A 57,181-nucleotide genomic window follows, 5' to 3' on the forward strand; every position below is an offset into this window, starting at 1 on the left:
ACTGCAAATAAAGGCAAAATCGGCTTTTTTTAGCACTTGTGGGGTATTGTAAACTACATTAAAACCACTAATATCTCCATAAATTTCAAGCTTATTTAGCTTAAATTCTGGTACGCAAAGAAGTTTTGTTCCTTTGAAATTTCTAGCTAAATCCTTAAAAATAGGCATTAAACGTTTAATTTCTGAATTTCTAGACCCTGGCAAAAAGGCTATAATCTTTTCATCATCCTTTTTTGCAAGTAAATTTTCTTTATCCTTGTCGCTTTTAATGTCTTTTATCTCATCTAAAAGAGGGTGACCCACATAGGTACTTTTTGAAAAAAATTGATTATCAAAGGGTAGTATTGAGGCTAGCTTATCAAAATGAGACTCTATAATAGGAATTCTTCCCTTTTTCCAAGCCCAAACCTGAGGCAATATATAATAAATTCGCTTTGTCTTTGAATTTGCTTTTTTTAAAGCCTTTGCAAGTGGTATATTAAAGGCTGGTGAGTCAATAAACAAAACACAATTTAAGCTAAGATTTTTTTCATATTCTAAGATAAAACTTACAAGTTTTTTAATAGCCATTTTTGCCTTAAAAATTAAGGGTAAAATTTCAACAAAACCCATAGCACTAAATTCATGCGAACTATAAAAAGGCTTGTTTTCTAGCTTAAATTCATCACATAATTTTTCATCAAAAATTCCATATAATTCAAATTCCCCATAGCTGTTTTTATACGCGTTTAAAAGTTCTTTTAAATGTAAATTTGCAGATGCTTCTAAAGCACAAACAAGGAATTTTTTTTTAGACATTTTGTTCTTGTAAGGCAAGGGCTTGAAAATGAGCGATTAAGGGCTCTATTATCTCATCAAAGTTGCCATTTTCCATAATAGTATCTAAACGATAAAGGGTTAAATTTATGCGATGGTCACTGATTCTATTTTGTGGAAAATTATAGGTGCGAATTCGCTCACTTCTATCCCCACTTCCAACTTGCGATTTCCTAGCGTCTCGTTCTTGTGCAAGTTTTTCGCTATTTTGCAATTCATAAAGCCTAGCTTTTAAAACCTTCATAGCATTTTCTTTATTTTTGTGTTGAGATTTGCCATCTTGATTAACCACTACTAAACCACTTGGAATATGAGTAATTCTCACAGCAGAATCAGTAGTATTAACACTTTGCCCCCCATGACCAGAAGAACGCATAACATCAATTTGTAAGTCATTTGGGTTAATCTCAATCTCTATATCATCAACCTCTGGCATAATAGCAACCGTGATTGCAGAGGTATGAACCCTGCCCTGTGATTCAGTTTGAGGGACCCTTTGTACCCTATGAGTCCCCCCTTCAAATTTAAACCTAGAATAAGCTCCAACGCCCTTTACTAGTAAAATAATTTCTTTAAAACCACCAGCACTTCCCTCGCTTTGAGAAATAATTTCAAGCTTATAGCCACGAAGTTCAGCATATCTTGCATAGGCCTTAAATAAATCCCCCACAAACAAAGAGGCCTCGTCCCCACCAGTACCAGCCCTAAGTTCTAAAAAAATATTCCTATCATCATTTTCATCCTTTGGAAGTAGCAAAATTTTAAGCTCATATTCAAGCGTATTTTTAAGTTCGTCCAAGCTTTTTAATTCGTCCTTTGCTATATCGCTAAATTCAGCATCTTCTAGCAATACCTTATTTTCTTCTATATCTTGTAAGGTTTTAAGATAGAGTTTTGCCTTTATAGCTATGGGTTCTAAATTTTTTTGTTCTTTAGAAAGAGTAGTCATTTTACTAATATCGCTAAGGATATTTGAGTCGCTAAGAAGAACGCCAAGTTCTTCATAACGTTGTAAAAAAGGTTTGAGTTTATTTGCTAGCATTAAGGATTATGAAAGTTTATTAACTAAAAGGGCTAAACGACTTACCCTACGAGATGCAGTTTCTTTTTTTAAAAATCCACGACTTACCATAGCGTGAATGCTTTTATTAGCTACTTTTAGAGCTTGTGTGGCCGCTTCTTTGTCGTTATTATTAGTAGCTTCTCTAACAGCCTTTGTAATATTTTTTAACCTAGTACGATAAAATCTATTTCTCTCAGTTTTTTTAATCGTTTGTCTTGCTCTTTTTTCAGCAGATTTATGATTTGCCATTAAAAAATTCCTTAAAAATAAAATTAGATGCAGATTATACAAAGATATAAATTAAAATTTAATTAAGACTATAAATTATAAATCTTTTTTAAATTTTCTATCCTTGAACTTGAATTTAAAAGTAAGCAATCAGCCAAAACTAAACGAACCATAGCCGTACAAACTACGCTACCCCTCACCCCAACGCAAGGGTCATGCCTTCCTTTTAACTCGCAAATAACATTTTCCCTATTAATATCCATACTTTGTTGTTTTAAAAAAATGGACGGAGTTGGCTTAAAATGACTTTTAAGCGTGATTGTATTGCCATTTGAAAGCCCACCTAAAATTCCTCCTGCGTGATTGCTTAAAAAATGATTATTTCTTAATTCATCGTTATTTTGCGAACCAAAATTAGAACTTACCTCTATGCCATCGCCTATTTCAACAGCCTTTACAGCATTTATCCCCATAAGTGCATGAGCTAATTTACTATCAAGCTTATCATAAAGTGTTTCTCCAAGTCCTATAGGTACATTTAAAGCCCTTGTAAAAACACTAGCCCCGACGCTATCCTTAGCATTTTTTGCCCTTAAAATTTCAGTCTTAAATTCTTCTTCTAAGTCTTTATCAAGGGCAAAAATTTCACTTTCTTTTGCAAGATTAAAATCAAATTCGCTTTCTTTTAACTTGCTTTTAATACTACCTACCCCAAAAACTCCACTTTCAACACTTATATTAAATTCCCTTAAAAGCATAGCACAAACTGCCCCACCTGCAACCCTTACAGCTGTTTCTCTAGCACTTGTCCTACCTCCTCCTTTATAATCTCTTATCCCAAATTTATGAAAATAGGTAAAATCAGCATGTCCTGGGCGAAACAAATTTTTAATATTTTCATAATCCTTGCTATGTTGATTTTCATTAAAAATTATTATGGCAATAGGCGTTCCTGTGGTATAATCTTCAAAAACCCCACTTAACACCTCAGCCCTATCGTTTTCCTTTCTAGGCGTTGAAAATTTATTAAGCCCTCCTCTTCTTTTATTAAGTTCATTTTGCAAAAACTCATAATCAAATTTAATCCCTGCTGGCATTCCATCAATCACGCAACCAATGGCCTTACCATGCGATTCTCCAAAGCTTGTAAATTTTAATCTTGTACCAAAAGTATTCATTATTTTTCCTTTAATTTTTCCAAGGTAAGCTTTGCTGCCATTTGCTGGGCCTCTTTTTTACTTCCTGCAATAGCCCTTGCCATCTCTTTTCCATCTAATTTTAAGGCTATTTCAAACTGCTTTAAATGATCGGGTCCAAAGCTACGCAAAAGCTCATAAACAGGCGTTTGTCCCATTACTCCTTGTGTTAGTTCTTGTAATTTTGTCTTATAGTCCCTTAATAAATTTTTAGCATCAATCTTTGGATAATTTAATTCTATTAACTTCTTAGCTATAATCTTTGTTTTTTCAAAGCCAGCGTCTAAAAACATAGCTCCAAAAACAGCCTCAAAGGCATCAGAAAGTATTGAAGGCTTTTTTTTACCTCCATTTTTTTCCTCTGCCTCGCTCATTAATATAAAATCCCCTAAATTTATGCTATTAGCTAGTTTTGCAAAGGATTTTTCGCTAACTAGGGCTGCTCTTAATTTTGTCAAATCCCCTTCTGCATTTTTTTTAAACTTATCAAATAAAAACTCACCAACAACTAAAGCAAGCACCGCATCGCCTAAAAACTCAAGCCTTTCGTTATTATAATCTTTCTTGCAACTTTTATGCGTTAAGGCGTGGCGAAGTAGATTTTTATCTTTGAAAATATAATTTAAATTTTGTTCTAAAATATCGTTTTTACTAGGCATTTAAAACTTCCTTTTTTAATTTTAAGGCTGCATTTCTTGCTAATTTATCACATTTTTCATTTTCTTCGTGATTATTGTGTGCTTTTACCCAAAAGGCCTTGATTTTATGATTTTTTGCTAAATTTAAGTATTCTTTCCACAAATCCACATTTTTTTTATCTTTAAAATCAGTTTTGACCCAGTTTTTAAGCCATTCGTTAATGCTTTGTACCATTAAATTTGAATCAGTAAATAAAGAAATTTTGCAAGGTTCTTTTAACACCTGAAGTGCTTTAATTATAGCTAAAAGTTCCATTCTATTATTTGTAGTATCCTTTTGTGCTCCACTTTCAATCCTTTCATGGCCATTATATCTAAGTATAAAGGCCCAGCCACCAAAGCCTGGATTATCTAAGCAAGACCCATCAGTATAAAGTTCAATCTCTTTCATCGTTTTTAACCTCGCAAATTATCTTACATTTATTAAATTCATAACACATAGGACAATGATAAAAAAACAAAGGCAAAATACTTTTACATTCTAAGCAAAGATAAGAAAATTCAAGTCTTGCCTTAAAATTGTGAGTGTTTAAAATATGCAACATTTTTAAATTTGAGTCCTTAAAAACTACTTCTTTATCGCTTAAATTCAAGGCATAAAAAAATTCCTCAAAATTAAAATCCTTTGTTTGTAAATAGCTATTATTTTTATAAAGTAAGTCTATAATACTTTCAAAATCTTGTTCTAAATAAAGTTTATATTTTTCAAAAAGCCACCTTTTAAGCATGGTATTGTTTTGATAATTTAAATGTAAAAAGGCTTCCTTGCTTGGATTTAAACTAGTTGCTTCAATAATTAGGGCCTTAAAAAATTCTTGTTCATCCTTTATGTCAATGCCTAACTCAAATAAGCATTCTAAAAGTTCTAAATTTTCCTTATACATTCTAAGTCTTAAATAAACAATCTTTAATAATTTCAAGGCTTCAATATTTCGTGGGCGAATTTTTAAAGCATTTAATAAAACTTCCTTGCTTCTTTCTAAAAAACCAGCCTTAAAATAAACCTTTGCAAGTGATAGAAAAATCATTTCTTGCTCGTTTTTATCCTTTGTTTTTTCAAGGCTTATTAAATAAATTTGCGTAGCCTTTTCAAATTCGCCACTTTTTGTAAAAATATCAGCTAAAAAGATTAAATTACTTATACTTAGGGCGTTACTTCTTAATAAATCTTGGTGTGCTGTGTCTAATTCAAATTTTTTAATAAATCTTCCAAGCCTTTCTTCTTCATCCTTTGAAGCAAAAATTTTCCATATAAAATGCGACAAGGCAACAACTAAAATTAAAATGGTAAGTAAAATCAAGCCAACCAAAGGGTCTCTATACTCTACAAAGAAAAAATCCATATCCTAACTTTTTTAAATTTTTTGCAATTATAGCTAAATAGTGTCTAAATCTTTGTATAATTTTAACGAGGTTTATAAAATGATAGCAAAATCAAGCATAGAAGATTTAAAACAAAAACTTGACATTGTTGATATTATCTCACATTATATTGAAGTAAGAAAACAGGGGGCTAGTTTTGTGTGTATATGCCCCTTTCATAGTGATAAAAATCCAAGTTTGCATATAAATGTACAAAAGGGCTTTTATCATTGCTTTGCTTGTAAGGCAGGTGGGGATGCCTTTAAATTTGTAATGGAATTTGAAAAAGTTGATTTTAACGAGGCCGTGGAAAAGATAGCAAATTTAAGCAATTTTACACTAACTTACACAAATGAAAGAGGCTTTAATAACAATAACTTAAAACAAATTTTACCTATCTTTAACGCCTTTTACAAACATAAATTAACCCTTAATAGAGAGGCCTTACATTATCTTTATGATAGGGGTTTAAAAGATGAGGATATAAGCAAATTTGAACTAGGTTTTTCACCTAGTAATGAAGAAAATTTAAGGCTTTTAAATAATGAAAAAATAGAACTTGATGATGCCTTAAAGGTTGGCATTATAAAAAAAAATGAAAAAGAACTTTATGCAAGTTTTATAAAAAGAATTATCTTCCCTATATATGATTATAAGGGACTTTTGGTTGGTTTTGGAGGTAGAAGTTTAAATAGTGCAAATTTAGCAAAATATGTAAATTCCCCTCAAAGCATCTTATTTGATAAGTCAAGAATTTTTTATGCCTTTAATCTTGCAAAGGATGAGATTAACAAAAAAAAAGAAATGATAATTTGTGAGGGTTACATGGATGCTATTTGTATGCATAAGGCTGGGTTTAAAAACACAGTTGCTGTGCTAGGGACTGCACTTACCCAGCATCATTTACCACTCATAAAAAGACACGAGGCAAGAGTGATTTTATGCTTTGATAATGATACAGCAGGTATTAATGCAGCTATGAAATCGGCATTTTTGCTAAGTACTAATGAGATTGATGGCAAGGTAGTTTTATTGCAAGGGGGCAAGGACCCAGCGGAATTAGTAGCAAACAAACAAGAAAAAATGCTTTATGATTTTTTAGATAATGGCATTGATATAGTGGAATTTTATATAAGAATGTTGCTTAACAGACCTTTAAATTCAAGCTTTGAAAAACAAAAGGCCTTGGAAAGCGTGCAAAATTATACCTTTTTATTAGGTCAGTTAATAGCAAATTCTTACGAGAATTTAGTGGCTCAACTTCTTGGGGTAAATAAAGATATAGTTAAGCTTAGCAAAAGACAAAGAAAGAGTAAAAGCGTTGAAATTCAAAGCTATGATAATAAAAATTTAGCAGAATTTGAAGTATTTTCTTTTTTACAAAAATCTCAAAAAGCAAGAGAAGATTTTAATCAAATAAGCGATATAAACTTTTTTAAGCATAAAAATTTATTGCTTAAAATCTTGCAAAATATGGATGAAAATGATAGCGAAATAAGGGAATTTGGACTTCAAAATTTTAGAAATTTGAATAATTATGCCACCTATTTAATAGGCATTTTCAAGGTAAATTTAAGCTTTTTTAATAGCATTTTAGTAAAAGAACCCTTACTTATTTTAAAAAAACAAATTCTTAATCTTTTGGATAAAAATTTAATTAAATTCAAAAAAGAATTAAATGAAAATGAACTTTGTGAGTTTTTATTTGATTTTTTAAACCTTATAAAAAACGAAGAAAATTTAGCAAATTTAGAACAATTTTGCCTATCCTTAAAAAAAGTGCTTAAACAAATTCATATTAACATTGATGATTTAAGGAATTTAAACAACGAAACTAGCGGGCCGTTTTAATCTTACATTTTAGATATAAAAAGGCAGAAACAATAGAAATTAAGGCTATTAAAAGCATGTACGCCCCAAGGGCTAAGCTTAAAATATTATCCATATTTTTTATAGCTATATCATGTAAGAAATAAGCAAGTTGAGGGGTAAAACCTCCTGATATTGCATAAGCTATATTATAAGCAAAGGAAAGACCTGAAAATTTAATACTTGCATCAAAAACCTCGCTCATTATACTAGGGCATAAATTCATAATGCCAGCACAAAAACAAGCCAGTAAATAAAGAATGCAAACTACATAAAAGATAGGATTTAAGCTATAAAGTGCGTTAAAAAATACAAGACAAACACCAAGAAAGCATATAGAAAAAATAAGGCTAGTTTTAAAAATACCTATTTTATCGCTTAAAATTCCAACTACTACGCAAGAACTTGCAATAACTACAATGGCTAACATTTGCAAATATGTTTGTTCGACTTTGCTAATGTGTAAAAGTTGGGCTATATAACTTGGTAAAAGTAAGATTAAAACAACTATGCAGCCTGTTAATACCCAGGTTATTAGCATAGAGGTTAAAACCCCTAGTTTTGCCCTTTTAATCACTTCTTTAAGTGGGAATTTTTCTAATTCCCCTCTTTTTTTCATCTCTTCAAAAATAGGCGTTTCGCTTAAAAATTTTCTCAAATAAACAGAGATTATGCCAAAAATTCCACCTAGAAAAAAGGGCACTCTCCAAGCCCATTCAAAAAGCTCATTTTGAGAAAATAAAAAATTCATAATCAAAAAAACTAAGCTCCCAAGCAAAATTCCACCCACCACGGCAGCGGTTAAAATGCCTAAATATGTGTGTTTTAAATGTTTTTGTGCGTGTTCAAAGGTAAAGACCCAAGCACCTGGTAATTCTCCTCCTATTGCTATGCCTTGAAAGATACGAATAAGCACTAAGCAAATAATACAAGCAAAGCCTATACTTTGAAAATTTGGTACAAAGGCTAAACAAAAGGTAGGAATAACCATTAATAAAATGCTTAGCATAAACATATTTTTACGACCAAATTTATCGCCAAAATGTGCCATTACTATGCCACCAATTGGCCTTGCTAAATAACCTGCAGCAAAGATTCCATATGTATTAAACATTTTCCAAAAATCGCTTAAATTTGCTGGAAAAAAATTGCTAGAAATGTACTCTGCAAAAAATACAAAGATAATAAAATCATAAAATTCTAAGGTCCCACCAAGCGAGGAAAGGGCTAGAATTTTAATATCTCCTTTGCCTAAATTACGCATTTAACTTTTTTTAGTCCATTTCATAAAAATCATCGCTCTCATCATCATCGTCGTAGCTATAATCATCATCATCGTAATTATGCCTATAAGACTTTTCATAATCTTCGTTATCTTCATTGTCTTCTATATCATCCAAATTCTCATCATCAAAAATTTCATCATCATCATAAGCCATAATTTTCTCCTTTAAATTTGGAATTTGAAAACTTATTTTAGCTAAAATTTCAAAGTTTTAGTTATAATTTTAAAATTTTTTCAAGGTTTTTTTATGAATTTAACGCACTTAGATGAAAATAATCGTCCAAAAATGGTAGATGTAAGCACTAAGGATATAACAAAAAGAATAGCCCTTGCAAGTGGGCGAATTTCTATGAGTAAGGATGCCTTTTTAGCCATTAAAAATCATACAAACAAAAAGGGGGCTGTCCTTGAAACTGCCATTGTTGCAGCCATTATGGGGGCAAAAAAAACTAGCGAATTAATCCCTATGTGCCACCCCTTAATGATTAGCAATGTTCAAACAAATATTGAAGAATGCAAAGAAGATTATAGTTTTAAACTCTTTGTTAGGGTAAAATGCGAAAATAAAACAGGCGTTGAAATGGAAGCTTTAACAGGCGTTAGTATAGGGCTTTTAACCATTTATGATATGGTAAAGGCAATTGATAAAACTATGATAATAAGCGATATTATGCTTTTAAGCAAAGAAGGGGGCAAAAGTGGTAAATTTGAACGAAATTAAGCAAGAACCTATTATTAATTATCCTACCTTTTGGGAATATAAGGTTATTTTGAAAAGTCATATTTTAGCAAAAGAAATTTTTGAAGAACTTTTAGTACAAAGAGAATACAAATACCAGCACAGCCATTCAAGTAAAAATGGTAAGTATCAAAGCTACTTGCTTAGCGTCTTTGTTAATAGTAAAAAAGATAGGCTTGATATATTTGAAAGATTAAAAGCAAAAGCACAATTTGTCTTATAAGGAAAAAATATGCAAAATACATTAATGATTTTTGAAAATTCGCTTGTAAATGCTGATAGAGACAAGATTAGTTATTTAATCGAGGATTTAAGCTTTAGTTTAGCTTATAAGCAACTTGTAAATTCAAGCAATAAAGAAAGCCTTTTAAATGCTCTTTTAATGGACTTTTTAGCCATTTTAAAAAGGCTTGATTTATTAAATGATGAAAATACCTCAAGGCTGATAAAGGCCTTAATTAAGGCAAGTATGCAAGAATCACAAAATAAGCTTTATGCTATGATAAATGAACTAGAACTTTTAAGCAAACAAATTCAAAATCAAAAAAATTCCATTAAAAATCAAACTAGTAATTATTTTTTAGAATTTGAAAAGGCCTTGCAAGATAGTCCTTATAAGGATGAATTTAAAAGTGGTTTAAATGATGCTATTTTATTTGATTTAGAAACATTAGGAATTTTAAAAGAAACTGCCGAAAGTGCTTTTTTAACGACCATTGAAAAGGCTGAGGATATTGAGTTTACAAGTGGTGAAATAGCTAAGTATTTAGTTTATAATGCTGTAAATGAAGCTCAATTTGAGAAAAAAAGGATAATGCAACTTTCTGAAGTGGTGCTAGAAACGGCATTTGAGTTAGCAAATACCTCTATAATTTATGCAAAGGATTTAAGTTTGGGTGCTATTAAGGGAACTCAAGAAGGAATTGAGTTAGCCATTGATAAACTAAAAAATACCCTGCCTTATGCAAATTTACAGATAAATGAAAAGGAATTAATAGGCATAGAAGATGAATTTATAGCCCTTTTAAAGCTTATAATACAAAAACAAAAGGACCCTTGCAAAAAAATCGTTTTAACCTTACTTGAAAATGAATTAGATAGCATTTTTGCTAAATTTAAACGTCTTGCAAATGAAAGTAGAGAACAAATAAAACTTGCCTTAAATGAACTTAAAAAAAGCCCGGCAATTGATAATTTTAACAAGCTTACTCAAAGAAAGATTGACGGCTTTAAGCAAGAAATTTCAGAACTTGAAAGGCTTAATAGCGAAAAATATAAAAATTTCAATCTAGCACAAAGTAAACAGCTTGGACTTAGACTTTGGGAGAGAGCTAAGAATTTATTAAAGGGCAATGGTGAGTAATATTATCTTACTTGGTGGTTCAAACTGCGTTATGGTAAATGGACTGCAAAAAGGTATAAAAGAAGTAGCTAAAGAAAAAGAATTAAACTTTTATAATTTTTCCCTTGGATATTGCACCTCTTTGCAAAATTTATATGAATTAATAAGACATAAGGAAATTTTTGCAAATGCTAGTTTAATAATCACAGAAAGTAATGTAAATGAAATTTATAATAATCAAGCCCCACGAGAAAAATTGCCACTTAACTTAATAGCTAGATACATTTTTTATTATTATCGTTATTTACACTCCTTGCAAAAAAAGGTAGTCGTGCTTATCTTGCCCTTTTACAAGGCAAATCATCAAATAATAAATAACCTACACATTCTAAACGCAAATAATTTTGGCTTTAATATCATAAATTTACAAAAGGCATTTAGTAAGATGAATTTGATTGAATTTGCTAATATGTTTGAGGTTCACCAACCTGCAAATATCATGGCTAAGATAGGAAAATTAATAATGACAAATTTAAAAAACTATCATTATCCAAAAAAAATTGAAAATAACAATAACATAGATAATTTTTTAATAATAAAACCAAGTGATATGATAAATCTATCAAAAAAACCCAAAGAAAATATAGCTAAAAACTCAGCCTTTGAAGAATTAACTTATAGACTTGATAAAGACATAAGCTTAAAATTTCCACCAAATTCAAAGGGTTATAGATTAGCCGGGCTTCATTCTTGGAATGAGAGTAAAAAATTTAGTGAAAACGTCCTTAAAATTAATTCAAGCATTTATATAAAAAATAAAAAATACGAACTTGTTAAAGAAATGGCTGCTTTGAATTTGTTTTGTGAAATTTTAAACACAAATTTTATTGTAGATGATGAAAGTATAGTTAGTTTTAATGATAAAAATAAGCCAAATACAGAATATTTTCACGCTTGTTTAAGTAATTATAAGGATAGTAAAAAGCTTGCTTATTTTGATTTAATAGCCTTTTTTCTTATAAAGGATGATGAAGAAAATATAGATTTTACAAATTTAAATAAGCAAAGCATGTTAGAAGAACGAGATTTTACAAATTTAATAATAAATAACACACTTTATGAAGAGGTGATAAATGCTTGTGTTTCTTTGATTAAACAAAATAAAATCAATGAAAGTATAAGTTGTAATAATTTCTTTTCTTATAAATTAGGACAAGCCCTAATAAAGGCTTATAAAAATCGTTACAAGGGTGGTTTTTTTAAATTTATTTTTGAACTAAGAAAGCTTAAAAAAGATTATAAGCTAAATTAAAGCACAGCCTTTTTGCTGTACTTTAATATGCCCTTTTTTTGCATTCAATTTCTATTTCTCTTGCAGTTGCGTTTTGAATTTGTTGAGGGTTTTGTTGTTGATTTGCATCATAACCATAGCCATAAAAGGTTTTAGCCTTTATAAAGGTACCTACTTGTAAATCGCTAAAAGTACCTTGTTTATCCGTACCAAAAATGCCACAATCTTCCATGTCTATTTCAGTATTTGGCAAAATTTTAACATTTATCCTTTGACCATAAGTAGTTTCTACTAAAATAGTCTTTGCAGCATCATTTATATCAACGATAGTACCATAAGTACCACTATCTGCATATAAAACACCTGTCAAAGATAAAGCTAGTAAGCAAGTTGCAATTTTTTTCTTCATAATAACTCCTTTTTAAAAACTTACGAAATTATAACTAAAATTTAGTGAAGTTAATGTGAAATTTAAAACTACTTTTTTTAAAATTTAACTTTCACTTTTATGCAAAAAAGCTTTTATAAATACTATTAGCACATTCTAAGCCATCCTTTATAGCCCATACGACAAGAGCTTGTCCCATTCTAGCATCACCACAAGCAAAGATTTTTTTATGAGAGGTTTGATAATCATTTGTTAAAATATTATTTTTTTCATCAAATTTAATATTAAAATTTGATTTAAGCTCATTTTCACTGCCACTAAAACCCATAGCAAGCAAGATTAAATCAGCCTTATAAAATTTACTTGAATTTGCAATTTCAACATTTACCATTTTTGAATTTATCGCTTCTCTTTTTAAATCACTTGCATAAACGCCCTTTACAAAGCCATTTTCACCCACAAATTCCTTAGTTAATTTTTGATACATTCTAACATCCTTGCCATAAACAGCAATGGCTTCTTCTAAACCATAATCAGTACTAAATATATCAGCCTTTAAAGGCCAAGGATTATTTTGGACCCTTTTTAATGGTCTTTTTGGACTTCTTTCAAAGCGAGTTATTGATTTTGCTCCCTGCCTTAGTGCAACTGCCACGCAATCAACACTTGTATCCCCACTTCCTATAATCAAAACATCCTTATTTTTAGCTAAATCATTTGGTGCATTTTTATCTAGTAAGGACTTTGTATTCATAGTTAAAAAATCCACAGCAAACATGATATTTTTTAAATTCCTACCCTTAATATTTAAATCAATAGCCTTACTCGCACCAGTACAAAGCACAACCCCATCATAATCTTTTAAAAGCTTATTTGCTTTTTCCTTGCTATTGATATCATAAGAACAATGAAACTCAATGCCACTTTTTTTGAGTAATTCAACTCTCCTATTTATAACGCTTTTTTCTAATTTCATATCAGGAATTCCATACATTAAAAGCCCACCTATCCTATCACTTCTTTCAAAGATACTGACCTTAAAGCCAAGTTCGTTTAAGCGATATCCACAGGCAAGTCCAGCCGGTCCACTTCCTACAATGGCCATTTTTTTACCATTTAAATTTGGCTTTGAAATTTTTATAAATTTTTCCTTAAAAGCATTTTCAATAATAGCAAATTCATTATTTTTAATGCTAACGCTAGCCCCATTTATAGCACAAACGCAAGAATCTTCACAAGGTGCAGGACAAACCCTGCCTGTAAATTCAGGGAAAGGATTGGTTAAATCAAGTCTTTCATAAGCTTGTTCCCATAAGCCCTTATAGATTAAATCATTCCATTCAGGGATTAAATTTCGCAAAGGACAGCCTATTTCTTTGTTTTCTTCGATTAAACCAGCTTGACAAAAAGCAACCCCACAATTCATGCACCTTCCGCCTTGAATTTCTTGTTCTTCCTTGCTTAAAGCCTGACTAAATTCCTTGAAATTTTTAATTCTTTGCTTAGAATCAAGCTTTTTAAAATTCACCCTTTTAAAATCTAAAAATCCTCTTATATTGCCCATTTTCTATCCTTTCTTGCTTAATTTTAAAAAAGCACTAAGTTCAGGGTCTGCTTCTTTTTTACAAAATTCAAGCATTTTAAGCATTTTTTCATAGTCCCTTGGCATAACCTTGAAAAAATCTTTTTTATCAAATTTTTGCAAGATATTTTTTGCCTTTTTAGAATTTGTATAAAAAATATGCTTTTCAATCATGGCTTTTAAAACCTTTTCATCCTTAGCACTCAATGCCTTAATATCCACAAGTTCAGTATTTACATGAGCTTCATTATGCCTTCCAAAGATAAAGACCTCTCCTCCACTCATACCAGCACCAAAATTCACACCCACATCACCAAGTACCACAACAAGCCCTCCTGTCATGTACTCACAACCATGAACACCAGTTCCTAAAACAACGGCCTTTGCCCCTGAATTTCTAACGCAAAATCTCTCTCCTGCAATGCCATCTAAATACACCTCGCCTTCAGTAGCCCCATATAAACAAGCATTACCAGCTATTATATTTTCTTCGGGGCTAAAGGTAGCATCTTGTGAGATCCTTGCTATAATCTTACCGCCACTTAAGCCCTTACCTAAATAATCATTGCTATCGCCTATTATTTCTAGTACAATTCCTCTTGCTAAAAAAGCCCCAAAGCTGTTTCCAGCATTGCCTATAGCATTTATGTGAATGCTATCTTCTTTAAGGCTATCCTTACCATAATGCTTTAAAATTTCACTTGAAAGCATGGTAGCAAAGGTCCTACTTAGATTGCTAACTTGTAAGGATAATTTTATAGGTTCTTTTTTTGCCAAAGCACTCTTGCAAAGTGGCAATAAAATTCTATAATCAATAGTCTTTTCAAGCTTATTATCCTTAAAACCTTGAAAATGCACGGCATTTTTATTATAAGTAGGCAAGGATTTTAAAATTCTATCTAAATTTATCTTACTAGCCTTTCCTTGTATTTCTTTTTGTCTTAATTTATCAACCCTACCTATCATATCATCAAGCTTTTCAAAGCCAAGCCTTGCCATATATTCACGTAAATCTTGTGCTATAAAACGCATGAAATTTACTACATGTTCAGCCTTTCCTTTAAACCTATCCCTAAGCTTTGTATCTTGCGTCGCTATACCGAAAGGACAGGTATTTAAATGGCAAACTCTCATCATAGTACAACCCAAAACTATTAAAGGGGCAGTCGCAAAACCAAATTCCTCAGCCCCTAACAATGCAGCAATGGCTAAATCCCTACCATTCATTAATTTTCCATCTGTTTCAAGGCGTACCCTTTCTCTTAGATTATTTAAAATTAAAGTTTGGTGAGTTTCAGCAAGTCCTAGTTCCCAAGGAATTCCAGCATTTGCTATTGAAGTTCTAGGACTAGCCCCAGTTCCCCCATCATAGCCTGAAACTAAGATTAAATTCGCCCCGGCCTTTGCAACCCCAGCAGCTACGGTTCCTATGCCACTTTCACTAACAAGTTTTACTGAAATTTTTGCATCTTTATTAGCATTTTTTAAATCATAGATTAATTGAGCTAAGTCCTCTATGCTATAAATATCATGGTGAGGTGGAGGAGAAATTAAAGTAACTCCCGGCGTAGAATGCCTAGCCTTAGCTATCCAAGGATAAACCTTAAAGCCCATTAATTGCCCGCCTTCGCCAGGTTTTGCACCTTGTGCTACTTTGATTTGAATTTCTTTAGCATGTACTAAATAATTTAAATCAACGCCAAAACGACCACTTGCTACTTGCTTAATGGCTGAGTTTTTATCATTTACATAACGACTTTCATCCTCTCCACCTTCGCCAGAATTGCTCTTTGCCCCTATTAAATTCATAGCCATTGCTAAGCACTCATGGGCTTCTTTTGAGATAGAACCATAACTCATAGCCCCTGTTTTAAAACGTTTCATTATACTTTCAACGCTTTCTACCTTTTCAATATCAATGGCCTCGCTAAAATCAAATTCCATTAAAGAACGAAGATTAAGCTGCTTTTTATCAATTAAAGCACTATACTTTTTAAATTCCTTATAATCATTATTTTTACAAGAATTTTGCAAATGAAAAATCACAAGAGGGTCAAGTAGGTGTTCTTCTTTTTGACTCCTTAACCCATGAACGCCCATAGAATCAAGTGCTTTTAAAGGCATAGTAAAGGCGTTTTTATGTATATTAATCAATTCTTTTTCATAATCTTGCAAACTAATGCCTTCAATCCTTGAAGTTGTAAGGGTAAAGTATTTATCTATCATTTGTGAGTTTAAACCTAAACATTCAAAAAGAGCTGAACCATTATAGCTTTGCAAGGTAGAAACGCCCATTTTTGAGGCAATCTTAACAATACCCTTTGAACTAGCCTTTATAAAATTTAAAATGGCATCTTCATAGCTTAAATTTAAATTTTTATTTTCTATTAATTGATAAATGCTTTCATAAACTAAATAGGGATTAATAACTGTTGCCCCATATCCTAACAAACAAGCAAAATGATGAATTTCTCTAGCCTCACCAGTTTGTATAATAATACTAGCATGTGTTCTTAAGGACTTTCTAACTAGGTAATTATGAAGACCTGAAACAGCTAATAAAGAAGGGATATAAGCATTTTTTGCATTTACACCCTTATCGCTTAAAATGATAATTGAAACGCCCTTTTTAATCTCTTCTTCAACCCTTTCAAAAAGCTCGCTTAAAGCATTTTCAAGCGATTTTTTATTATAATCATAAAGCAAAGAAAATTCCTTAACTTGAAATTTCTTCAAAGACCTTATCTCAAAAAGTTCTTCATTGCTAATTATAGGCAGTGAAATTTTCACTCTTTTAGCGTTATTTTCATCAGCCTTTAATAAATTTCCTTCTCTACCTAAATAAATTCTAGTAGAAGTTACTATTTCTTCTCTTATTGCATCAAGTGGAGGATTTGTAACTTGTGCGAAAAGTTGTTTAAAATAATTATAAAGGGGTTGATATTGCTTTGAAAGCACGGCTAATGGGGTATCAACGCCCATTGCCCCTAAGGCTTCTTTTCCGTGTTGTGCCATAGGTAAAATACTTTGACTTAACTCATCATAATTATAAGCAAAGGCCTTTTGAAGTCTTAGTACTTCTTCCTTGCTTAAAAATTCATGCTTATAATTTTTGCTATGTTGTTTATCAAGGTGTATTAAATTTTTAAGCCATTTTTCATAAGGCTTTGCATTTGCATAATGAGATTTTAACTCTTCATCAGCTATTAGCCTACCCCTTGCAGTATCCACAAGCAATAATTTTCCAGGTTCTAAACGTTTTTTAGCCTTAATATTTTTTTCATCGAGTTTTAAGGCCCCTGTTTCACTTGAAAGTATTAAAAAATCATCCTTCGTTAGATAATACCTACTTGGGCGAAAGCCGTTTCTATCAAGACTAGCACCCATTACGATGCCATCTGTAAAGATAATTGCAGCAGGGCCGTCCCATGGTTCCATTAACATAGAATTATATTCATAAAAGGCCCTTTTTTTAGGCCCCATTGTGCTATTTTTATGCCAAGGTTCAGGTACCATCATCATAAAGGCCTCTTCTAAGGTGCGACCATTTAAAGCTAAAAATTCTAAGGTATTATCAAACATTGCAGAATCGCTACTTGGCTTAGCTATTATAGGAAAGATATCTTGTAAATCTTCAAAATAATCACTTTGCATAAGCCCTTCTCTAGCCATGATATTATGGACATTACCATGGATTGTATTAATCTCTCCATTATGCACCATATATCTATTTGGGTGTGCCCTTTCCCAGCTTGGGAAGGTATTTGTAGAAAAACGAGAATGAACAAGGGCTATTGCACTTTTCATATTTACATCTTTAAAATCTAGGTAAAAATCACTTAATTGAGTAGAAAGTAACATTCCCTTATAAACAATAGTACGCGATGAAAAACTAGAAAAATAAAATTTTGGCACATTAAAGGTACGTTTTTCAATCAAACGACGCAATTTATAAAGTAAACGCTCAAATTCAATGCCACTTTGTATATTATCAGGCTTTTTAACAAAGGCTTGTAAAAAATAAGGCATGGCCTTTAGTGCAGTTGCCCCTAAATCGCTTGGATTAACAGGCACCTCTCTAAAGCCTAAAAACTCAACATTTATGTCTTTTAAAGCTTGTAAAAAAATTTCTTTAGCTTCTTCTTTTGCGGCAAAATTTGGAGATAAAAACATTTGTGCAACCCCATAATTGCCCCTTTGAGGCAAAACAAAACCTAATTCTTGGGTTAAGAAAAAATCATGTGGAATTTGTATTAAAATACCAGCCCCATCGCCTGAATTTTCTTCTGCACCAGCCCCACCTCTGTGTTCAAGCTGCATTAAAATTTCTAAGGCATCACAAACCACCTTATAACTAGCCATACCTCTAATATTTGCAACCGCAGCTATACCACAGGCATCATGTTCGTATCTTGGGCTATAAAGTCCTATATCTTTGTTATTATCAAGGATATTATCTACTTGCATTTTATCTCCTTGTGTTAATTTGTTTTGAAATTATACACATATTTTTTTAATTTAGCAAGATTTTTTATATTAAAAATAAATAAATTAAAAAAATATTTTTGTATTATTAAAAATTTACACAAAAATTTAAATAATAATTAGCCCTTTATTTTAAAAATTAAAAATTTAAATTGAAATTTAAATAAAGGATTATGCGTTAAATAGTTAGAATTTAAGTATTTTAAAGGGATTTAGAAAAAAAATATAAAAAATTTATAAAACGCCCTTTGAACTTGAAAGCTTTTCATTTTCTATTTTAATAGCCATTTTAAAAGCTCTTGCAAACGCCTTAAATAAGCCTTCTGCCTTATGGTGTTCGTTTTTGCCTTTAACCTTTAAATGCAAACTAGCACCCATTGAATAAGCAAGGGAATAGAAAAAATGATAAATCATTTCTGTACTAAGTTTGCCTAATTTTTGCTTTTTAAATTTAGCCTTATAAACTAAATGTGGGCGATTGCAAAAATCAATAGCACAACTTGCCAAACTCTCATCCATAGGCAAAACAAAGCCATATCGCCCGATGCCTATCTTATCACCTAAGGCCTTTTTTATGGCAGTTCCAAGTGCAAGGGCAACATCTTCAACGCTATGGTGTTCATCTATGTGCAAATCACCATTACAAGAAATTTCAAGCCCTATGCCAGAATGAACAGCGATTTGTTCTAATAAATGGTCAAAAAAACCTATATCCGTGTTAATACTTATTTTGCCACCATTTAGGCAAAGTTTAACATTAATATCAGTTTCCTTTGTCTTTCTAGTAATATTTGCCATTCTAAAAGAAGATAAAATTTCATTTGTAATATCATCCCAGCTTTTTTCTCCATATTTAAGCCCTTTAATGCCTAAATTTGAAGCCAGTATCATATCAGTGTCCCTATCGCCTATTACAAAACTTTGGTCTTTATCAAAAAGATTAAATTTAATATACTCATTAAGCAAGGCTGTTTTAGGCTTTCTACACTCACAATTTTCATTTTCAAAATGAGAACAAATAAAAATATCCTTAAATTCTATATCGCAAGTTTTTAAAATTTCAAGCATTTTTTCTTGCGGAAGTTTAAAATCTTGCAAAGCAAACGAAGAGGTCCCAAGCCCGTCTTGATTGCTAACAAGAACGAATTTAAAACCGAAATTTTTAAGTCTCATTAATGCCTTTATAGCCCCTTTTTCAAAGCTTAATTTTTCAAGGCTATCTACTTGAAAATTATCCTTTGGTTCTTTTATAAGTGTTCCATCTCTGTCTATAAATAATATTTTTTCCATAATTTTTTCCTTTAAAAAATAATTAATTTTGTTTTTTCTTTAAACTTTCTAAAAGTTCTTCTATCTTAAAAAGTTCTCTTTTTACAGGCGTTAAAAGATGAATTAATATATCACCAAGGTCAAGCACACACCATTCTTCGCCACTTTCGATGGCTAAAAACTGCTCATTTTTTGCCTTTAATTTTTCTTTAAGCTCATCAACCAAGCCCAAAGCATGTTTTTCGCCCAAGGTAGTAGCAATAATTACAAATTTTACAAAATACTCTTGCATATCAAAAATTTGAATATCCTCAGCCTTTTTTTCATCTAAAATTTTAACTATATAATCAATTCTTTCTTGCATTTTAATCCTTAAAACAATCAAAAATTTTCGCTATTGTATCAAGCTATTTGTTAAATTTTGTTTATTGCTAACTTGTAAATATTTAATTGATAAGAATAATTTTAAAAATACTCGCAAAGGCGTAAAAATTTGTAGTGAAATTTTAATAATCAACTTTTTCTAAAATCATAAAATTATTATGAAAATCTTTAAAACACTCATAGCTGTATTTTTTACTACTATTTAACACTTTTCCTTGTAAATTTATACGCAAACTTGTTTTTTGATTATCAGTTATTTGATAGGTATCTAAGGCTAAATTATCAAATTTACAAACTTCATCTGTATTAAAAATATAATAATGTATAGTAGCTTTTTGTAAATCATCTTCCCCAAAAACAGCAGTCCACACATAAAAAACATTTCTATCTAAATCATAGCGAATTTTTGGATGAAAACTAAACATTCTTATTGTTTCTTCATTGGTAGGTTTTCCTTCGCTAGTTTTTACCTGTAAATACTTTGTGATAATATCTAGTTTTTGTATTTTACAAAACTCGCATAAATTTGTAACGCATTTTGAATTCTTTCCTTCGTATTGTACTTGTCTTATAAATTGATTGCTAAATTTATTACATTTTTTGCAAAAATATTTTGAAATTACAAAATCTATGCCCTCATCAATATAACTTCTATGTACTTGCCAACCTAGTGCGTGAAGTTTCATTGCAAGTTGCATTTCACCATAAAGTCCAATAACTTGTTTTTTCTTATCTATATTTTCGCTCATAAAATAAATTCTTTTAAATTTTCTTTGCCTAAAAAATTATAAACATATTCTTTTGTACTTAAATCGCGTTCAATTCCTATTCCTACGCGTCCTAGCTTACTTGCCACTATTATACTTGTACCAAGACCGGCAAAGGGGTCTAAGACTCTTTCACCTTTATAGCTAAACATTCTTACGGCAAATTCTGGAATTTGCGTTGGAAAAGGGGCACTATGTCCTAAGATATTTTGTCCCTTAGAATTTATCTTAATCACAGGATTTATTTTTTTAATATCCCTACGCCAAGCATAAATAAAATCTTTGCTAATCTCATTTTTAATATTATTTTCATCATTTTGAGTGATAAAGGTTTTTGCACTAAATCTTTTGCCCCTATTTGCCTTACTTCTTTCAAAGCAATCTAAATTTTTACACTCCCAACTTTTCAAACCTCTTTCTGTATAAGCATTGCCATTAACTTGCAAACAACCACAAACTGGACAAGGATAGCGATTTTCATCTAATCTGTGTTTATGGAAAATCAAAATATGCTCATAACAATTCATAGGATATTGATAGTATGGATAAGGCTTGTTGCCATTTTTATGCCTTTGACTTTGCACCTCTCCTTTGTCCCAAATAATATCATCTACAAAGGTAAAACCTATTTTTTCAAATAAGATTATAAAATACGCCCCAAGTGGTAAACGTCTTTTTCCCCAAGTAGAACTTGTAAATAAATTGTCATTGTCGAATATATCACCAACATTAAATACAAAAACTCGGTGATTATCCAAAACCCTATAACACTCTTTTAAAATTTTTTCCATATCCTTAAAATATTCATCTAAATTTTTCCATTTAGCATAGTTTCTTGCGTTATAATAAGGAGGAGAAGTTACCATGCAAGATATACTTTCACTTTTCATAAGCCTTAAAGCCCTTAAACAATCTCCCCAAATAATCTTTTTATCTTCTTTTTCTTGTAAAAAATTTTCTAATTTTTCATCGTATTTATATTGTGCTTGATAAAGTTCTTTTATAAATTTATAATAGTGCTTTTCAAAAAATTTAACAACTTCTTTTTTATCTTTTATATTTTTTATATAAGAAATACTTTGCAAAAAATCTTTATATTCTTTTGCTTTAAAATGTTTTTTTAAATACTTTTCACTTTTTTCAAGTATGGTTTCTAAATAAGACTTACAATCTTTCAATTAAATTTTACTCCCTAAAAGTTCTAAAGCTATTAAGTCCTCAAAACTCTCCCTTCTTCTTATTAATCTTACTTTTTTATCTTCAATGGCTAGTTCGCAAACTCTAGGACGTGAGTTATAATTACTACTCATACTAAAGCCATACGCCCCACTATTTTTAATCACTAAAATATCCCCACTCTTACTCTTTGGTAGCATTCTATCCTTAGCAAAAAAATCCCCACTTTCACAAATTCCACCCACCACATCACAAAGACTTTTTTCATTATCATTATAGGGTAAAACTATTTCGTGATAGGCCTCGTACAAGCTAGGTCTTATTAAATCATTCATAGCAGCATCAACTATAATAAATCTTTTAGAAGGAGTGATTTTTTCATATAAAACGCTACTTACTAATTCCCCACTTTTTGCCACTAAAAAACGTCCAGGTTCTACACAAATGGTTACATCAAGCCCATTTAAGCAAGATAAAATTCCTTGTGCGTACTCGTATAAATCTGGTTCTTGTTCGTTTTCATAAACAACGCCCAAACCCCCACCTACATCAAAGAATTTAAGCTCAATATTAGCTGATTTTAGTTCCCTAACCAAGGAGGCTATAATCTTTGCTGCTTCTATTATAGGGCTTGTGTCAAGGAGTTGAGAACCTATATGAAAATGAATACCAACAGGTTCTAAAAAATCGCTATTTTGTGCGTAAAGATACATTTTTTTAGCCACTTCAAGCTTAACGCCAAATTTATTTTCATTTAAGCCAGTAGCAATATAAGGGTGAGTTTTTGCATCTACATTTGGATTAACACGAATGCTAATTCTAGCCTTTAAATTTAAGGCTTTTGCTACCTTTTCTAGCACTAGCATTTCAGCATCACTTTCCAAATTTATATATAAAATATCTAAATTTAGGGCCTCTTTAAGCTCACTTTCACTTTTTCCAACCCCACTAAATATTATTTTATAAGGCTTTGCACCTGCCCTTAAGGCCCTTTTTACTTCGCCTATACTAACGCAATCAAAGCCACTATCAAGTCTTACTAAATGTGCTAAAAGGCTTAAATTTGAATTAGCCTTTAGGGCATAAAAAATTTGTGATTTTCTTGCCTTAAAGGCTTCTTTTAAATGTAAAAATCTTTCTTTTATAGCGTCAAAATCATATATATAAAAGGGGGTTTGATAAGTATCTCTTAAAGCTTTATAATCCATTGTTAATCCTTAAAAATTGTAATTTTACTATAAAAAAACTTAGCGATGCTTATAAAAAATAAAAAAGGCAAAAAATCCAAGGCAAAGTATAGGTAAAACAATGGCAAGTTCAGAAGCTATCACGCCATTTTCACTAAGACGCATAGCTATAAATAAAGTACCCCACACAGCAAAGGTTACGATAAAGGCTACAAAGGCTACAAAGGCGAGATTAAAAAATCTACTAATAATAGGAAAAAAATAATACATTATTAACATTAAAAAAGGGGCAAAAAAGGGCGTAAAAATTTGCTTGTAAAGCGAGATTTTAATAGCATTAATGTTAATACCTTGTTCTTTAAATAAAATAAGGCTTTCAAGGCTATCTTTAATGGAAGAATCGCGGTTATTTGCCACATTTTCAATAATCTTTGGTTTAAAACCAGCAAGCCCTGATATACTTTCAAAATTTTCCTTAACAAAGCCATTTTCACCAAGTAAAAACGTGTCTGGTAAGCTAGTAGCATTTGTTTCTTTTAAGGTCCAGGTTTCATCTTTAAAAACAGCCTTTTTAGCCACTATAAAAGAGCTTAAATTTAAATCTTTAATATTAAAAATTTTAACCTCGTTTAATGTATTTTGTTCATTTAAGCTAGAAATATAAATAAAGCTATCATCAAATTTTAAAAAAAGGTCAGTACTTTGCTTACTTAAAGTGCCATTTTTTAATATATTTCTTTTATAATCATTTGCATAAGCAAAGGGGGTAAAATTTGAGATAATATATATAAAACAAAAAATTATCGCCCAAATAAAGGGAAAAATAATCACCAAATTTTTACTAAGCCCCAAAGCGTAAAGGCTTACAAATTCATTGTTTCTTATCATATTAAGCAAGGATAAAACAAGGGCAAAAATCAAAGATATAGGTAAAACATAAGTAATTGCACTAAAGGCCAAAAAAAGCGTGTAAAGTAGGCCTAAGTTTGCCGAATTTGGTAAGTCTTTAAAATTTAAAAGTAAATCAATACCACAATAAAAACCAAGCAAAGCAAAAAAAAGTATGAAAAAATTTTTAAGATAAATACTTGAAATAAAACGAAAAAATATCCACATTTACAACACTTTAAAGATTTTTGTAAATCTTAGCATAGAAAATACAATATTTTGTAAGTATGAAAGTTTTTAATGCTTAAACTTCCTTTTTAGCCCTTAAGCTAAATTTAGAAGCGATATAAGCTAAATCATCATTTTTTAAAAGCTCATTTAAAGCCTTGCAAGCTGTTTCTAAAACAGGGGCTAAAATTTTCTTTTCTTCTTCTTTAAACTCGTCCAAAACATAGTTTAAAACATTGTCATTTTTACCTATGCCTATGCGAATTCGCTCGTAACTATTTCCCAAAAGCAAGTCTATATTTTTAAGCCCATTGTGCCCACCATTGCCTCCACCCTTTTTAAATTTCAAGGTACCCAAGCTTAAATCTATATCATCGTGTATTACTATAAGTCTTTGACATTTGTAAAAATCATATACGGCTTTAATACTTTTGCCTGATAAATTCATATAAGTGTGAGGCTTTAAAAAAAGAGTGGAATTTAACTTTCTAACTTCGCCTTGAAATTTGGAATTTGAGATTATAAGAGCTTGTGAATTTTCTAAAAACAAATCCACAAGCATAAAACCGGCATTATGGCGAGTATTTTCATGCTCCTTGCCTATATTGCCAAGTCCTGCGACTAAAATCATCTAGCTTTTTCTACGCCAACTACAGCTACCCTTTGTGCGTCTATTATGCTTACACCCTTTGGAGCTACGACATCTCTTACAAGTAAGGCATCTCCAACATCTAATTTGCTTACATCAAGTTCAAAGAAATTTGGTAAATCCTCAGCTGTGCATTTTACCTTTAATCTACGTTTTGATTGTATTAAAACACCCTTATTTTTAAGCCCTATCGCAGTTCCTACTACCTTAACAGGTATCATATATTTAGAAACAACGCCCTTTTGAGCTACCTTTAAATCAACATGCTTTAAATCGCTTGTAACAGGGTTTTTTTGATAGTCAACTACAACCACATTTAAAACCTTATCTCCTATCTTTACATCAAAGGCTAAAGTAGTTTTTTTACGCACTTCTTTGATAAAGTCATTTACTTTAAAGGCTGCATTGATATTTTCTAAGCCTTTTCCATAGATGTTTGCGATTAGATAACCATCTCTTTTTAAAGCCTTAGAAGCTTTTCTACCGATACTCTCTCTAACGATACCTTCTAACATCTTTTGTCCTTTCATAAAAAATAAACGCTGATTTTATCAAAAATTCTCTTATAAAAAATTAAAAAATAATAGTCTTATTTTGAAAAATAAAAATTCTATCATCAAAGACTAAATCTAAGGCCTTTGAAAGTACATTTTTTTCTACATTTCGCCCAGCTTGTTGCATATCTTGCCAGCTAAATTCATGATTAATCGATAAAACATCTTGGGTTATAATAGGACCTTCATCTAGGTTATTATTTACAAAGTGAGCCGTAGCCCCTATTATCTTTACTCCTCTTTCGAAGGCTTGTTTATAAGGGTTTGCACCTATAAAAGCAGGTAAAAAAGAATGGTGTATATTTATAATTTTTCCTTCAAAATGACTAACAAAATTTGGCGATAAAATTCTCATATACTTTGCTAAAATCAAATAATCAAAGTCATATTCTTTTAAGCATTGTAAAATAAGTTCTTCGTGGCTTTGTCTGTCTAAATTCTCACTTTTTATACTATGAAAATCTATATCAAATTTTTTTACTAAATTAGCTAAAACTTCATGATTTGAAATAACAGCTTTAATGTTTGCCCCTAACTCATCACTATAATGCCTTATTAACAAATCCCCTAAACAATGACTTTCTTTAGTTGCAAAAACAACAATATTTTTTTTAAGTTTTAAATGTACTTCAATCTTTGAATTTGCAGGCAACATTGCACTTAAAGTCCCAATAAAAGCATCCTTATCAAAGTCCCCTTCTAAAATAGCCCTAAAAAAAAACATATTTTCACCGACAAATTCATCATTTTTAATAATATTTATATGATATTTAAAAATCACATCAGAAATTCTATATATCAAGCCTTTTTCATCATTTGTGCAAATTTTTAATATATAAATCATCATTAATCCTTAAATTTTTTTAAATAATTTTTTAGTTCAAGTTCCTTTAAACTAGCAAGTTTTTCGCCTAACATTTTACCATAAAAGCCCTGCTGCATTAAACTTTGTGAAGAAATTTCACTTTTAAAACTCTCGTTATAAATTTTTAACTCCCTAGCCCTTTTAATCCTTTCTTCATCCCAAAGTCCAAGCCATGTTTTTAAAGGCATTAGGGTAGAAATTTTCATAAAATCAAAATCGCTCATATCATCTTTAAAAAAAGGCTCATAACTTGCCTTTAAATAAGAATTTTTAAGCCTTGTTCTTTTAAAAAAATCTTTCTTATTTATATTAAAATAATTTAGGTAAAAATATAAAAAAAAGCTATCATCTTTAATAAATTTTCTATATTTTTCAAGTAAGATTATAAAATTTTCATCATTTGTATCAAGGTTAAAAAGCCTTTTTTCTAAATTTAATTTTTGCAAGTAAAAAAAGGCCTTTGAAAGGTATTGTCCTTTAAAAAATTTATAAAGTTCGCTATTTATTCTATCCAAACTTAAGTCCGATATATCCATACTTTGCATTAATTTTAAACTTAAATCATTTATATCAAAATTAAAACGCGATACAAAATAAATAGCCCTTAAAATTCTTAAACTATCTTCTTTAAAACTATCATCATCAATATGCCTTAAAATGCCATTTTGAAGGTCATTAAGCCCGTTATAAAAATCTAGTAATTCATCATTAAAAATATTTATCATTAAAGCATTTATACTAAAATCTCGCCTTTTTGCTGCTATTTTTTCATCTTGACAAAGGCTAACTTCAAAGCCCTTATGCCCGTAAGAAATTTTATTTTCAATTCTTGCTAGGGATAGATCAAAATTTTCAAACTTATACACAAAAAAGCTTTTTCCAAAGCCCTTTGCTCCAAGCTTTTGCATAAGCTTTTCAAAATCTTCAATGCTTAAATCATAAAGTTCTATATCAAAGTCATTTACCTCTAAGCCTAAAAACAAGTCCCTTACACTGCCCCCAACCAAAAAAGCCCTTTTTGTATAGGATCTTAAAAAATCACGTATAAAGGCAAGTTCGGGTTTAGTCTTTAAGCTTATCTTCGATATTTGCAAGTAAAAACTCTAAAAAATTCGTAGTAAGTTGCAATCTCTGTTCTAATTGATCCTTTTCAACGCTATTTAAACCCTCAAAAAGCACTAAAATCCTTTCTCTAAGATTTCTTAAAAACATATCTTCTTTTGAAACTTGGACCTGTTCTGTGATACTAGGATTTAAAATTTCACTTTCAAGTACTTGAATCTCATCTTCTATCTTAGGCAAAATAGGCTTTTCAAGTTGAATTTCTTTTTTTACACTTTCAGCCTTTTTAGCTTCTTCAAGTCTTTGAATTTGTTCTTTTCTTAGTCTTTCTTCTTTAAGCCTTAATTCCTCTTTTTTTTTATTTTCTTCTTTTAACTCAAGCTCACTTTTTCTTTTTGCCTCGTGCAACTCAACTTCGCTAATAGTTTGCTTTGCTAAATCTCGTAAATCCTTTTTCATATCCTAATCAACCACCTTTTAAATTCACTAATTTCTTTTTCGCTTTTCATTTTTATAAAAAAATCAAGCATTTGTATATTTAAATCTTCATGTTTTGAGCGAAAGCCACTTAAACGACGAATAGCATCAATTGCATTTTGATTATTCGGGTCTTTTTTTAGTATATTTTTATAAATTTCTAAGGCCTCTTGTTTTAAGCCCTGTGCCTCGTAAATTGAAGCCTCTGTGATAGTATTTTTCATTATTTTCCATTAAATAAATTTAAATCTTATTTTATCAAATTTAATTTAATAAATCAAAAAATTACTGCTTTTTAAAAAGTTCTTTAATATGTTTTTGTTTTTCATCATCAATGCTAATATTTAATTCTTGTTTTGTTTTGTTTGTATTTTTATCATCATTAAAATATAAATAATCTATGCCAAATAAAATTGCAATAATTATAAGAATAGGGATTAAAAAAATCATACAACACTTCTTTAAAAAAAATAAAAAAGCATTGTAGCAAATTTTTTCAAATTTTAAGCAAACTCATCGGGTACAGAACCACCATAAACTATATCTTCTGCCTTTTGGTCCTTATTAATCACCCTAGCTGCGTCGCTATTTTGTGCCTTGTCAATATCTTCTTCTAAGTCTTGATAAGTAAAAATCATACTTATATCAATGATATTTGGTAATTGTTCAAGCTTTTTATAAGTACCAACCTGGCTATCAAAATCCTCACTTTCAATAACAGCTACAATCTTGCCATTTTCAACTAACTCAATCGAACAATTTTCAACCCCTTCAATATCTTTTTTTAAATTAGGAATATTTTCTTCCTTTGCAACAATTAAAACACTTGATAAATTCATTTTACACTCCTAAATAAAATCACATCTCCATAACCTGCAATAATAAATTCATTATCGTTTATAAATACTATAAACTCACTTAATAAATTAATATCATCAAATTTAACAATGGTACTAAGCGTACTAGTATCAACTAACTCTGTAACATTAGTACTATTATCACTAAACGCAGCTATGCTACCACTTGGATTTAAGGCGCAATCATACATTAAAAAGGTTTTTTGTAAAAAATTTTCTTTGCCATTTTTAATAATACCTATGCGTCTATCTGTACCACAGCTTACAATAACATTATTTTTATAATCAACCTGATATATATTATCTTTATGGACCCCACTAAATTTAGCACTCAAAGCCCATTTTTTAATATCAAAAATTTCAATCTCTCCACTTTCAAAACCTGCCACAAGAAATTTTCTATCCTTGCTTAAAACAGCATCATTTAAACTTGAATGAGAAAATTTAAAACTTTTAGTAATCTTAGAATTTGTTAAATCATATAATATTATTTCTGAACCTAAATATACTACGAGTAAGATATTGTCATCTATGAAAAAAACCTTTTTTATCTCATCATCTTTTTGACCTATTTTTTTAAGTGTAGCATTTTTATAAATATGTACATCTTTTTTACCATAAGAAGATTCGCTTAAAATACTTAAATTATCTTTAAAAACATCCATAGAAAAAATAGAAGCAGCTGATTTTCCATAAAAATTTTCTATACTAGGCAAAGCGATAAGGTTTGATAAAACCTTATCATCGATAGTGTAAAGTAAAATTTCTCCACTATCTGTGCCTATGTATAAATTTTTATCATCAAGCTTTAAAGCTGTAACATTAGAATTTATACGCAACTCATAAGAAAAAACCAAGCTACAAATAAAGCTTATAATGAAAAAAATTCTTATCATTTATAATCAACGCCCTCATTCATAACATCAATAAGATTTGACTTCTTTTTAAGATCATCGTCTTTAAATTCCGCCTTAAACACATTTGCCACTATAGGTTTAGCATCACTTTGTGCAACATGACAAGCAGTACAATTAAAGCGAGAATCACTTAGTGTATCACCTGTTGATTTATTATTTCTATAATCATAATAATGAGTAGCAGGTAAAGAAGTAGCTCCAACATCAACAGCTATAGCCTTATCATGACAACTTAAACATAGATTATTATCAGCTGTAATAGGAAGCATATCTTCTATCGCGTGAGAAATAAGTGGTGGAGCATTTTCAAAGGCCCTTTCATAAAGTATTGATTCTCCTGCTTCTTTTCCAGCATAGCTAATATCTGTAAAAACAACTTTTTCATCTGCTAAGTCACCTTTTCTAAAGCCTAGGGTATCGGAATTCATTTCTTCTTGTGCCTTTGAAATCTTTGCAGTTTTTTTACTAGCATTAGCATCATTACAAGATGATAAAAATAATCCTATTACCAATAAAAATATAAACAATTTATTCTTTTTCATCATTTTCTCCTTAGATAAAATAAATTAAAATTCAAAGCATCATCATTGCACACTTCAATACAACGTCCACAACGAATACACTCACCAGAACTCACACTCTTACTTTCCTTGCCTACCATATTTAATACTTGTTTTTCAGGACAAATATTAATACAATGATAACACTTAGTGCATTTTTCTGCGTCATATTTAATCTTTAAAAAAGCATAACGCGAGATAATTGCATAAAAAGCACCTAAAGGACAAAAATGCGAACAAGTTGCCCTAGGTGATATAAAGGTATCAATGCAAAAAATGATAAAGGCTACAAAAACCCAAGATGCTTCTCCAAAAATAATGCCTCGATGAACTACGCCTATGTAAGAAAGATTTTCAAAAACAGGCATACTTAAAATAAAGGACATTAATAAAACCAAAGCTAAAATATAATAACGCAAATTCTTACTTAAAATGGCAAATTTACTACTTTTAAAATTAAATTTATTACGCATGAAATTTGCAAAATCTGTAATTAAATTTATAGGACAAACCCAAGCACAAAAAGCACGACCTACAAATAAACCATAAAAAACAAAGATAATAAAGGCTCCTATTAAAGCTGTTACATTTATACCAAAAGAAGCAAGAAGTATTTGTATAACAGCAAAAGGATCACTTAATGGGATTGTAGAAAAAAGCTTTGATGAGCTTAAATTTCCTTTTAAAATAAAATCAGTAGCCCCAAAAGCAAATAAGGCAAGTAGTGAAATTTGCACTATTCTTCTCAAAATTAAGTACTTCATAACAAATCTCCACTATTAAGGTAATCTTGAACCTTTTTTTCATTCAAATTTTTTGTAGTATCAGCATCCTTTACTCTTTTTTGGTCTTCTTCATCCCAACCCCTTACATAATGAGCACCAGCCCTACCTAACACATAAGAACGTGGCAAAACTCTAATAGCAGGAAGTTCAGTAATACAGGCCCTTTCACAAAGTCCACATCCTACACAAAATTCATGGTCTACAACAGGCAATAAAAATGCGTGTTTTGAGGTCCTATCGTTTCTTCTTGTTTCTACCTTTAAGGCCTTATCTATCAAAGGACAGGCCCTATAACAGGCATCACATTGAATTCCCCAATGTGCAACACAACTTGCACTATCTATTATGGCTATTCCCATTTTTGTTGCAAAAATTCCCTTTGGTTTTTCAAGGTATTTTTTATCAAGGGCACCCGTTGGACAATCCCTAATACAAGGGATATCATCACACAAACGGCACGGAACTTTTCTAGCTTCATAAAAAGGAGTGCCTGTTTTTGGGCTATCTAACATAGTAGCAAGTTTTAATGTATCATAAGGACAAGCCTTTACGCAAAGCCCACACCTAATACATTTGCTAATAAATTTTTCTTCATCATCTGCACCTGGTGGTCTTAGATAATAGCTATCATCGCCATTTAAGGCAAGTGTAGCTAAAAATCCACCACCAGCACAAAGACATAGACCTTTAAAAGCTGAATTAAAAAATTCTCTTCTATCGCTCATATTTTTAAGCCTTAGTTATTTTTACCGCACACTTTTTAAAATCTGTTTCATTGGAAAGTGGACAAGTAGCATCTAAACATACTTTATTAATGAAAACATTTTCATCAAACCAAGGCACATAAACAAGCCCAACAGGTGGCTTATTTCTACCACGCATATCAACCTTAGCCTTTACCTTACCACGACGAGATTCTATCCATACTACATCGCCTTGATTTAATTTTAATCTTTCACAATCTTGTTCATTCATATAACAAAAGGCTTCAGGCACAGCCCTATAAAGTTCAGGCACACGCATAGTCATAGTACCACTATGCCAATGTTCTAGTACGCGACCAGTTGATAACCAGAAAGGATAATTTTCATCAGGTCTTTCAACAGCTTTCATAAATGGACGAAAGAATATCTTACCCTTATTTTTAAGTGGGAATTTTTCATCGCCACTTGTTGGTTTAGTTAAATCCCCTCTTTGCAAAGCAGCATTTGCATTTCCATAAAAGGCAAAGTCTGAATTTGGAGCAGCCTTTTTAGCATAATAATCAAAGCGAGTATTAAATCTCCATTGTGTTTCTTTACCATTTACAACAGGCCATCTTAATCCTCTAACCTTATGATAAGTATCAAAGTCTGCTAAATCATGTCCATGTCCTACGCCAAATTTACGATATTCTTCCCAAAGATATTTTTGAACAAAAAAGCCATATCCTTTAAATACCTTACCATCCGGTCCTACAACATTTCTATCATCGCCATTTACTTCTGTATTATCATAGCCTTTCATGATAGGGTCATTTGCAACAAAACTTTTTGCTTCTTTATTTGCAAAAAGTACGTCATAAAGTGTATCTTCTTCGTTATATCCCATAGCCTTAGCCTCTTCTAAAACGCTAGGTATAGTAACCTTATCGTTAATCTTATGTTCTTTCCATACTTCTTTTAACTTAAATCTCTTTGCAAATTCCATTATTTGCCAAGTATCACTCATGGCCGAACCCACTGGTAAAACTTGTTGTTTCCAGTGTTGAGTTCTTCTTTCTGCATTACCATAAGAACCCCATTTTTCATAAATCATAGCAGTTGGCAAGATTAAATCGGCTACCTTTGCAGAAATGCCAGGATAAGGGTCGCTTACTACTATAAAATTATCCATTTCTCTAGCTGCTGCTATCCAGTGATTAGCATTTGCAGTATTATGCCAAGGATTATTTACATGTACCCAAATCCATTTAATTTTTCCATCTTCTAAATCACGCATGATTTTTAGATAAGGGGCACCATTCACTGGATTTATAGTCTTAGCTGGTACCTTCCAAATTTTTTCACTAATTTCTCTATGTTTAGCATTAACAACAACCATATCAGCAGGCAAACGATGACAAAAAGTACCAACCTCTCTTGCAGTACCACAGGCACTTGGTTGTCCTGTTAAAGAAAACGCCCCGTTTCCTGGTTTTGCTTGTTTGCCAAGTAAGAAGTGAACCATATAAGCTTGTTCATTTACCCAAGTTCCTCTTGTGTGTTGATTAAAACCCATAGTCCAAAAGCTAACAACCTTGCGTTTTTTATCTATATATAAATTTGCAAGTTCTTGTAATTTTTTCTTAAAATCTTCTAAACTTTCATTATCGTCGCCCTTAGCTACCTTTGCTACATAATCAAGCGTATAAGGGGCTAAGCCTTTTTTAAAGTCTTCAAAGCTAATTTCCCAATGTGCTGCTGCTTGTGCGGCATGTTTCATTTCAAGCTTATCACCAGCTTTTAAACCAAGGTGAGATAAAGCAACTGCTTCTTCTTCATCAAGGGTTATTGCAAGTTGTTTAGCAACTGTATCTTTTTCGCTTTCTTTAAATTTTGGGTGATTTGGATTAGGTCTCATACCATAGCCAATATCAGCAAAACCCGTAGTAAAAATGCAATGTTCATCTACGAATTTTTGATCAATGGCTTCTGGGTGATTATAAACAATTTCTCTGGCTATATAATTCCAAATAGCTAAATCCGTACTTGGTCTAAAAATAATTTCTATATCTGCAATATGTGAGGTTCTATTAGAAAAGGTGCTTAAATTTACAAGTTTAACCGTGTCAGCATTACTAAGCTTTTTATCGCTTACCCTTGACCAAAGAACAGGGTGCATTTCAGCCATATTAGCCCCCCAAGTTACAATAGTATCGGTTAATTCTATATCATCATAACAGCCTGATGGTTCATCAACGCCAAAGGTTTGTATAAAAGCAACAACAGCAGAAGCCATGCAGTGTCTTGCATTTGGGTCTATGTTGTGAGACCTAAAACCAGCTTTTATAAGCTTGGCAGCAGCGTATCCTTCTTGTATAGTGTATTGACCACTACCAAAAACACCAATGCCTGTAGGTCCTAGTTCGTTATAGGTCTTTTTAAATTGTTTTTCCATTTCATCAATAGCCCTTTGCCAAGAAACTTGTTGGAATTTACCTTTTTTATCGAATTCTCCTTTTGAATTCATACGCAATAAAGGAGTAGTGATTCTATCCTCACCATACATAATCTTAGCATTAAAATAACCCTTAATGCAATTTAAACCACGATTTACTGGTGCAGCAGGGTCTCCTTTTACTGCAACAATCTTACCATTTTTTCTAGCTATTAAAATACCACAACCCGTTCCGCAAAAACGACAAACTGACTTATCCCACTCCCAATCTTCCTTTGTACTTGCTGCAAAGCTTGGTACACTAAGTCCTGCAACGCTTGCAGCACTAGCAACAGCAGTGTTTTTTATAAAATCTCTTCTATTCATCATCGTTTTTTAACCTTTCTTGAATAAATTTTAATAGTAAAATATTTTAAAATATCAAATTTAAATTCTAGCTTAAATTTACAAGAAAAGAATAAAAAAAACTCCCTATTTATAGGACTTTTTTTATATTATATCTAAAAAGAATAATAATATAAGTAAATTCATTTTTAATGAAATTTTGATAAAAGATAAATAAAAATTTAATTTTTAAAACAGCTTTTTTTCAAAATCTTGTAAATTAAAAACTACAAAACAAAAATATAAATTTATCTTATATCAAAAAACTTAAAATCTAATTTATATAAGTATATTTTATTTAAATTTCACATAATTTATAAGCATACTTAAGAAAAATGCTAAAAAGTTTCAAAATTTTTTAATTTCCAAAACTTTTTTCTAGTTCCAAATAATTTAAAGGCTTGTTTACGTCAAGCACATTACTATCATCAACTTGAGGCAAATCAGCTAGGCTTTTAGTTTTATTTTTTGATGGATTTAAATTGCTAAAATCATAATCCTTTGGGTCTTGATTTTGAATTTTTTCTTTCATCTCAGGGGTAAGCTTAGGTATATTTAAAGAATCAGCACTTATATCGCTACTATCTTCATCAGTGATTATATCAGGTACCTTTGGACTTTGAATTTGTGGGATAGTTATATTATCTATTGTCTTTTTTAGTTCAGTACTTTTTTTACTTTCAACCGCCTCACTACTTTCCAAAAAACGTTTAAATTCTTCAATATCAAATTTTTCAATCCCATTTAAGACCAAAATATACATATCTTCAAGCTTTATTTTATACTTTTTTTCTATAAATTTACTTAGAGTTTTTTTAAAATTATTCTTGCCAAGTTCAGTAAAGATATCTTCATAAAAGAAGCCAGAAATCACCGTATTAACGCTATCAATTAGCTTTTTTCTATCATCTTTGCTAAGATTATCTGCTTCAAATTCTAAGGATATTGAAATTTTTTTAAGTGAATTTGTTCCACTCTTTGAGTATAAATCAGTTCTTAAATCATTGATTATTAAGGTATTAAGCTTAGCATAAGCACAAAGGCAAAACACAAGCATTATAATAATTTTTTTCATTGAAAATCCTCATCTACATCTAAGTTTTTAAACTTATGTATTTTATAAAAATCTTGTACGCTTGGATTAACATTTTTTTTATTACTAAAAATAAAATCAAATTTATTAGAATTTGGAAAAATAATTTTAAAAGAATCTGGATTTGGATCCTTTGCCCTTGAAAGTGCGACATAAAGTTGACCAAAATCAAAAATATTATTAATATTACAAGCTAATTTTTCTATGCTCATGCCTTGAGATTTATGAATGGTTAAAGCATATGCTAATTTTATTGGAAATTGTGAAAAACTAACACTAGAACCTATTTCATCCTTTGTCATTTTAAAAGCATATCTTTCAAGCTGTATTATAGTGCCATCTGATTTTTTAATTTTAATCCAAGCTTCTCCATCTTCATCTTGTTCACAAATTTCAATAACTTCGCCTTGTTCTCCATTATAATAATTTTCTTCAAGATTGTTCACACAAAAAATAATTCTAACCCCTTTTTTTAATTTAAGTTCGATAGGTATTTTTAAATTCTTATCTATCCACTTATAAAGGTCTTTTTTGTCAATTTTTTCAAATATTTTAGGTTCAAATATAAAGCAAGTACCTTCAAGTGAATTAAGTTTTTGTTCGTTAATAAAATCAGCAGGTTTATTTGTGCTATAAAGAATAGTAAAATTATTATCTAAGCTATCTGTACAAGTTGGATGAATTACACGTTCTTTAAAATAATTTATTAATTGTAGGCTTATTTCGTACTTTCTTAACTGAGATAAATAATCATAAAATTCTTTGTCTTTTGTTCTTTTTGAAGTGGTTAGTCCCAAATAAACTAAATTTAATTTTTCCCAAAAATCAGAATTAAAGGCATAATTTTTTTCTATATTATCACTTTCTTCTTCCTTATATTGTTTTTCCACTGGTGGTAATTGATAAAAATCGCCCACTATTAAAAATTTACCTTTAAAACAAGAATCACAACGGTAAGCTATCATATCAAAAAGTTCTTTGCTTACCATTGAAATTTCATCAATGATTATTAAATCTATACTTTCTAAATAATTGTTTAAATCATCTATACGATCTTTATAATTTTTATCTTGTACTAAAAGCTTATCTAAATTCTTACAAATACCAAAATAAAAAAATCTATGTAGGGTTTTCCCACCTATATTAACAGCACTCATAGCAGTTGAACCTAGTGCTTCTACTTTTTTACCATTGTTTTTATACTCTTCTTTTATCTCTTGTGCAAGATAAGACTTGCCAACACCAACACCACCACTTAGAAAAACATTATTTTCTTTTAAAATTTTATCTAGTTTATCAAGCATTATAATCCTTATAGTATAATTATAACTATTTTTTGTAACCAAAGGATTTTAATGAAATATTTTTTATTATTTTTTTTACTATTTTTCGTAGCTTGTTCGAGTAAAACTACGCAAAATCAAGAATTAAGTTTAAACACCACTCAAGAAGTAAGTTTAGAAGAAATTAGCCAACAAGAAGAAGCTGAAGAGATTTTAAGTGAAGAAGAAAAAGAAATAGAAAAAAAGCACTATACAGGTTTAGAATTTGAACAAAATGTTTCGATATTACCAATACTACAAACTAGTTTTAAAAATAATTCACAAAATTACAAAAGCTATTTTTTTAGACCATGGCATAGTAGCTTTAAAAATATTAAGTCAAAAAATCTCTTTTGGTCCTTTAAATCATATAAAAATCCTAAAAATAGATATTTTTTCTTTAATAAACAAAGAATTCCAAAATCCTGGTTTAACACGCAGATTAATAACGCAAATATAAAGGCCTTTGGTAGCGTTAATAAAAAGGCTTTGATTATACAAAATACCATGCTTAAAAATTTTCCTACAACTCAAGCTATTTTAAAAAATCCTTTCTTTGAAAATGAAGGAATTCCGTTTGATTATGCAAATGATAATGTATTAAATGCTGGTTCGCCTGTATTAATTTCTCATTATACAAAGGATAAAAAATTTGCTTATGTAATGGCAGAAAGTGGCTTTGGCTTTGTTTTAACAAAGAATTTAGAACTTTTTACTGATACTAGGGCTAATACCTATGAGAATTTAAATTTTATAACGCCTATAAAAGAAAAAGTACCAGTTTATTCTGAAAATAATAAATTCTTTTTTGAAACAAGAATAGGCGCCATTTATCCGTATTATAAAAGCGATGATAAATTTTATTATGGAAAAATAGGACCTAAAAAATATAAAATTTCTAAAAAAAATGCTCAAAAATTTCCTATAAGCTTTCAAGAATTAAATGTTAAAAATCAAATTTCTCAAATGCTAAGTTTGCCTTATGGCTGGGGAGGTTATGCATTTGAAAGGGATTGTTCTATGTTAACTCGTGAATTTTTTACAGCCTTTGGCATTTATCTACCTAGAAATTCAGCTTCGCAAAGTAAATTTGCAAAAAATTATGATATAAGTTTTTTAGATAATGAAAGAAAAAAAGAATTTATTAGAATGTTTGCAAAGCCTTATTTGACCTTAATGTACTTAAAGGGGCATATTATGCTTTATATTGGCCAGATAGACAACGAACCCTCTGTTTTGCATAGTGTTTGGGGTTTAAGAAGAGGTTCAATGGGGCATGGACGTTTTTTGATTGCAAAAAGTGCCTTAACTACCTTGGAGATAGGAAAAGGCTTGATAAGCCCTGAAAATTCGCTTTTATATAGACTTAAAGAACTTTCTTTTGTAAATTTGGACGAGGACGAACAAATGGAGATTGAAAATTATCTTGATAGTATTAAAAATTTAAATGTTTCAAAATAAAGGAAAAAATTATGATTTTCGTAGATGCATGTTTTAAAAAAGAAACACCTTATACGCCTGTTTGGATGATGAGACAGGCTGGTAGGTACTTGCCTGAGTATATGCAAGTAAGGCATAAGGCAGGGGATTTTTTATCTCTTTGTAAGGATTATAAAAAAGCTAGTCAAGTAAGCTTGCAACCTGTTGAAATTTTAGGCGTTGATGCTGCTATTATTTTTTCTGATATCTTAGTTGTACCACTTGAAATGGGAATGAATTTGCGTTTTGAAAAAAACGAAGGACCCGTTTTTGAAAAGCCAATTAGCACAGAAAGTGATATAGAAAGGCTTGAAGTTGGAAACTGCGTTCAAAAGTTGCATTATGTTTATGATGCTATAAAATTAACAAGGGAAAAACTAGCAGAAGATAAGGCCTTGATTGGTTTTTGTGGGTCAGCTTGGACCATTGCTACTTATATGATTGAAGGAAGAGGTTCAAAAAATTATGCAAAATGTAAAAAAATGCTTTATCACCACCCTCACCTTTTACACGAACTTTTACAAAAGATAAATTTAGCACTTAAACTTTTTTTAAAAGAACAAATTAACGCCGGGGCAAATGCTATTCAAATTTTTGATAGTTGGGCAGGGGCTTTAGAAGAAAAGGCCTTTTATGAATTTTCTTTTCCTTATATGCTTGATATTGCAAAATTTATTAAGGATAAATATCCACATGTACCTGTTATTTTGTTTCCAAAGGGCATTAGTGGCTTTATAGATAGGATACATGGGAATTTTGACGTACTTGGCATTGATTGGAGTACGCCTTTACATGTAGTAAGGGATTTATTAAGCGATAAATACACACTTCAAGGCAATATGGACCCTTGTCGCTTATACGATAAAAGGGCTATTAAAAATGGGGTTGAAGAAATTTTAGAGATAATGAAAGGTAAGAATCATATCTTTAATCTAGGGCATGGAATTTTACCTGATATTCCTGTTGAACATGCAAAGTATTTTATAAAGCTAGTACAAGAAAAATCGCAAAGATGAAACTTGTCTTTGGACCTGTAAATTCAAGACGTTTTGGGCTTTCTTTAGGGGTTGATTTAAGCCCCTTTACTAAACAATGTAATTTTGATTGCGTGTATTGTGAGCTAAGCCCTAAAAAGCCTATGATTGCACAAAATCAAGTAGTAGAAGTAGATGAAATTTTAAAACAAATCAATGATACCTTAAAAAGTGGAGTAGAATTTGATTTTTTAACCCTAACTGCAAATGGAGAACCAAGCCTTTATCCACATTTAAAAGAGTTAATTCTATCCTTAAAAAAAAGCTTAAAGAATAAAAAAATTTTAATATTAAGTAATGGAACAGCTGTTTTAGATGAGAATAAATTTAATACCTTGCTTTTATTTGACGTGGTTAAATTTAGCCTTGATAGCGCAATACAAAAAACTTTTTATAGGATTGATAGGGCGTTAAAAGAGATAAATTTAGAACTTTTAATAAAAAAAATGGCTGATTTTCAAAGAACTTTCAAAGGCGAGTTAGTAATGGAAATTTTAGTAGTTAAGGGCTTAAATGATAATGAAAAAGAATTTTTAGCTCTCAATAAAGCCCTAGCAAAAATAAAGCCTTTAAGGGTTGATATAAGTTCAATTGATAGGCCTCCAGCTTATGCAGTAAAGAGGGTTAGTGAAGAAAGATTAAACGAATTAGCCACCCTTATAAACTCAGTGCCTGTTTTAATAGCAAAAAGAACTTATAATAAACAAAGCCTTGAATTTAGTAAGGAAGAATTGCTTAAATCCTTACACTTAAGACCACAAAGCGAACTTGATATAAATGCCCTTTTTAGCGATAAATCAAAACAAAATTTAGAACTTTTAATAAAAGAAGAAAAAATAAAAATTTTAGATTTAGCCGGGATTAAATTTTATAAGGCATAAAAATTTAAGGCACAATTAAATCACTTCTACACTCAATAATAGTTTTTACATTGCCTCTTGGATTAAAATCCCCTACTACCTTAATCCATTTTGGTTTTAATTTATTTTTCAATGTTTCATAAATTTCATTTATACTAGCCTCGTGGCTTATGTGTTTGTTTAAAAAAGAATTTATATAAAGCTTTAAGGCCTTTAACTCAACTACTAATTTATCTGGCATATATTCTAAATAAATAGTAGCAAAATCAGGGTAACCACTTCTTGGACATAAACAAGAAAACTCAGGCAGGGTAATTTTAATCAAATAATCGCTTTTCATGTCACTTGGCCAGGTTTCTAAATCCTTATCAACATTAAATTCTTTAATCTCTTTTTCACCATATCTCATAACTATCCTTTTTTAACGCCTTCTAATAAATTTTTAAGTATTAATTTTCCTATTTCAACGCCTGGCTGGTCATAGGTATTAATGCCAAGCATTATTCCACAAAGTGAAGTAAAAAGTTCATAATAATACATTAAATACCCACAATGCCACGCATCAAGCCTTTCAAGTTCTATAACATCCACGCTTAAATTTTCAGCTATTAAGGCATGCATAGTAGCATCACATTGGGCATTTAATAAATCATGCAAACTTACATTATTGCTTAAAGAATCTAAAAATTTAAAGCAAATATTAGGAATATGTAAGGATTTTGTAGAATCTTTAATCTTTAAAAAGGTTATAGTTTTATTTTTTGGTCCATCCATTATGAGCTGTAAAAAACTATGCTGGTCTCTTGCCCCTATTAATGCAATAGGCGTTAAACCTATCCTTTTATAGCCTTGCTTTTTACCAAGACTTTCAGCAATAAGCTGTATATACCACTCATTAAAGCCCTTAAAGGCATCACTATAACTAAATAATACATTGATATTTGCGTTTTTATGCGTACAATAATGATAAGCTTTTTGTAACAGCTCATCTTTTTTATGCTTAAAAAAATCTTCAAAACAAGCCTTAGCTCCTTGCAAAAGACTATTTGCATTATAGCCACAAAAACAAAGTGGCACAATCCCAACAGCTGAAAGTATGCTAAAACGACCCCCTACATTATTTGGGATAAAAAAGCATTTAATGCCTAAATTCTCGCTTTCTTTGTGTAGTTTTGAATTTATATCTGTGATAAAGACAAAGTATTTATGAAAATCTACTTCTTTTATATTAAAATGTGCGATAATTAATTTAAAAAGTGAAATAACCTCTATGGTAGAACCTGTCTTTGAAGTGATTAAAAAAAGGCTATTTTCAAGGCTAATTTGTTTTATGATCTCTAAAAAAGAATGAGAAGAGGTATTATCAAGTATAAAAAGTTTTCTATCATTTTGCTTTTCATCAAAAAGCATATCTCTTAAAGCCTTTACACCACAGCTAGAACCACCCATTCCAACTAAAACTATGTTTTTAATATGTTCTTTACCTTTGATAAATTCTAAGCTTTCATTAACTAAAATTTGACTTGTATCTGTTAAATGATAATACCCCACCTCCCCACTTTCTAACTCATCATTTATGCGACTTGCATAAGCACTTATTGTACTTAGTGGAAAATTATCAAAATAAAGGGTATTTTTAAACATTTTTTTTGTAAAAATAATTAGTAGCTTCTACAAAGCCATCAAGGCTTCCACAATCAAAACGTTTTCCTTGAAATTTATAAGCTAAAACCATGCCATTAGTAGCCTGTGCTAAAAGTGCGTCAGTTAGTTGAATTTCTCCACCCTTACCAGCTTTAGTATTTTCTAAAATTCCAAAGATATCAGGGGTTAAGATATAACGACCTATGATTGCAAGATTGCTTGGGGCTTCTTCAATGCTTGGCTTTTCAATCATAGAATTTACCATTATTAAATTTTCTTCTACCTCGTTTCCACTAATGATTCCATAGTTTCCAACTTGGTCCTTTTCAATCTCCATAACAGCTACTATCGTACAACGATATTTTTCAAAAATTTTAACCATTTGCCCCATTACACCCACACCTTCTTCATTAATGCATAAATCATCAGCCAAAACAACCCCAAAGGCCTCGTCTCCTACTAGAATTTTGCCCTTTAAAATAGCATCTCCTAAGCCTTTCATCTCATTTTGTCTAGTAAAGGTAAAAGAACAACGATTAATAAGAGTGCGAATTTCACTTAATAAATATTCTTTTTTAGTGCCTGAAATTTGGTGTTCTAACTCATAAGATATATCAAAATAATCCTCTAATGCCCTTTTGCCTCGCCCCGTAATAAAACCCATATTATCCATACCAGCTTCTAAGGCCTCGTCAACTCCATAGTGGATTAAAGGCTTTGTTAAAATAGGTAACATTTCCTTAGGTAGTGCTTTTGTTGCTGGTAAAAAGCGAGTTCCATAACCAGCAGCTGGAAAAATGCAAGTTTTAAGCATAATTTATCCTTATGAAAAATCTTTAAAAATTATAACAAATTTAAATCAATGTTTTATTTTCTTTGAAAAGATATTTATAAAGTAAATTGCTAAAATGGCAAAAAAACAACCTATTATAGTGCTTGTGCTTGGCACCTCATTAAGCACTATAAAGCTAATTAATAAAGCACTTATAGGCGTGATTAAAACAAAGGAATTTGCCTTTTTTGAACCAAGTTTATGAACGCCATAATAATAAATACTAGTACCAATTATAGTAGATAAAAAAGCCAAAGTAAACATAGCTAGCCAAAATTTAAAATCATAAGAAAAAATTTCATAGCTTTGTACTTTAAATAAAAGTGGACTAAAAATCAAAAAAGAAATGAGATTAACATGAAAATTTACACTTAAAGCGTTAGTACTGTTTGTTTTGTAAGTTAAAATTGTCCCACCTGACCAAATTAAGGCACAACATAAAAAAAGCATATTAAAGGGACCAAAAAGCTCGTTGAATTTGCTAATATCAAATAAAAAAAGCCCTGATATCAAGCCAAGGCAAAGTCCAAAAATTTCACTTTTTTTAAGTTCTATTTTTTCCTTTTTGATAAGCTTTACATGAAAGATAAAAAATAAATAAGAAAAAATAGGAATCATGGTATTTACAATCACTCCACCCCTACCAGATGCCCCGTAATTTAAGGCTGTAAAAAGCAATAAAACATAAAGGCTATTAAAAATTCCAGCCAAAAGAACCCATTTAAAAATATGTCTATCTATGCGAAGTTTAATTTTAAAAATAAATGCTAAAAAAATACTGCCTATAAAAACAAAGAAAAATCTCCATAAGGTAACTATATCAGCACTTGTATAGGATATTAAAATCTTAGAACTAGCCCAAGAACTACCCCATAAAAACATAGCCAAAACAAGCAAGAAAAAAAGTGTGTATTCTTTCATTTTTATACTTAATCTTAAAATTTAAGCTAGAATAATAGCAAAAATTTAATCATTCTTAATAAAAATTTATTAAAGGATAAAAAATATCTTTTAATATAAACTTATTTTAATATTTTTTTCTATATCATTTTAAAATTAAAAAAAAGGTAAAAATTATGGAATTATTACAAATTTTAAAGTCTTGTGAGCTAAAGGCAACGCCTCAACGTCTTTGCGTTTTAAAGATTTTAAAAAGGCACGAACACCCAAATATAGATGAACTTTATAGTGAGATTAAAAAAGAGTATCCGTCTATTTCCTTAGCCACTGTTTATAAAAATCTTAATACCCTGCAAGAACAAGGCTTAGTAGTTGAGATAAATGTAGCCAATCAAAAAACTTGCTATGATATTTATGAAGAAAAGCACATACATATCATTTGCCAAAGTTGTGGGCATATTAGCGATATGAGTTTTGAAGAGGCTCAACTTGATGCTTATCAAGAAAAATTAGAGAAAAAAATAGGAAATTTTATAGAACACTTAGGACTTTGTGCCTATGTGAAAACTTGCAAAAAATGTCAATAAGCTTTAAGGAAAAAAGGTTAAAATAACGCAATTTATTTTAGGTTATTTTAATGGTTTATGAAATTCAAAAGATTTTTTTGCTTAATGATTTTTCTTTGATTACAAATTTAAATAAAGATGGAATTAACTTTAAAACTTGTAATATTAACTTTTTTTATACAAAAATTTCTAAAAATGAAAGTTTGAAATTTTATAAGATTGATGATAAATACTTTAAAAAACATATCTTTGAAGGCGATTTTTTAGAAGAAGAAAGAAACCAAATAACAAAAAAGGAATTTAAAGACGCTAAGAAAAATGCTCTTACAAAGCCTTTAAATAAAATAAGCTATATGTTTAATTTTTGTTCTTTTAAGGCTTTTATTGAAGTTTATGAGAGTTTAAATCTTTGTTTATTGCGTGTATTTTTTTCAAATTTAAAGGATAGTGAAAATTTTAGTTTGCCTAGTGAATTTAAGGCAAAAAAGAAATTAAGCTTAAATGAGTTTTGTTCTAAAAAATTAAGCTTATATGGAAATGAGTTTATAGACTTTGACATAGACAAATGCTTTAAAATAATAGAAAAAAATCAAAATTTCACCCTAAATTTTCCAAGTTCAATTAAGGCCTTTGATGGTTTTAGAATCTTTTTATTTTACCTTTTTAAAAAGCTTAAATTTTTTTGGAGTACTTCTTTGCAAGAAAAAAAAGAAGAAGATTTTGCAAATTTGCAATTATACGCAAAGAAGCTTTTTATCGTTCTTTCAAGCTTTGATGATATCTTTGATAAAAGATTAAGTCAAAACTTAGCACTTAAATTTAAAGACCTAGCTCAAAAAACAAAAAGCATTTTAAATCAAAATGAAAAAAAAGAAGAGGCCCTGCTTTTTTTGCTAAGTTCTGATAATTTAAATGACTTATTTAGTGATTTTGATACCTTTATAAAAGAGGGTTTGTTTTACGAGGGACAAAAAAAGGATTATTTTTTTAAGAATTTAATAGCCTTGCAAATTCGTAAAAAATTGATTATTTTCAAAAAGACCCTTAAGGATGATATAAATTTTGACCTAGAATTTAAATATAGTGAGTTAAAAATTTTACTTGAATTTTTTGCTTATTTTTTTGATTTAAAAAGTTTAAATAAACTGCATAAAAAATATTTTTCAAAAAGTATGAAAAAATTTTTAAATAAAATGCAAACTAGGCAAGATAAGTTTTTTACTCTCATTAGCAAAACAAATAAATATTTAAGAATTTACAAGGGACTTTAATGCAAAAGCAAGATAAAATCATACAAATGTTTAATCAAATCGCACCGACTTATGATAAAGCAAATAGAATTTTAAGTTTTGGCATTGATATAAGTTGGAGAAAAAAGGCTTGTAATAGGGTCTTAAAATTATATGAAAAAGATGATTTACATATCATAGATGTAGCCTGTGGAACGGGGGATATGATAGCCATTTGGCAAGAAAGTGTAAAAAAATTAGGTAAAAAAATAAGTTCTTTACGTGGAGTTGACCCAAGTAGTGCTATGTTAAGTGTTGCAAGTAAAAAATTTGAAGATATAGAATTTATCGAGGCTATGGCACAAAATTTACCTTTAAAAAGCGAAAGTGCTGATATTATGAGTATAAGCTATGGAATTCGCAATGTTGTAGATAGAAAAGAGGCCTTAACTGAATTTGCCAGGGTTTTATCAAAAAATGGAATTTTTTTAGTATTAGAGTTTACAAAACGCGAAAAGGGTGGCTTTATAGCTATGTGTAGGGACTTTTATCTAAAAAATATTTTGCCAAATTTAGGTGCTTTTATAAGTAAAAATAAAAATGCTTATGAATATTTGCCAAATTCCATTGATGAATTTTTAAGTGAAAATGAATTTATCGAAGAACTTAAATCAATAGGCTTTGAAATTTTAGAAACTAAAAATTTTAGTTTTGGCATAAGTTCTATGTTTATAGCGAGAAAAAAATGACAGTTAGTGAGCTTAATCAAAAGGCGAAAAGCTACTTAGAATCAAATTTTAATAACATAAATTTACAAGGCGAGGTTTCTAAGTTTACAATCCATTCTTCAAATCACTGGTATTTTACCTTAAAAGATAAAGAATCTAGCATTAGTTGCGTAATGTTTAGTTCTCTTAATTATAAAATGGATTTTGTACCTAGTATTGGTGAGTTATTAGAACTTAATGGAAAATTGAGTGTTTATCCAGCAAGTGGAACCTATCAATTTGTAGTTTCACATATACAAAAGGCGGGCAATGGCGAGTTAGAGGCTCGTTTTTTAGCCCTTAAAAAAAGATTAGAAAAAGAAGGGCTTTTTGAGAAAAAACAAGCCTTGCCAAAATTTCCAAAAAGCATAGGAATAATTACTTCAAAGACCTCGGCAGCATTGCAAGATATGTTAAAAATCATAAGGCAAAAAAATAATTTTTTATCAAAAATTTATATTTTTAACTCTCTAACTCAAGGAAACGAGGCCCCAAATTCTTTGATAAAAGCACTTCAAAAGGCTGATAATTTTAATCTTGATTTAATCATTATAGCAAGAGGAGGAGGTAGCAGGGAAGACTTATTTTGCTTTAATGATGAAACTTTGGCTAGAGAAATTTTTAAGGCTAAGACACCTATAATTTCAGCTATTGGGCATGAGATTGACTATGTGATTAGCGATTTTGTAGCTGATTATAGGTCACCAACTCCAAGTGTTGCTATAAATGTGGCGATTACTTCAAGGGATGACTTAGAACAAGGCTTAGATTTAATGTATAATAATTTAGACAATGTTTTTAAAATTTTCATTAAAAAAAGAGAAAGTGAACTTGCAAATTTATGGAAATTTTTCAAGGTTAATTCTTTGCCAAAGAGTATACAAGCACAATTAAACTACAATGAAAATTTATTTAAACAAATGAAATGTGCAATAAATAACAAGCTTAAACAAACAGAATTTAAACTTGAAAGCTTAGAAAATGCCTTTTTGCAATATGAAAGCTTTTTTAAAAAAAGCAAGGATTTAATATCCATTACAAAAAATGGCAAGGTGCTAAATTTAAGTAAGTTAAAAACAGGCGATGAGATAGAACTTCACTCACAAAATGAGCATAAAAAGGCTAAAATTTTATAAGGAGAAAAGATGAGAAAAATTAATTTTAGTGCAGGTCCTTCTACCCTGCCAGTTAGCATTTTAAAACAGGCACAAGAAGAATTATTTGATTATCAAAAACAAGGTTTTTCTATAATGGAGATTAGCCATAGGACAAAAATCTTTGAAGAGGTGCATTTTAGTGCTATGAATGGGGCTAAAAAATTATATGGCTTGGGAGATGATTATGAAGTGCTTTTCATACAAGGAGGTGCTAGTTTACAATTTGCCATGGTGCCTATGAATTTAGCAAATAATGGCGTGTGTGAGTATGCAAACACTGGCATTTGGACTAAAAAGGCCTTAAAAGAAGCAAGTATTTTAAATATAAATCACAATATAGTAGCAAGTAGCGAAAATGAAAATTTTAGCTATATCCCTGAGATTAAATTTAGCGATAATGCTGATTATGCTTATATTTGTTCAAATAACACTATATATGGTACCCAGTATAAAAACTTGCCTCAAACAAAGGCTCCCTTAATCATAGATGCATCAAGTGACTTTTTCTCAAAAAAACTTGATTTTAAAAATATCGGTCTTTTATATGGAGGTGTGCAAAAAAACGCTGGAATTTCTGGCCTTGCTTGCGTTATCATTAGAAAGGATATGATTAAAAGATGTAAAAATAAAAATATACCAAGCATGTTAAAATACTCAACTTATAGCGAAAATCAATCCTTATTTAATACCCCGCCAACCTTTGCTATTTATATGTTTAATCTTGAAATGAAGTGGCTTTTATCAATGGGTGGACTTGATAAGATTAATAAAATCAACGAAGAAAAGGCTAAAATGCTTTATGATTGCATAGATGAAAGTAATGGCTTTTATAAGGGTCATGCTAGAAAAGATAGTAGGTCTTTAATGAATGTTAGCTTTAATATACCAGAAAATAAAGACTTAGAGGCAATCTTTGTAAAAGAAGCAGAATATAATAACATGATAGGATTAAAAGGACATAGACTGCTTGGTGGCATTAGGGCTAGTATTTACAATGCCTTAACCTTGCAAGATGTAAAAACACTATGCGAATTTATGAAAGAATTTGCTAAAAAGGCTTAAAAATGAAAGCTGTTTTAACTACCTTGCTAGAAGAAAAAAAGCTTTTTATAAAAAATTGTTTGTATGATTATACACAGGTAAATTTTACCTATCATTCTAATAAGATTGAGGGTTGTCAGCTTGATTTTTATCAGGTGGCTGAGCTTTTTGATAAGGATTTTTTTACTAGTGATAATGCCCAGATTATTAAATTAAACGATATTTTTGAAACTATTAATCACTTTAAAGCCTTTGATTTTATACTAGATAATATCACAAATAATCTAAGCATTGAATTTATAAAAGAACTTCATTTTATAATAAAGCAAAATTGCTACAATGCAAAGGTTATAGGTGATTTTAAGCAGTGCGAAAATATAATGGGAAATATTAGAACCACCCCTGTAAAACTCGTACAAGCCGAGCTTGAAAAGCTTTTAGATGAGTATAATAAAAAGCAAATAGACTTAAATGGTATAATAGATTTTCATTATAAATTCGAACGCGTACACCCCTTTGAAGATGGCAATGGCAGGGTAGGACGTTTGTTAATGTTTAAAGAATGTCTAAAAAATAATATCATGCCCTTTATTATAAAAGATGAGATTAAAACGCTTTATTATAGGGGTTTAAGCGAGTATATTAATAATAAAAATTTTTTAAGACAAACTTGTTTATCTTGTCAAAATGATTATAAGATTATTTTTAAAGAATTTGAGATTATAGAGTAATTAAGTAATAAAACCATTTTTTAGCTTTGAAAATATATTTCTTTATAATGATAATGTTTTAAATAAAAATCTTATATCGCCAAATTTGCTTGATTTAATCATTACCTCCCCACCTTATAATGTAGGCATTGAATATGGCTTAGATGATGATACAAAGGATTATAATGCTTATTTAAAATGGTCTTGCAAGTGGATTAAAAATTGTTATTTTTGGTTAAAAAGTGGTGGTAGATTTTGCCTTAATATACCCCTTGATAAAAATAAAGGAGGCCAGCAAAGCGTGGAAGCTGACCTTACTCAAATTGCTAAAAAAATAGGTTTTAAATATCATAGTAGCATTATTTGGAACGAAGGAAACATTTCAAGGCGTACGGCTTGGGGAAGTTGGCTAAATGCTAGTGCACCTGATGTTATAGCACCTGTAGAACTTATAGTTGTACTTTACAAAGATGAATGGAAAAAGCAAAATAAGGGGATAAGTACTATAACAAAGGATGAATTTATGGCTTGGACAAATGGCTTATGGTGTTTTAATGGAGAATCTAAAAAACGTATAGGACACCCAGCACCCTTTCCAAGAGAACTTCCAAAAAAGTGCATAAAGCTTTTTTTCATACAAGAATGATTTAGTATGCGACCCATTTAGTGGAAGTGGTACTACAATGATAGAAGCCTATAATAACGATAGGAAATTTATAGGAATTGAACTTAATGAGAAGTATTGCAAGTTATCTAAGCAAAGATTTGAAAATTCTATGCAAATAATTAAATAAAAATGTCTCAACTTGATTTAATAATGGAATTTTTTAAGAACAACCCAAATAAAAATTTGCATACCCCAGAAGTAGTTGATTGGATTAATAAAGAGTGGTTAAAACGAACCGGTAAAATTTTTCGCGACCCTGATAGAGGAATTAGGAGTTTATATCAAAAGGGATATTTAAAAAAGATTGATAAGGGAATTTATAGGTATGACCCAAATTCTATAAATTTGCGTAATGATTTAAAAGATTTTAGCCCAAAACTTAAAAAACAAATTTTAGAACTAGATAATTATAAATGCATGGTTTGTGGAATGAGCATAAAAGAAGGGGTAGAACTTCAAGTAGCCTACATTAAAGCTAAGGATTTAGGTGGCACAACGCTGCTAGAAAATGGGCAAACACTTTGTTCAAAACATAATTTTTTAAAGAAAAATTACAAACAAACAGAACTTGGCAAAAAAATATTTATAAGAATGTTAAAAAATGCTAAAAAAGCAGGACATAACAAACTTATAGCTTTTTTAGAAGACATTTTAAAGGTTTATGAAAAACATAATATTGATACACACATTTCAAGCTAAAACTCAAATTTTTGAATTTCTAAGCCCTTATGAAGTTCGGCTTTAATGTGAGTTAGATAAAAAACAGCAAAATTTATATCTTTTGGGTCTTTAAAGCGAGTTTTATTTTGATTGATAAATTCTTGTTTTAAGCTTAAATCATCGCTAAATTTAATCTTAGCATGAAGTCTAAGCCATGTAAAATCCTTAGCGCAAACACAAATACATATAAAGGGATTTTGACAAAGTTGTTCATGCATTGCCTTATTTTTATTCATACAATAACAAAGCTTATTTTTTATTAATAAAAAACTCCCAATAGGTCTTGAAATAGGTTTTTTATCACTACTAGTACTTAGAATTTGGATAGGATTTTCTTTTAAAAACGAAGTAATTATTTCCAATGAATTCATTTAATCTATGCCTTGATTTTTCATAAAAAATAAATTATCCAAAAGCCTTGACTCATCGCCCTTGCCCTTGCTTTTATAAAAACGAATATCCTTGCTTATGTATTTTTGATTAACCCAGCCTCCAAAATCGTGAGGATAAAGGTATTTTTGCTTTTGAGGGCTATTATTATCAAGATAGGCTGGAATTTCAAGTGCTTTATTGTTTTTTACAAAATTTAAGGCCTCATCAATTCCCATATAACTTGAATTTGATTTTATAGCACTTGCAAGATAAACCACGCATTGACCTAGTAATATTCTAGCCTCTGGATAGCCTATATTTTTTACGCCTATTAGGGTATTAATGGCTAAATTTAAAGCGTTTGTATCTGCGTTTCCTATGTCTTCACTTGCAAAAATTACCAAACGTCTAGCTATAAAATCAGCACTTTCCCCATCATTTATAAGTCTAGCCAAATAATACAAACTCGCATCAACATCACTTCCTCTCATGCTTTTAATGAGAGCTGATATTAAAATATAATGCGTATCCTTACTTGAAACACCCTCGCTTTGCATAGTAGGACGCAATCTTTTAAGATTTGCAAGGCTTATGTGCCTGTCATCAAAAACTAGCACAAATTCAAGCAAATTCAATACAGCCCTTGCATCTGCACTCTTTAATAAAAATTCCCTTGCATCTTCATCCATGCTAAAATTTAATTTATTTTGTACCCTTAAAAGTAGTTTTTCTAAATGCGTATAATTTAAGGGCTTAAATTCAAAAAGCATACTCCTACTTCTTATGCCTGAACTTAGCACAAAATAAGGATTTTCCGTACTTGCCCCTATGATAATGAAGCGATAATTTTCCATAGGGATTAAAAGCATTTCTTGTTGAGTTTTGCTAAGTCTGTGAATTTCATCTATGAAAATTAAGGGCTTATAAAGGCTTTCGCTATAACGATTTATGATAGTTCTTAGGCTTTCAAGCTTAAAATTTCCTCCATCAAATTCGTAAAAATCAAGCCCAAAGGCATTAGCGACAACTCTAGCAAAGGTAGTTTTTCCACAACCTGCAGGACCAAAAAAAATGCTATGAGGAAGTTTTTTCATATCAATAAATTTTTCAAAAACCTCAACCAAGCTTTCCTGTCCTAAAATTTCATCTAAATTTTTAGGTCTAAATTCAAGGGCTAAACTTGTCACCTTTTGCCTTTAACTAATAAAACCACTCGCTATAACCTTATCTTTATCATAAAATACTGCCATTTGACCACTTGCTAAACCATAAAGTGCTTCTTTTAACTCTATCTTAGCTCTTAAATTCTCATCAACGCTAACCACACAAGGAACGCTTTTTGAACGATATCTAATCTTAACTTCGCACTCAAAATCCTTTAAAGGCGTAAAAAGATTAATACTTTCAAGTATGAAATTTTCTATCTTTAATTCTTCTTTATTGCCTACTATAAGTTCGTTTTTATGTGGATTTATTTTAAGCACGAAATGAGGTTCGTGTGCCCCTTTTACTTCAAAACCCCTTCTTTTTCCTATAGTATAGTGCATATAACCTTCATGCTTTCCTATAATCTCGCCCTTTGAATTTAAAACCTTGCCAGGAATTTTAGTATCCATAAACTCATCCAAAACCTTTACATAGCTATCTTCAACAAAGCAAATTTCAGAACTTTCCTTTTGAGTAGCAAAACTTTTTAATATCTCAATACCAGCTGCAAATTTTTTAACCTCTTCTTTTTTTAATTCACCAAGTGGAAAAATAAGGCTTTCAAGGGCTTCTTTTTGAGCATTTGCTAAAAAATAGCTTTGGTCCTTGCTTTCATCAAAGGCAGTTTTAATAAAGCCATCTTCAATCCTTGCATAATGCCCTGTAGCTAGTTTATCACAACCTAGACTTTTTGCAAATTCCAAAAGCTTTCCAAGCTTTATAAAACGATTGCATAAGGCACAAGGATTAGGCGTTTTGCCCTCTTTATAGGTATTTACAAAGGGCATGTAGACTAGTTCTTTAAAATCATCTTGCAAATCTAATACATGATAAGGAATTTGTAAATAAGAAGCTACTTTTTGAACCTTTTGTATATTTTCTTCGTGATAATTTGGCTTGCCGTGCAATCTCATATAACAGCCTATTACTTCATGTCCTGCATTTTTAAGTTTATAAGCACTCACAGAACTATCCACACCACCGCTCATAGCGACTAGAATTTTCATAATTTTTCCTTTAAAGTTTTTATTATAAAATCTAAGTCGTCAGTGATTTCATACTTTAACTCGTCTCCTTTTGAGATAGTATTTAGTTTAAGTAAAGAATTCCTGACAAACGCGTCAAAGCCTTGCCAAAATTCTTTCCCAACTAAGAAAATAGGAACATCTTTTTTGAAATTTAACTGCTTTAAAGTTAGAATTTCGCATAATTCATCAAGTGTTCCAAAGCCACCGGGAAAAATCACAAAAGCGAGACTCTTTTCGATAAGAGCCATTTTGCGAATGGTTAGGCTTTTAAAAATCATATTATATTCTAAAAAGTTATTAGAATGTTGTTCGTGGGGTAAAATTATATTAAAACCAGCAGAAAGGGTTTTATCTTTGTGATTATCCCTAGAATTTGCACCCTCGTTTGCAGCTTGCATAATGCCACCGCCCCCACCACTAATAATGCAAACTCCAAGCTCAGCCAAAGCTTTTGCAAGTTCTTTTGATTTAATATAATAAATATTATCCTTTGATAATCTTGCAGAACCAAAAAAAGTAACGGCTTTTGAAAATTTAGGAATTTCTTTGAATTTATCAATATCCGCGTAAAATTCCCTCATCTTAGCTGTTCAAGCCTTTCTTTTTTGCTACCTATTTCTGTGATTTGAACGCCAAAGTTTCCATCGACTATAACAACCTCGCCATAGGCTATTCTTTTGTCTCCTATTAAAATTTCTAAAGGATCGTTTGCAAGTTGATTTAATTCCACAACTGAACCTATATCCATTGTTAGCACATCTTTTAAAAGCATTTTTTTATTGCCTATGCGAACGCGAACTGGCAAACGAACATCCATAATAAGCCCGATATTTCTTAACTCTTCGCTTATATTTATGCCCTTATCGCCATTTTTATCGCTATGTGCACTATTTTCTTCCTGGATATTATTAATAATATTATAAAGTTTTTGGTCAACCGTTAAAGAAAGCTGTTCGTTTAAATCTTCTACCTTTACATCAAAAAAATATAATTTTATATAATCTTTTAAATCAGGCTGTTCTTCTATAAAAGAACATTCAATCAATTCAAATTCAAGCTTAGGAATATCTTTTTGTGCACCAACTGAGGTAGTAAAGGCTGAGATTATATTTTGAAAAACTTCCTTAGCTGCATCCATCTCATCAGCCCCAAGTTTGTCATTTTTAGTTATTTCTTCTTCGCCCATCATCCATTCACCTATAGCACTCATTAAAACAGCACCTGCTAAAATAGTCATTTTGCCCTTAGGTTTTACATTAAAACTAGCCCTTACAAGAGGTGGTTTTAAAGTATCTTGCGATGATACATCAAATTCTTTATAATCACTAAATTCAGCCGATTTTCCGGTCAATCCCTCAATAGTACTAGTACATTCATTTGTAAATAATGTTAAAAAATCACTTGTCATATTTCTTCTTCCTCGCTTTCATCAACTTCGTTATATCCACTTGCCTTAGCCCTTCTTTCTTCTTCGTATTGTTCAAGGATTTCTTTAATCTCATCTTTGTCAGTACGTATTAATTCTATAATCTTAATAGTCTTTCTAAAACGATGAAGTCCAATTTGTGCTAAGAAAACATCCTTTTTATCGATACTTACAATGGCCTTATCATCAGCTTGTCTATCAAGCCTTAAAATATCTCCTTGTTGCAATTCTAAAAATTCATTTACATTTATTATAGTCTTGCCTAAAATAACCTCATAAATGATTTCTGCACGACCGATTAATGTTTTTAATTCTTTATTTCTTGATTTTTTAGCCGAGGTTTCACCCATCATAATATCGCGATTTGCCAAACGACTTAAAATACTTTCTAAGTGCACGACAGGATAGCAAATATTAACCATACCACTTGAATTTCCTATGATAATCTCCATAACAACCATTATAATAATTTCGTTTTGTGATACGATTTGAACAACATTTGGACTTGATTCTTTTGCCTCTATACTTGGATAAATTTCAGTTACGGTTGACCAACTTTCCTTTAATCTTTGCATAACTATACGCAAGATACTATCTAATAAATTTAACTCAATATCAGTAAGTTCTCTAGATGCCTCGTAACTATCACCCTGTCCTCCTAAAAGCCTATCTATCATAGGAAAGGCTATACTTGGATTTATTTCTAAAACACAGTTTCCATCAAGAGGTTTTATAGAAAAAACATTGAAGCTTGTAGGGCTTGGCAAGGACATAAGAAATTCACCATAGGTCATTTGGTCCACAGAATGTAATTTTGTCTCAACTATACTTCTCATCATAGATGAAATTTGAGAAGCTAGATTTCTTGCCAATTTATCGTGTATACCCTTAATCGTTCTAAGCTGTTCTTTTGAAACCCTATTTGGACGTTTAAAATCATATACTACTATATTTCTGGCATCTTTTTCTTCTTTTGAAGCAACGGGCGTGTCAGAATTATCATCGACAACCTCAAGTAGGGCGTCAATTTCTTCTTGGGAGAGTATTTCTGCCATTAGGACAACCTTTCTCTAAGCTTTTTAAGAAGTTTTTTATGAATTTGTGAAATTCTACTTTCACTTATCTCTAAAATTTCACTTATCTCTTTAAGATTAAGCTCCTCATAATAATAAAGCTGAATAATTAACTTATCTCTTTCTTTTAAATCATCTAAAACTTCATTTATCTTATCTATAAGCTCTTCTTTTTCTATCTTTTCTAAAGTATCATCTTCATTATAAAGTTCCATTTGTTCATCAATAGGCAAGGTATAGCTAATCGCATGGGCTGTTCTTACCTCTTTAATCTTATCAAGTTCTAAGTCTAGCTTTTTAGCTAAATACTCATCATCGGGCTCACATTCATGTTCTTGGTAATACTCATTTATTAAATTATCAATATCCTTTATAATCTTTCTATTATTTCTACTCATTACATCAAGGCTACGCAAATAATCAAGCATAGAACCATTAACCCTTTTTCTTGCAAAACCCCAAAAATTATCATTTTGTTCTTTATCATAACGTCTCGATAATTTTATCATTTCCTCAACACCCACGCTTATTAAATCATTAACATCTATGTTTGATGGCAAACGTTCTTTTAAACGAAAGGCCATAGCCCTAAGGGCTGGCATATAAGCTAAAACAAGGTCATCTTGCTGCTTTTTAATGATTTGTGTATAAGGATTATGAGGCGTTTCGTTTTGCATTCTTCCTTCTTTCCCTAAGCTCATTTTTCTTTAATTCTTCACGTTCTTCGTTTAATTTTTCTAAGATTATATCCATTCTTTTTTCGCGTAAAACTAGGTCATTTATAATAGAATTATTTGTCTTTTCATAATCATGCTTATCAAAAATACGTCCACTTATCCTCTTCATATCCACAAAATTCATAATAGAAATATGAACAAAGACATAAAACATAAAGGTTATAAACAAGGTAAACATTAAAATATCAAAGGCATCATCAAGACTTGCAACACTAAAAATAATGCCTACAAAAAAGCCACAAGCTGTAAAAAATGCTACATAATTTTCTGGTCTCATACACACTTCTTTTATTAAAATCTCTCTATAATTTTTCTAAAAAAGCTAGAAAAACTACGAGACTGCGTATTATCAAGCACTTTCTGTTCCAATCTATACAAAAGCCTAGAAGTTAGGGCTTTTAACTCATCGCTTGAAGCTGTATTTTCATCGCTAAATAGGGTTCTTTTTTTAATGCTTAAACTTACTTCCTTTGACGCACTTAAAAAACCTAAAAATTCTAAATTTAAAGGATTTTTAATATTAGCATCGGCTACTTTTTTGATATTTTCAAATACCTTTAAGGCCTCTGTTTCATTTTTAACCACATTAAAAATCATTAATAAATTTTCCTTTGTCTTTGAAGTGGTTTTAATGGTCGCATAAGCATCGGTAATAGCAGCAGGGTCAGGCACCGTTACAACCACGACCTCATCAGACATTTCTAAGAAATTTAAGATATTTCCTCCTATTCCAGCCCCTGTATCTATGATTAAAAAATCAAGTTCATCTAAAACACTCGCTTGATTTAAGAATCTTTCATAAATATTTTTATCATTGTATTTTAAAA

61 protein-coding genes and 1 pseudogene (2 of these 62 only partly in view) are annotated in these 57,181 nt (G+C 30.5%); 16 read left to right on the forward strand and 46 right to left on the reverse strand.

Annotation, left to right across the window (positions count from 1 at the left end; genetic code table 11):
• The 7 genes from lpxB to FMM56_RS05380 form a co-directional block, all read right to left on the reverse strand.
• Positions 1 to 798: the 5' portion of a lipid-A-disaccharide synthase gene (gene lpxB, locus FMM56_RS05350; protein ID WP_150140592.1), read on the reverse strand. It extends 321 nt beyond the left edge of the window; only the first 798 of its 1,119 coding nucleotides appear in the window; the start codon lies at positions 796 to 798; its stop codon lies off the left edge, out of view.
• A complete protein-coding gene (gene prfA / locus FMM56_RS05355) occupies positions 791 to 1,858 on the reverse strand; it encodes a peptide chain release factor 1 (RefSeq protein WP_150140590.1) in 1,068 nt (355 codons plus the stop codon). Before prfA ends, lpxB begins: the two co-directional genes overlap by 8 nt.
• 6 nt (positions 1,859 to 1,864) lie before the next feature.
• Entirely contained in the window at positions 1,865 to 2,128 is a 264-nt protein-coding gene (rpsT, locus tag FMM56_RS05360; RefSeq protein ID WP_150140588.1) for a 30S ribosomal protein S20, read from the reverse strand.
• A 68-nt stretch (positions 2,129 to 2,196) separates the two neighbouring features.
• Entirely contained in the window at positions 2,197 to 3,285 is a 1,089-nt protein-coding gene (aroC, locus tag FMM56_RS05365) for a chorismate synthase (RefSeq protein ID WP_150207957.1), read from the reverse strand.
• Positions 3,285 to 3,962, reverse strand: coding sequence for a ribonuclease III (gene rnc, locus FMM56_RS05370; RefSeq protein ID WP_150207959.1), 678 nt, complete (start codon positions 3,960 to 3,962; stop codon positions 3,285 to 3,287). The genes aroC and rnc overlap by 1 nt, the downstream gene beginning before the upstream one ends.
• Positions 3,955 to 4,392: a ribonuclease HI gene (gene rnhA / locus FMM56_RS05375; protein WP_150140582.1), complete on the reverse strand. Its 438-nt coding sequence runs from the start codon at positions 4,390 to 4,392 to the stop codon at positions 3,955 to 3,957. The genes rnc and rnhA overlap by 8 nt, the downstream gene beginning before the upstream one ends.
• Complete coding sequence (locus FMM56_RS05380; protein WP_150207961.1) at positions 4,379 to 5,344, reverse strand: tetratricopeptide repeat protein; 966 nt, start codon at positions 5,342 to 5,344, stop codon at positions 4,379 to 4,381. The genes rnhA and FMM56_RS05380 overlap by 14 nt, the downstream gene beginning before the upstream one ends.
• Positions 5,345 to 5,423: 79 nt before the next feature.
• On the opposite strand from FMM56_RS05380, the gene dnaG reads away from it, so the two are divergent.
• Entirely contained in the window at positions 5,424 to 7,214 is a 1,791-nt protein-coding gene (dnaG, locus tag FMM56_RS05385) for a DNA primase (protein ID WP_150207963.1), read from the forward strand.
• Here the strand turns inward: dnaG and FMM56_RS05390 are convergent.
• Positions 7,198 to 8,496: an MFS transporter gene (locus tag FMM56_RS05390; RefSeq protein ID WP_150207965.1), complete on the reverse strand. Its 1,299-nt coding sequence runs from the start codon at positions 8,494 to 8,496 to the stop codon at positions 7,198 to 7,200. The two genes, dnaG and FMM56_RS05390, sit on opposite strands and share 17 nt — an antisense overlap.
• A 10-nt stretch (positions 8,497 to 8,506) precedes the next feature.
• Positions 8,507 to 8,671 carry a highly acidic protein gene (locus FMM56_RS05395; RefSeq protein ID WP_150140574.1) on the reverse strand — a complete coding sequence of 55 codons (165 nt, stop codon included), beginning with the start codon at positions 8,669 to 8,671 and terminating at the stop codon, positions 8,507 to 8,509.
• Between the two features lie 93 nt (positions 8,672 to 8,764).
• Between FMM56_RS05395 and moaC the strand changes: the two genes are divergently transcribed.
• The 4 genes from moaC to FMM56_RS05415 are packed head-to-tail and all read left to right on the forward strand — an operon-like array spanning position 8,765 to position 11,910.
• Positions 8,765 to 9,238, forward strand: a complete 474-nt coding sequence (moaC, locus tag FMM56_RS05400; protein WP_150140573.1) for a cyclic pyranopterin monophosphate synthase MoaC — start codon at positions 8,765 to 8,767, stop codon at positions 9,236 to 9,238.
• Positions 9,216 to 9,479: a DUF493 domain-containing protein gene (locus FMM56_RS05405; protein ID WP_150140572.1), complete on the forward strand. Its 264-nt coding sequence runs from the start codon at positions 9,216 to 9,218 to the stop codon at positions 9,477 to 9,479. The genes moaC and FMM56_RS05405 overlap by 23 nt, the downstream gene beginning before the upstream one ends.
• Before the next feature lie 9 nt (positions 9,480 to 9,488).
• The gene (locus tag FMM56_RS05410; protein ID WP_150140571.1) at positions 9,489 to 10,619 is read left to right on the forward strand and encodes a hypothetical protein; all 1,131 of its coding nucleotides are present in this window, start codon (positions 9,489 to 9,491) and stop codon (positions 10,617 to 10,619) included.
• Positions 10,612 to 11,910: a hypothetical protein gene (locus FMM56_RS05415; RefSeq protein WP_190319019.1), complete on the forward strand. Its 1,299-nt coding sequence runs from the start codon at positions 10,612 to 10,614 to the stop codon at positions 11,908 to 11,910. Before FMM56_RS05410 ends, FMM56_RS05415 begins: the two co-directional genes overlap by 8 nt.
• Before the next feature lie 22 nt (positions 11,911 to 11,932).
• On the opposite strand, the gene FMM56_RS05420 is transcribed toward FMM56_RS05415, so the two are convergent.
• The 24 genes from FMM56_RS05420 to FMM56_RS05530 all read right to left on the reverse strand — a co-directional run bounded on the left by FMM56_RS05420 (position 11,933) and on the right by FMM56_RS05530 (position 36,888).
• Complete coding sequence (locus FMM56_RS05420; protein ID WP_150140567.1) at positions 11,933 to 12,298, reverse strand: hypothetical protein; 366 nt, start codon at positions 12,296 to 12,298, stop codon at positions 11,933 to 11,935.
• Positions 12,299 to 12,395: 97 nt separating this feature from the next.
• A complete protein-coding gene (locus tag FMM56_RS05425; protein ID WP_150140565.1) occupies positions 12,396 to 13,841 on the reverse strand; it encodes a glutamate synthase subunit beta in 1,446 nt (481 codons plus the stop codon).
• A gap of 3 nt (positions 13,842 to 13,844) precedes the next feature.
• Positions 13,845 to 18,326, reverse strand: a complete 4,482-nt coding sequence (gene gltB / locus FMM56_RS05430; RefSeq protein ID WP_150207969.1) for a glutamate synthase large subunit — start codon at positions 18,324 to 18,326, stop codon at positions 13,845 to 13,847.
• 252 nt (positions 18,327 to 18,578) lie between these two features.
• The gene (hisB, locus tag FMM56_RS05435) at positions 18,579 to 19,637 is read right to left on the reverse strand and encodes a bifunctional histidinol-phosphatase/imidazoleglycerol-phosphate dehydratase HisB (RefSeq protein ID WP_150151169.1); all 1,059 of its coding nucleotides are present in this window, start codon (positions 19,635 to 19,637) and stop codon (positions 18,579 to 18,581) included.
• A 19-nt stretch (positions 19,638 to 19,656) separates the two neighbouring features.
• Positions 19,657 to 19,977, reverse strand: a complete 321-nt coding sequence (gene rsfS / locus FMM56_RS05440; RefSeq protein WP_150140558.1) for a ribosome silencing factor — start codon at positions 19,975 to 19,977, stop codon at positions 19,657 to 19,659.
• A 142-nt stretch (positions 19,978 to 20,119) separates the two neighbouring features.
• Entirely contained in the window at positions 20,120 to 20,746 is a 627-nt protein-coding gene (locus tag FMM56_RS05445) for a hypothetical protein (protein ID WP_150140556.1), read from the reverse strand.
• The gene (locus FMM56_RS05450; RefSeq protein ID WP_150140555.1) at positions 20,743 to 21,942 is read right to left on the reverse strand and encodes a DNA-methyltransferase; all 1,200 of its coding nucleotides are present in this window, start codon (positions 21,940 to 21,942) and stop codon (positions 20,743 to 20,745) included. Before FMM56_RS05450 ends, FMM56_RS05445 begins: the two co-directional genes overlap by 4 nt.
• A complete protein-coding gene (gene lysA, locus FMM56_RS05455; protein WP_150140553.1) occupies positions 21,943 to 23,148 on the reverse strand; it encodes a diaminopimelate decarboxylase in 1,206 nt (401 codons plus the stop codon).
• A gap of 39 nt (positions 23,149 to 23,187) precedes the next feature.
• Complete coding sequence (locus FMM56_RS05460) at positions 23,188 to 24,243, reverse strand: LptF/LptG family permease (protein WP_150207971.1); 1,056 nt, start codon at positions 24,241 to 24,243, stop codon at positions 23,188 to 23,190.
• 76 nt (positions 24,244 to 24,319) lie between these two features.
• Positions 24,320 to 24,874: an aminoacyl-tRNA hydrolase gene (pth, locus tag FMM56_RS05465; protein ID WP_150207974.1), complete on the reverse strand. Its 555-nt coding sequence runs from the start codon at positions 24,872 to 24,874 to the stop codon at positions 24,320 to 24,322.
• Positions 24,871 to 25,407 carry a 50S ribosomal protein L25/general stress protein Ctc gene (locus FMM56_RS05470; RefSeq protein ID WP_150207976.1) on the reverse strand — a complete coding sequence of 179 codons (537 nt, stop codon included), beginning with the start codon at positions 25,405 to 25,407 and terminating at the stop codon, positions 24,871 to 24,873. The genes pth and FMM56_RS05470 overlap by 4 nt, the downstream gene beginning before the upstream one ends.
• A 58-nt stretch (positions 25,408 to 25,465) precedes the next feature.
• Entirely contained in the window at positions 25,466 to 26,290 is an 825-nt protein-coding gene (purU, locus tag FMM56_RS05475; protein ID WP_150207978.1) for a formyltetrahydrofolate deformylase, read from the reverse strand.
• A gap of 2 nt (positions 26,291 to 26,292) precedes the next feature.
• On the reverse strand, positions 26,293 to 27,405 hold the full coding sequence (locus FMM56_RS05480; protein WP_150140542.1) for a CCA tRNA nucleotidyltransferase: 1,113 nt from the start codon (positions 27,403 to 27,405) through the stop codon (positions 26,293 to 26,295).
• Positions 27,374 to 27,832 carry a CiaD-like domain-containing protein gene (locus FMM56_RS05485; RefSeq protein ID WP_150180565.1) on the reverse strand — a complete coding sequence of 153 codons (459 nt, stop codon included), beginning with the start codon at positions 27,830 to 27,832 and terminating at the stop codon, positions 27,374 to 27,376. Before FMM56_RS05485 ends, FMM56_RS05480 begins: the two co-directional genes overlap by 32 nt.
• Positions 27,829 to 28,077 carry a tetratricopeptide repeat protein gene (locus FMM56_RS05490; protein ID WP_150140538.1) on the reverse strand — a complete coding sequence of 83 codons (249 nt, stop codon included), beginning with the start codon at positions 28,075 to 28,077 and terminating at the stop codon, positions 27,829 to 27,831. Before FMM56_RS05490 ends, FMM56_RS05485 begins: the two co-directional genes overlap by 4 nt.
• A 58-nt stretch (positions 28,078 to 28,135) precedes the next feature.
• Positions 28,136 to 28,300 carry a hypothetical protein gene (locus FMM56_RS08730; protein ID WP_190317976.1) on the reverse strand — a complete coding sequence of 55 codons (165 nt, stop codon included), beginning with the start codon at positions 28,298 to 28,300 and terminating at the stop codon, positions 28,136 to 28,138.
• A gap of 53 nt (positions 28,301 to 28,353) precedes the next feature.
• On the reverse strand, positions 28,354 to 28,689 hold the full coding sequence (locus FMM56_RS05495) for a chaperone NapD (protein ID WP_150151181.1): 336 nt from the start codon (positions 28,687 to 28,689) through the stop codon (positions 28,354 to 28,356).
• On the reverse strand, positions 28,686 to 29,603 hold the full coding sequence (locus FMM56_RS05500) for a WD40 repeat domain-containing protein (protein ID WP_150151184.1): 918 nt from the start codon (positions 29,601 to 29,603) through the stop codon (positions 28,686 to 28,688). The genes FMM56_RS05495 and FMM56_RS05500 overlap by 4 nt, the downstream gene beginning before the upstream one ends.
• A complete protein-coding gene (locus FMM56_RS05505) occupies positions 29,600 to 30,052 on the reverse strand; it encodes a nitrate reductase cytochrome c-type subunit (protein ID WP_223811475.1) in 453 nt (150 codons plus the stop codon). The genes FMM56_RS05500 and FMM56_RS05505 overlap by 4 nt, the downstream gene beginning before the upstream one ends.
• A gap of 113 nt (positions 30,053 to 30,165) precedes the next feature.
• Positions 30,166 to 30,948 (reverse strand): quinol dehydrogenase ferredoxin subunit NapH, encoded by a 783-nt coding sequence (gene napH, locus FMM56_RS05510; protein WP_150180566.1) that lies wholly within the window; start codon positions 30,946 to 30,948, stop codon positions 30,166 to 30,168.
• Complete coding sequence (napG, locus tag FMM56_RS05515; RefSeq protein WP_150207980.1) at positions 30,945 to 31,694, reverse strand: ferredoxin-type protein NapG; 750 nt, start codon at positions 31,692 to 31,694, stop codon at positions 30,945 to 30,947. The genes napH and napG overlap by 4 nt, the downstream gene beginning before the upstream one ends.
• Before the next feature lie 4 nt (positions 31,695 to 31,698).
• Positions 31,699 to 34,473 carry a periplasmic nitrate reductase subunit alpha gene (gene napA, locus FMM56_RS05520; protein ID WP_150140808.1) on the reverse strand — a complete coding sequence of 925 codons (2,775 nt, stop codon included), beginning with the start codon at positions 34,471 to 34,473 and terminating at the stop codon, positions 31,699 to 31,701.
• 376 nt (positions 34,474 to 34,849) lie between these two features.
• Positions 34,850 to 35,566: a hypothetical protein gene (locus tag FMM56_RS05525; protein WP_150151194.1), complete on the reverse strand. Its 717-nt coding sequence runs from the start codon at positions 35,564 to 35,566 to the stop codon at positions 34,850 to 34,852.
• A complete protein-coding gene (locus tag FMM56_RS05530; protein WP_150140524.1) occupies positions 35,563 to 36,888 on the reverse strand; it encodes an ATP-dependent RecD-like DNA helicase in 1,326 nt (441 codons plus the stop codon). Before FMM56_RS05530 ends, FMM56_RS05525 begins: the two co-directional genes overlap by 4 nt.
• 51 nt (positions 36,889 to 36,939) lie before the next feature.
• Between FMM56_RS05530 and FMM56_RS05535 the strand changes: the two genes are divergently transcribed.
• Genes FMM56_RS05535 through FMM56_RS05545 form a run of 3 tightly spaced genes read left to right on the forward strand, consistent with a single transcriptional unit; the run spans position 36,940 to position 40,300 of the window.
• Complete coding sequence (locus FMM56_RS05535) at positions 36,940 to 38,367, forward strand: SH3 domain-containing C40 family peptidase (protein ID WP_150140522.1); 1,428 nt, start codon at positions 36,940 to 36,942, stop codon at positions 38,365 to 38,367.
• Positions 38,368 to 38,378: 11 nt separating this feature from the next.
• Positions 38,379 to 39,401, forward strand: coding sequence for a uroporphyrinogen decarboxylase (gene hemE, locus FMM56_RS05540; protein ID WP_150140520.1), 1,023 nt, complete (start codon positions 38,379 to 38,381; stop codon positions 39,399 to 39,401).
• Positions 39,398 to 40,300 carry a radical SAM protein gene (locus tag FMM56_RS05545; protein ID WP_150140518.1) on the forward strand — a complete coding sequence of 301 codons (903 nt, stop codon included), beginning with the start codon at positions 39,398 to 39,400 and terminating at the stop codon, positions 40,298 to 40,300. The genes hemE and FMM56_RS05545 overlap by 4 nt, the downstream gene beginning before the upstream one ends.
• A gap of 4 nt (positions 40,301 to 40,304) precedes the next feature.
• Here FMM56_RS05545 and queF read toward each other — a convergent pair whose 3' ends face one another.
• Genes queF through FMM56_RS05565 form a run of 4 tightly spaced genes read right to left on the reverse strand, consistent with a single transcriptional unit; the run spans position 40,305 to position 43,676 of the window.
• Positions 40,305 to 40,688, reverse strand: coding sequence for a preQ(1) synthase (gene queF, locus FMM56_RS05550; protein ID WP_150140516.1), 384 nt, complete (start codon positions 40,686 to 40,688; stop codon positions 40,305 to 40,307).
• 2 nt (positions 40,689 to 40,690) lie between these two features.
• Positions 40,691 to 41,923, reverse strand: a complete 1,233-nt coding sequence (locus FMM56_RS05555; protein WP_150207984.1) for a glucose-6-phosphate isomerase — start codon at positions 41,921 to 41,923, stop codon at positions 40,691 to 40,693.
• A complete protein-coding gene (gene galU / locus FMM56_RS05560; RefSeq protein WP_150207986.1) occupies positions 41,916 to 42,737 on the reverse strand; it encodes a UTP--glucose-1-phosphate uridylyltransferase GalU in 822 nt (273 codons plus the stop codon). The genes FMM56_RS05555 and galU overlap by 8 nt, the downstream gene beginning before the upstream one ends.
• Before the next feature lie 45 nt (positions 42,738 to 42,782).
• Positions 42,783 to 43,676 carry a DMT family transporter gene (locus tag FMM56_RS05565; RefSeq protein ID WP_150207988.1) on the reverse strand — a complete coding sequence of 298 codons (894 nt, stop codon included), beginning with the start codon at positions 43,674 to 43,676 and terminating at the stop codon, positions 42,783 to 42,785.
• 155 nt (positions 43,677 to 43,831) lie between these two features.
• Here FMM56_RS05565 and perR point away from each other — a divergent pair, with 155 nt between their 5' ends.
• The 8 genes and pseudogenes from perR to FMM56_RS05605 all read left to right on the forward strand — a co-directional run bounded on the left by perR (position 43,832) and on the right by FMM56_RS05605 (position 50,491).
• Positions 43,832 to 44,242: a peroxide-responsive transcriptional repressor PerR gene (gene perR, locus FMM56_RS05570; RefSeq protein WP_150140508.1), complete on the forward strand. Its 411-nt coding sequence runs from the start codon at positions 43,832 to 43,834 to the stop codon at positions 44,240 to 44,242.
• 50 nt (positions 44,243 to 44,292) lie between these two features.
• A complete protein-coding gene (locus FMM56_RS05575) occupies positions 44,293 to 45,492 on the forward strand; it encodes a hypothetical protein (protein ID WP_150140506.1) in 1,200 nt (399 codons plus the stop codon).
• On the forward strand, positions 45,492 to 46,199 hold the full coding sequence (gene ubiE / locus FMM56_RS05580) for a bifunctional demethylmenaquinone methyltransferase/2-methoxy-6-polyprenyl-1,4-benzoquinol methylase UbiE (protein WP_150140504.1): 708 nt from the start codon (positions 45,492 to 45,494) through the stop codon (positions 46,197 to 46,199). The genes FMM56_RS05575 and ubiE overlap by 1 nt, the downstream gene beginning before the upstream one ends.
• Complete coding sequence (gene xseA / locus FMM56_RS05585) at positions 46,196 to 47,353, forward strand: exodeoxyribonuclease VII large subunit (protein WP_150207990.1); 1,158 nt, start codon at positions 46,196 to 46,198, stop codon at positions 47,351 to 47,353. The genes ubiE and xseA overlap by 4 nt, the downstream gene beginning before the upstream one ends.
• A 9-nt stretch (positions 47,354 to 47,362) precedes the next feature.
• Complete coding sequence (gene serC / locus FMM56_RS05590; protein ID WP_150207992.1) at positions 47,363 to 48,436, forward strand: phosphoserine transaminase; 1,074 nt, start codon at positions 47,363 to 47,365, stop codon at positions 48,434 to 48,436.
• A gap of 2 nt (positions 48,437 to 48,438) precedes the next feature.
• On the forward strand, positions 48,439 to 49,146 hold the full coding sequence (locus tag FMM56_RS05595) for a Fic family protein (RefSeq protein WP_150140498.1): 708 nt from the start codon (positions 48,439 to 48,441) through the stop codon (positions 49,144 to 49,146).
• 7 nt (positions 49,147 to 49,153) lie between these two features.
• Positions 49,154 to 49,919: pseudogene (locus FMM56_RS05600) on the forward strand (DNA-methyltransferase).
• A 23-nt stretch (positions 49,920 to 49,942) separates the two neighbouring features.
• A complete protein-coding gene (locus FMM56_RS05605; RefSeq protein ID WP_223811474.1) occupies positions 49,943 to 50,491 on the forward strand; it encodes an HNH endonuclease in 549 nt (182 codons plus the stop codon).
• On the opposite strand, the gene FMM56_RS05610 is transcribed toward FMM56_RS05605, so the two are convergent.
• The 9 genes in view from FMM56_RS05610 to flhG are tightly spaced (at most 14 nt apart) and all read right to left on the reverse strand, a layout consistent with a single transcriptional unit that may run on beyond the window.
• A complete protein-coding gene (locus FMM56_RS05610; protein WP_150140494.1) occupies positions 50,488 to 50,883 on the reverse strand; it encodes a pyridoxamine 5'-phosphate oxidase family protein in 396 nt (131 codons plus the stop codon). The two genes, FMM56_RS05605 and FMM56_RS05610, sit on opposite strands and share 4 nt — an antisense overlap.
• Entirely contained in the window at positions 50,884 to 52,071 is a 1,188-nt protein-coding gene (locus FMM56_RS05615; RefSeq protein ID WP_150140492.1) for a replication-associated recombination protein A, read from the reverse strand.
• A 9-nt stretch (positions 52,072 to 52,080) separates the two neighbouring features.
• A complete protein-coding gene (gene mnmA, locus FMM56_RS05620; protein WP_150140490.1) occupies positions 52,081 to 53,097 on the reverse strand; it encodes a tRNA 2-thiouridine(34) synthase MnmA in 1,017 nt (338 codons plus the stop codon).
• Positions 53,094 to 53,699 carry a TIGR00730 family Rossman fold protein gene (locus tag FMM56_RS05625; RefSeq protein WP_150140488.1) on the reverse strand — a complete coding sequence of 202 codons (606 nt, stop codon included), beginning with the start codon at positions 53,697 to 53,699 and terminating at the stop codon, positions 53,094 to 53,096. Before FMM56_RS05625 ends, mnmA begins: the two co-directional genes overlap by 4 nt.
• Positions 53,696 to 54,526, reverse strand: a complete 831-nt coding sequence (gene fliY, locus FMM56_RS05630) for a flagellar motor switch protein FliY (RefSeq protein WP_150140486.1) — start codon at positions 54,524 to 54,526, stop codon at positions 53,696 to 53,698. The genes FMM56_RS05625 and fliY overlap by 4 nt, the downstream gene beginning before the upstream one ends.
• On the reverse strand, positions 54,523 to 55,599 hold the full coding sequence (gene fliM, locus FMM56_RS05635; RefSeq protein ID WP_150140484.1) for a flagellar motor switch protein FliM: 1,077 nt from the start codon (positions 55,597 to 55,599) through the stop codon (positions 54,523 to 54,525). The genes fliY and fliM overlap by 4 nt, the downstream gene beginning before the upstream one ends.
• Positions 55,599 to 56,294 carry an RNA polymerase sigma factor FliA gene (locus tag FMM56_RS05640; RefSeq protein ID WP_150140482.1) on the reverse strand — a complete coding sequence of 232 codons (696 nt, stop codon included), beginning with the start codon at positions 56,292 to 56,294 and terminating at the stop codon, positions 55,599 to 55,601. Before FMM56_RS05640 ends, fliM begins: the two co-directional genes overlap by 1 nt.
• The gene (locus FMM56_RS05645) at positions 56,272 to 56,631 is read right to left on the reverse strand and encodes a hypothetical protein (protein WP_150140480.1); all 360 of its coding nucleotides are present in this window, start codon (positions 56,629 to 56,631) and stop codon (positions 56,272 to 56,274) included. The genes FMM56_RS05640 and FMM56_RS05645 overlap by 23 nt, the downstream gene beginning before the upstream one ends.
• 14 nt (positions 56,632 to 56,645) lie before the next feature.
• Positions 56,646 to 57,181 carry the 3' portion of a flagella biosynthesis ATPase FlhG gene (gene flhG / locus FMM56_RS05650; protein WP_150207998.1) on the reverse strand. 331 nt of this gene lie beyond the right edge of the window, so only the last 536 of its 867 coding nucleotides appear in the window; the start codon falls outside the window, past its right edge; the stop codon is at positions 56,646 to 56,648.

The organism is Campylobacter sp. LR264d (genome assembly GCF_008633895.1).
Lineage (GTDB): Bacteria > Campylobacterota > Campylobacteria > Campylobacterales > Campylobacteraceae > Campylobacter_D.

What these genes read in the sequence shown, in the direction of transcription:
- prfA (WP_150140590.1), bottom strand. Translation starts at nt 1,858, where the DNA reads ATGCTAGCAAATAAACTCAAACCTTTTTTACAACGTTATGAAGAACTT.
- rpsT (WP_150140588.1), bottom strand. Translation starts at nt 2,128, where the DNA reads ATGGCAAATCATAAATCTGCTGAAAAAAGAGCAAGACAAACGATTAAA.
- aroC (WP_150207957.1), bottom strand. Translation starts at nt 3,285, where the DNA reads ATGAATACTTTTGGTACAAGATTAAAATTTACAAGCTTTGGAGAATCG.
- rnc (WP_150207959.1), bottom strand. Translation starts at nt 3,962, where the DNA reads ATGCCTAGTAAAAACGATATTTTAGAACAAAATTTAAATTATATTTTC.
- rnhA (WP_150140582.1), bottom strand. Translation starts at nt 4,392, where the DNA reads ATGAAAGAGATTGAACTTTATACTGATGGGTCTTGCTTAGATAATCCA.
- FMM56_RS05380 (WP_150207961.1), bottom strand. Translation starts at nt 5,344, where the DNA reads ATGGATTTTTTCTTTGTAGAGTATAGAGACCCTTTGGTTGGCTTGATT.
- dnaG (WP_150207963.1), top strand. Translation starts at nt 5,424, where the DNA reads ATGATAGCAAAATCAAGCATAGAAGATTTAAAACAAAAACTTGACATT.
- FMM56_RS05390 (WP_150207965.1), bottom strand. Translation starts at nt 8,496, where the DNA reads ATGCGTAATTTAGGCAAAGGAGATATTAAAATTCTAGCCCTTTCCTCG.
- FMM56_RS05395 (WP_150140574.1), bottom strand. Translation starts at nt 8,671, where the DNA reads ATGGCTTATGATGATGATGAAATTTTTGATGATGAGAATTTGGATGAT.
- moaC (WP_150140573.1), top strand. Translation starts at nt 8,765, where the DNA reads ATGAATTTAACGCACTTAGATGAAAATAATCGTCCAAAAATGGTAGAT.
- FMM56_RS05410 (WP_150140571.1), top strand. Translation starts at nt 9,489, where the DNA reads ATGCAAAATACATTAATGATTTTTGAAAATTCGCTTGTAAATGCTGAT.
- FMM56_RS05420 (WP_150140567.1), bottom strand. Translation starts at nt 12,298, where the DNA reads ATGAAGAAAAAAATTGCAACTTGCTTACTAGCTTTATCTTTGACAGGT.
- FMM56_RS05425 (WP_150140565.1), bottom strand. Translation starts at nt 13,841, where the DNA reads ATGGGCAATATAAGAGGATTTTTAGATTTTAAAAGGGTGAATTTTAAA.
- gltB (WP_150207969.1), bottom strand. Translation starts at nt 18,326, where the DNA reads ATGCAAGTAGATAATATCCTTGATAATAACAAAGATATAGGACTTTAT.
- rsfS (WP_150140558.1), bottom strand. Translation starts at nt 19,977, where the DNA reads ATGCAAGAAAGAATTGATTATATAGTTAAAATTTTAGATGAAAAAAAG.
- FMM56_RS05445 (WP_150140556.1), bottom strand. Translation starts at nt 20,746, where the DNA reads ATGAGCGAAAATATAGATAAGAAAAAACAAGTTATTGGACTTTATGGT.
- lysA (WP_150140553.1), bottom strand. Translation starts at nt 23,148, where the DNA reads ATGGATTATAAAGCTTTAAGAGATACTTATCAAACCCCCTTTTATATA.
- FMM56_RS05460 (WP_150207971.1), bottom strand. Translation starts at nt 24,243, where the DNA reads ATGTGGATATTTTTTCGTTTTATTTCAAGTATTTATCTTAAAAATTTT.
- pth (WP_150207974.1), bottom strand. Translation starts at nt 24,874, where the DNA reads ATGATTTTAGTCGCAGGACTTGGCAATATAGGCAAGGAGCATGAAAAT.
- FMM56_RS05470 (WP_150207976.1), bottom strand. Translation starts at nt 25,407, where the DNA reads ATGTTAGAAGGTATCGTTAGAGAGAGTATCGGTAGAAAAGCTTCTAAG.
- purU (WP_150207978.1), bottom strand. Translation starts at nt 26,290, where the DNA reads ATGATTTATATATTAAAAATTTGCACAAATGATGAAAAAGGCTTGATA.
- FMM56_RS05485 (WP_150180565.1), bottom strand. Translation starts at nt 27,832, where the DNA reads ATGAAAAAGGATTTACGAGATTTAGCAAAGCAAACTATTAGCGAAGTT.
- FMM56_RS08730 (WP_190317976.1), bottom strand. Translation starts at nt 28,300, where the DNA reads ATGATTTTTTTAATCCCTATTCTTATAATTATTGCAATTTTATTTGGC.
- FMM56_RS05495 (WP_150151181.1), bottom strand. Translation starts at nt 28,689, where the DNA reads ATGAATTTATCAAGTGTTTTAATTGTTGCAAAGGAAGAAAATATTCCT.
- FMM56_RS05500 (WP_150151184.1), bottom strand. Translation starts at nt 29,603, where the DNA reads ATGATAAGAATTTTTTTCATTATAAGCTTTATTTGTAGCTTGGTTTTT.
- FMM56_RS05505 (WP_223811475.1), bottom strand. Translation starts at nt 30,052, where the DNA reads ATGAATTCCGATACCCTAGGCTTTAGAAAAGGTGACTTAGCAGATGAA.
- napH (WP_150180566.1), bottom strand. Translation starts at nt 30,948, where the DNA reads ATGAAGTACTTAATTTTGAGAAGAATAGTGCAAATTTCACTACTTGCC.
- napG (WP_150207980.1), bottom strand. Translation starts at nt 31,694, where the DNA reads ATGAGCGATAGAAGAGAATTTTTTAATTCAGCTTTTAAAGGTCTATGT.
- napA (WP_150140808.1), bottom strand. Translation starts at nt 34,473, where the DNA reads ATGAATAGAAGAGATTTTATAAAAAACACTGCTGTTGCTAGTGCTGCA.
- FMM56_RS05525 (WP_150151194.1), bottom strand. Translation starts at nt 35,566, where the DNA reads ATGAAAAAAATTATTATAATGCTTGTGTTTTGCCTTTGTGCTTATGCT.
- FMM56_RS05530 (WP_150140524.1), bottom strand. Translation starts at nt 36,888, where the DNA reads ATGCTTGATAAACTAGATAAAATTTTAAAAGAAAATAATGTTTTTCTA.
- FMM56_RS05535 (WP_150140522.1), top strand. Translation starts at nt 36,940, where the DNA reads ATGAAATATTTTTTATTATTTTTTTTACTATTTTTCGTAGCTTGTTCG.
- hemE (WP_150140520.1), top strand. Translation starts at nt 38,379, where the DNA reads ATGATTTTCGTAGATGCATGTTTTAAAAAAGAAACACCTTATACGCCT.
- FMM56_RS05545 (WP_150140518.1), top strand. Translation starts at nt 39,398, where the DNA reads ATGAAACTTGTCTTTGGACCTGTAAATTCAAGACGTTTTGGGCTTTCT.
- queF (WP_150140516.1), bottom strand. Translation starts at nt 40,688, where the DNA reads ATGAGATATGGTGAAAAAGAGATTAAAGAATTTAATGTTGATAAGGAT.
- FMM56_RS05555 (WP_150207984.1), bottom strand. Translation starts at nt 41,923, where the DNA reads ATGTTTAAAAATACCCTTTATTTTGATAATTTTCCACTAAGTACAATA.
- galU (WP_150207986.1), bottom strand. Translation starts at nt 42,737, where the DNA reads ATGCTTAAAACTTGCATTTTTCCAGCTGCTGGTTATGGAACTCGCTTT.
- FMM56_RS05565 (WP_150207988.1), bottom strand. Translation starts at nt 43,676, where the DNA reads ATGAAAGAATACACACTTTTTTTCTTGCTTGTTTTGGCTATGTTTTTA.
- perR (WP_150140508.1), top strand. Translation starts at nt 43,832, where the DNA reads ATGGAATTATTACAAATTTTAAAGTCTTGTGAGCTAAAGGCAACGCCT.
- FMM56_RS05575 (WP_150140506.1), top strand. Translation starts at nt 44,293, where the DNA reads ATGGTTTATGAAATTCAAAAGATTTTTTTGCTTAATGATTTTTCTTTG.
- ubiE (WP_150140504.1), top strand. Translation starts at nt 45,492, where the DNA reads ATGCAAAAGCAAGATAAAATCATACAAATGTTTAATCAAATCGCACCG.
- xseA (WP_150207990.1), top strand. Translation starts at nt 46,196, where the DNA reads ATGACAGTTAGTGAGCTTAATCAAAAGGCGAAAAGCTACTTAGAATCA.
- serC (WP_150207992.1), top strand. Translation starts at nt 47,363, where the DNA reads ATGAGAAAAATTAATTTTAGTGCAGGTCCTTCTACCCTGCCAGTTAGC.
- FMM56_RS05595 (WP_150140498.1), top strand. Translation starts at nt 48,439, where the DNA reads ATGAAAGCTGTTTTAACTACCTTGCTAGAAGAAAAAAAGCTTTTTATA.
- FMM56_RS05605 (WP_223811474.1), top strand. Translation starts at nt 49,943, where the DNA reads ATGGAATTTTTTAAGAACAACCCAAATAAAAATTTGCATACCCCAGAA.
- FMM56_RS05610 (WP_150140494.1), bottom strand. Translation starts at nt 50,883, where the DNA reads ATGAATTCATTGGAAATAATTACTTCGTTTTTAAAAGAAAATCCTATC.
- mnmA (WP_150140490.1), bottom strand. Translation starts at nt 53,097, where the DNA reads ATGAAAATTCTAGTCGCTATGAGCGGTGGTGTGGATAGTTCTGTGAGT.
- FMM56_RS05625 (WP_150140488.1), bottom strand. Translation starts at nt 53,699, where the DNA reads ATGAGGGAATTTTACGCGGATATTGATAAATTCAAAGAAATTCCTAAA.
- fliY (WP_150140486.1), bottom strand. Translation starts at nt 54,526, where the DNA reads ATGACAAGTGATTTTTTAACATTATTTACAAATGAATGTACTAGTACT.
- fliM (WP_150140484.1), bottom strand. Translation starts at nt 55,599, where the DNA reads ATGGCAGAAATACTCTCCCAAGAAGAAATTGACGCCCTACTTGAGGTT.
- FMM56_RS05640 (WP_150140482.1), bottom strand. Translation starts at nt 56,294, where the DNA reads ATGCAAAACGAAACGCCTCATAATCCTTATACACAAATCATTAAAAAG.
- FMM56_RS05645 (WP_150140480.1), bottom strand. Translation starts at nt 56,631, where the DNA reads ATGAGACCAGAAAATTATGTAGCATTTTTTACAGCTTGTGGCTTTTTT.